Origin of the sequence: Arthrobacter burdickii (assembly GCF_030433645.1) — a bacterium.
Classification (GTDB): domain Bacteria; phylum Actinomycetota; class Actinomycetes; order Actinomycetales; family Micrococcaceae; genus Arthrobacter_D; species Arthrobacter_D burdickii.
Genome location: NZ_JAROCG010000001.1, coordinates 2,105,728 through 2,163,398, shown reverse-complemented (window position 1 = coordinate 2,163,398; position 57,671 = coordinate 2,105,728). Strand labels below are relative to the sequence as shown.

At 69.8% G+C, this 57,671-nt stretch carries 52 protein-coding genes and 1 tRNA gene (2 of these 53 only partly in view); 18 read left to right on the top strand and 35 right to left on the bottom strand.

Annotation, left to right across the window (positions count from 1 at the left end):
- Window positions 1-242 carry the 5' end (the start) of a MarR family winged helix-turn-helix transcriptional regulator gene (locus tag P5G52_RS10045; protein WP_301226998.1) on the bottom strand. The gene continues 268 nt to the left of window position 1, outside the view, so the window shows 242 of its 510 coding nt (coding positions 1-242); the start codon lies at window positions 240-242; its stop codon lies beyond the left edge, outside the window.
- A 163-nt stretch (window positions 243-405) separates the two neighbouring features.
- On the opposite strand from P5G52_RS10045, the gene bcp reads away from it, so the two are divergent.
- The 6 genes from bcp (at window position 406) to P5G52_RS10015 (ending at window position 8,755) form a co-directional block, all read left to right on the top strand.
- Window positions 406-879: a thioredoxin-dependent thiol peroxidase gene (gene bcp / locus P5G52_RS10040; RefSeq protein ID WP_301226996.1), complete on the top strand. Its 474-nt coding sequence runs from the start codon at window positions 406-408 to the stop codon at window positions 877-879.
- Window positions 880-1,004: 125 nt separating this feature from the next.
- Window positions 1,005-1,089 (top strand) — tRNA-Leu (locus P5G52_RS10035).
- Window positions 1,090-1,459: 370 nt separating this feature from the next.
- Complete coding sequence (locus tag P5G52_RS10030; protein ID WP_363321882.1) at window positions 1,460-3,172, top strand: ABC transporter substrate-binding protein; 1,713 nt, start codon at window positions 1,460-1,462, stop codon at window positions 3,170-3,172.
- 143 nt (window positions 3,173-3,315) lie between these two features.
- Window positions 3,316-4,809: a malate:quinone oxidoreductase gene (locus P5G52_RS10025; protein ID WP_301226995.1), complete on the top strand. Its 1,494-nt coding sequence runs from the start codon at window positions 3,316-3,318 to the stop codon at window positions 4,807-4,809.
- Between the two features lie 51 nt (window positions 4,810-4,860).
- Window positions 4,861-8,142 (top strand): efflux RND transporter permease subunit, encoded by a 3,282-nt coding sequence (locus P5G52_RS10020; protein WP_301226994.1) that lies wholly within the window; start codon window positions 4,861-4,863, stop codon window positions 8,140-8,142.
- 103 nt (window positions 8,143-8,245) lie between these two features.
- Window positions 8,246-8,755, top strand: coding sequence for a MarR family winged helix-turn-helix transcriptional regulator (locus P5G52_RS10015; protein ID WP_363321881.1), 510 nt, complete (start codon window positions 8,246-8,248; stop codon window positions 8,753-8,755).
- A gap of 78 nt (window positions 8,756-8,833) precedes the next feature.
- Here P5G52_RS10015 and P5G52_RS10010 read toward each other — a convergent pair whose 3' ends face one another.
- Window positions 8,834-9,637 (bottom strand): transglutaminase-like domain-containing protein, encoded by an 804-nt coding sequence (locus P5G52_RS10010; RefSeq protein ID WP_301226993.1) that lies wholly within the window; start codon window positions 9,635-9,637, stop codon window positions 8,834-8,836.
- 122 nt (window positions 9,638-9,759) lie between these two features.
- Between P5G52_RS10010 and P5G52_RS10005 the strand changes: the two genes are divergently transcribed.
- The gene (locus P5G52_RS10005) at window positions 9,760-10,680 is read left to right on the top strand and encodes an oxidoreductase (RefSeq protein ID WP_301226991.1); all 921 of its coding nucleotides are present in this window, start codon (window positions 9,760-9,762) and stop codon (window positions 10,678-10,680) included.
- Between the two features lie 4 nt (window positions 10,681-10,684).
- Here P5G52_RS10005 and P5G52_RS10000 read toward each other — a convergent pair whose 3' ends face one another.
- From P5G52_RS10000 to P5G52_RS09975, 6 genes are all read right to left on the bottom strand, one after another.
- Window positions 10,685-10,837: a hypothetical protein gene (locus P5G52_RS10000; protein WP_301226989.1), complete on the bottom strand. Its 153-nt coding sequence runs from the start codon at window positions 10,835-10,837 to the stop codon at window positions 10,685-10,687.
- A 22-nt stretch (window positions 10,838-10,859) separates the two neighbouring features.
- Window positions 10,860-12,029, bottom strand: coding sequence for a cysteine desulfurase family protein (locus P5G52_RS09995; RefSeq protein WP_301226987.1), 1,170 nt, complete (start codon window positions 12,027-12,029; stop codon window positions 10,860-10,862).
- Entirely contained in the window at window positions 12,026-12,949 is a 924-nt protein-coding gene (nadC, locus tag P5G52_RS09990; protein WP_301226985.1) for a carboxylating nicotinate-nucleotide diphosphorylase, read from the bottom strand. Before nadC ends, P5G52_RS09995 begins: the two co-directional genes overlap by 4 nt.
- The gene (gene nadB, locus P5G52_RS09985; RefSeq protein WP_301226983.1) at window positions 12,946-14,592 is read right to left on the bottom strand and encodes an L-aspartate oxidase; all 1,647 of its coding nucleotides are present in this window, start codon (window positions 14,590-14,592) and stop codon (window positions 12,946-12,948) included. The genes nadC and nadB overlap by 4 nt, the downstream gene beginning before the upstream one ends.
- Window positions 14,589-15,869 (bottom strand): quinolinate synthase NadA, encoded by a 1,281-nt coding sequence (nadA, locus tag P5G52_RS09980; RefSeq protein WP_301226981.1) that lies wholly within the window; start codon window positions 15,867-15,869, stop codon window positions 14,589-14,591. The genes nadB and nadA overlap by 4 nt, the downstream gene beginning before the upstream one ends.
- 77 nt (window positions 15,870-15,946) lie before the next feature.
- Window positions 15,947-16,693 carry an NUDIX hydrolase gene (locus tag P5G52_RS09975; RefSeq protein ID WP_301226979.1) on the bottom strand — a complete coding sequence of 249 codons (747 nt, stop codon included), beginning with the start codon at window positions 16,691-16,693 and terminating at the stop codon, window positions 15,947-15,949.
- A 228-nt stretch (window positions 16,694-16,921) separates the two neighbouring features.
- On the opposite strand from P5G52_RS09975, the gene P5G52_RS09970 reads away from it, so the two are divergent.
- Complete coding sequence (locus tag P5G52_RS09970; protein WP_301226977.1) at window positions 16,922-17,719, top strand: alpha/beta fold hydrolase; 798 nt, start codon at window positions 16,922-16,924, stop codon at window positions 17,717-17,719.
- Between the two features lie 134 nt (window positions 17,720-17,853).
- Window positions 17,854-18,825, top strand: a complete 972-nt coding sequence (locus P5G52_RS09965) for a serine/threonine-protein kinase (protein WP_301226975.1) — start codon at window positions 17,854-17,856, stop codon at window positions 18,823-18,825.
- A gap of 87 nt (window positions 18,826-18,912) precedes the next feature.
- On the opposite strand, the gene P5G52_RS09960 is transcribed toward P5G52_RS09965, so the two are convergent.
- The 5 genes from P5G52_RS09960 to P5G52_RS09940 form a co-directional block, all read right to left on the bottom strand.
- Window positions 18,913-19,077: a hypothetical protein gene (locus P5G52_RS09960; RefSeq protein WP_301226973.1), complete on the bottom strand. Its 165-nt coding sequence runs from the start codon at window positions 19,075-19,077 to the stop codon at window positions 18,913-18,915.
- Between the two features lie 87 nt (window positions 19,078-19,164).
- The gene (locus P5G52_RS09955; RefSeq protein ID WP_301226971.1) at window positions 19,165-20,478 is read right to left on the bottom strand and encodes an MFS transporter; all 1,314 of its coding nucleotides are present in this window, start codon (window positions 20,476-20,478) and stop codon (window positions 19,165-19,167) included.
- A gap of 70 nt (window positions 20,479-20,548) precedes the next feature.
- On the bottom strand, window positions 20,549-23,602 hold the full coding sequence (locus tag P5G52_RS09950; RefSeq protein ID WP_301226969.1) for an AAA family ATPase: 3,054 nt from the start codon (window positions 23,600-23,602) through the stop codon (window positions 20,549-20,551).
- A 9-nt stretch (window positions 23,603-23,611) separates the two neighbouring features.
- Window positions 23,612-24,775 (bottom strand): exonuclease SbcCD subunit D, encoded by a 1,164-nt coding sequence (locus P5G52_RS09945; RefSeq protein ID WP_301226967.1) that lies wholly within the window; start codon window positions 24,773-24,775, stop codon window positions 23,612-23,614.
- A gap of 65 nt (window positions 24,776-24,840) precedes the next feature.
- The gene (locus P5G52_RS09940) at window positions 24,841-25,902 is read right to left on the bottom strand and encodes an aquaporin (RefSeq protein WP_301226965.1); all 1,062 of its coding nucleotides are present in this window, start codon (window positions 25,900-25,902) and stop codon (window positions 24,841-24,843) included.
- A 170-nt stretch (window positions 25,903-26,072) separates the two neighbouring features.
- Here P5G52_RS09940 and P5G52_RS09935 point away from each other — a divergent pair, with 170 nt between their 5' ends.
- On the top strand, window positions 26,073-27,236 hold the full coding sequence (locus P5G52_RS09935) for an ADP-ribosylglycohydrolase family protein (RefSeq protein ID WP_301226963.1): 1,164 nt from the start codon (window positions 26,073-26,075) through the stop codon (window positions 27,234-27,236).
- 178 nt (window positions 27,237-27,414) lie between these two features.
- Window positions 27,415-28,332, top strand: coding sequence for an SDR family NAD(P)-dependent oxidoreductase (locus tag P5G52_RS09930; RefSeq protein ID WP_301226961.1), 918 nt, complete (start codon window positions 27,415-27,417; stop codon window positions 28,330-28,332).
- Window positions 28,333-28,337: 5 nt separating this feature from the next.
- On the opposite strand, the gene P5G52_RS09925 is transcribed toward P5G52_RS09930, so the two are convergent.
- Window positions 28,338-29,330, bottom strand: a complete 993-nt coding sequence (locus tag P5G52_RS09925; protein WP_301226959.1) for an exonuclease domain-containing protein — start codon at window positions 29,328-29,330, stop codon at window positions 28,338-28,340.
- Between the two features lie 93 nt (window positions 29,331-29,423).
- On the opposite strand from P5G52_RS09925, the gene P5G52_RS09920 reads away from it, so the two are divergent.
- Complete coding sequence (locus P5G52_RS09920) at window positions 29,424-30,098, top strand: HAD family hydrolase (protein ID WP_301226957.1); 675 nt, start codon at window positions 29,424-29,426, stop codon at window positions 30,096-30,098.
- Here the strand turns inward: P5G52_RS09920 and P5G52_RS09915 are convergent.
- The 8 genes from P5G52_RS09915 to clpS all read right to left on the bottom strand — a co-directional run bounded on the left by P5G52_RS09915 (window position 30,079) and on the right by clpS (window position 35,744).
- Window positions 30,079-30,747, bottom strand: a complete 669-nt coding sequence (locus tag P5G52_RS09915; protein WP_301226955.1) for a GNAT family N-acetyltransferase — start codon at window positions 30,745-30,747, stop codon at window positions 30,079-30,081. The two genes, P5G52_RS09920 and P5G52_RS09915, sit on opposite strands and share 20 nt — an antisense overlap.
- Window positions 30,744-31,424, bottom strand: coding sequence for a DedA family protein (locus P5G52_RS09910; RefSeq protein WP_301228755.1), 681 nt, complete (start codon window positions 31,422-31,424; stop codon window positions 30,744-30,746). Before P5G52_RS09910 ends, P5G52_RS09915 begins: the two co-directional genes overlap by 4 nt.
- A gap of 138 nt (window positions 31,425-31,562) precedes the next feature.
- Window positions 31,563-32,189: an RdgB/HAM1 family non-canonical purine NTP pyrophosphatase gene (gene rdgB, locus P5G52_RS09905; RefSeq protein WP_301226953.1), complete on the bottom strand. Its 627-nt coding sequence runs from the start codon at window positions 32,187-32,189 to the stop codon at window positions 31,563-31,565.
- Window positions 32,182-32,970 carry a ribonuclease PH gene (gene rph / locus P5G52_RS09900; RefSeq protein ID WP_301226951.1) on the bottom strand — a complete coding sequence of 263 codons (789 nt, stop codon included), beginning with the start codon at window positions 32,968-32,970 and terminating at the stop codon, window positions 32,182-32,184. The genes rdgB and rph overlap by 8 nt, the downstream gene beginning before the upstream one ends.
- Window positions 32,971-33,044: 74 nt before the next feature.
- Window positions 33,045-33,842 carry an MBL fold metallo-hydrolase gene (locus tag P5G52_RS09895; RefSeq protein WP_301226949.1) on the bottom strand — a complete coding sequence of 266 codons (798 nt, stop codon included), beginning with the start codon at window positions 33,840-33,842 and terminating at the stop codon, window positions 33,045-33,047.
- A complete protein-coding gene (murI, locus tag P5G52_RS09890) occupies window positions 33,839-34,750 on the bottom strand; it encodes a glutamate racemase (protein ID WP_301226947.1) in 912 nt (303 codons plus the stop codon). Before murI ends, P5G52_RS09895 begins: the two co-directional genes overlap by 4 nt.
- A gap of 104 nt (window positions 34,751-34,854) precedes the next feature.
- Entirely contained in the window at window positions 34,855-35,430 is a 576-nt protein-coding gene (locus tag P5G52_RS09885; RefSeq protein ID WP_301226945.1) for a DUF2017 domain-containing protein, read from the bottom strand.
- A 5-nt stretch (window positions 35,431-35,435) separates the two neighbouring features.
- Window positions 35,436-35,744, bottom strand: coding sequence for an ATP-dependent Clp protease adapter ClpS (gene clpS / locus P5G52_RS09880; protein ID WP_301226943.1), 309 nt, complete (start codon window positions 35,742-35,744; stop codon window positions 35,436-35,438).
- A gap of 125 nt (window positions 35,745-35,869) precedes the next feature.
- Here clpS and P5G52_RS09875 point away from each other — a divergent pair, with 125 nt between their 5' ends.
- Entirely contained in the window at window positions 35,870-37,186 is a 1,317-nt protein-coding gene (locus P5G52_RS09875) for a nicotinate phosphoribosyltransferase (RefSeq protein WP_435868698.1), read from the top strand.
- Window positions 37,183-37,806 carry an isochorismatase family protein gene (locus P5G52_RS09870; RefSeq protein ID WP_301226941.1) on the top strand — a complete coding sequence of 208 codons (624 nt, stop codon included), beginning with the start codon at window positions 37,183-37,185 and terminating at the stop codon, window positions 37,804-37,806. Before P5G52_RS09875 ends, P5G52_RS09870 begins: the two co-directional genes overlap by 4 nt.
- Window positions 37,807-37,890: 84 nt before the next feature.
- On the opposite strand, the gene P5G52_RS09865 is transcribed toward P5G52_RS09870, so the two are convergent.
- From P5G52_RS09865 to P5G52_RS09855, 3 genes are all read right to left on the bottom strand, one after another.
- Window positions 37,891-39,669 (bottom strand): DEAD/DEAH box helicase, encoded by a 1,779-nt coding sequence (locus P5G52_RS09865; RefSeq protein ID WP_087076222.1) that lies wholly within the window; start codon window positions 39,667-39,669, stop codon window positions 37,891-37,893.
- On the bottom strand, window positions 39,666-41,111 hold the full coding sequence (locus P5G52_RS09860; protein WP_301226938.1) for an MFS transporter: 1,446 nt from the start codon (window positions 41,109-41,111) through the stop codon (window positions 39,666-39,668). Before P5G52_RS09860 ends, P5G52_RS09865 begins: the two co-directional genes overlap by 4 nt.
- Before the next feature lie 338 nt (window positions 41,112-41,449).
- Window positions 41,450-41,749 carry a DUF3039 domain-containing protein gene (locus P5G52_RS09855; protein ID WP_301226936.1) on the bottom strand — a complete coding sequence of 100 codons (300 nt, stop codon included), beginning with the start codon at window positions 41,747-41,749 and terminating at the stop codon, window positions 41,450-41,452.
- A gap of 247 nt (window positions 41,750-41,996) precedes the next feature.
- Here P5G52_RS09855 and P5G52_RS09850 point away from each other — a divergent pair, with 247 nt between their 5' ends.
- On the top strand, window positions 41,997-43,295 hold the full coding sequence (locus P5G52_RS09850; RefSeq protein WP_301226934.1) for an HNH endonuclease signature motif containing protein: 1,299 nt from the start codon (window positions 41,997-41,999) through the stop codon (window positions 43,293-43,295).
- Window positions 43,296-43,297: 2 nt separating this feature from the next.
- Here P5G52_RS09850 and P5G52_RS09845 read toward each other — a convergent pair whose 3' ends face one another.
- The 7 genes from P5G52_RS09845 to P5G52_RS09815 form a co-directional block, all read right to left on the bottom strand.
- The gene (locus P5G52_RS09845) at window positions 43,298-44,149 is read right to left on the bottom strand and encodes a PKD domain-containing protein (protein ID WP_301226932.1); all 852 of its coding nucleotides are present in this window, start codon (window positions 44,147-44,149) and stop codon (window positions 43,298-43,300) included.
- Between the two features lie 127 nt (window positions 44,150-44,276).
- The gene (locus P5G52_RS09840; RefSeq protein ID WP_301226930.1) at window positions 44,277-44,879 is read right to left on the bottom strand and encodes a DUF6318 family protein; all 603 of its coding nucleotides are present in this window, start codon (window positions 44,877-44,879) and stop codon (window positions 44,277-44,279) included.
- A gap of 220 nt (window positions 44,880-45,099) precedes the next feature.
- Window positions 45,100-46,665 carry a transporter gene (locus tag P5G52_RS09835; protein WP_301226928.1) on the bottom strand — a complete coding sequence of 522 codons (1,566 nt, stop codon included), beginning with the start codon at window positions 46,663-46,665 and terminating at the stop codon, window positions 45,100-45,102.
- Entirely contained in the window at window positions 46,647-47,456 is an 810-nt protein-coding gene (locus tag P5G52_RS09830; RefSeq protein WP_301226926.1) for an ABC transporter ATP-binding protein, read from the bottom strand. The genes P5G52_RS09835 and P5G52_RS09830 overlap by 19 nt, the downstream gene beginning before the upstream one ends.
- A gap of 61 nt (window positions 47,457-47,517) precedes the next feature.
- The gene (locus P5G52_RS09825) at window positions 47,518-48,630 is read right to left on the bottom strand and encodes an NADH:flavin oxidoreductase/NADH oxidase (protein ID WP_301226924.1); all 1,113 of its coding nucleotides are present in this window, start codon (window positions 48,628-48,630) and stop codon (window positions 47,518-47,520) included.
- Window positions 48,631-48,743: 113 nt separating this feature from the next.
- On the bottom strand, window positions 48,744-49,700 hold the full coding sequence (locus P5G52_RS09820; protein WP_301226922.1) for a tetratricopeptide repeat protein: 957 nt from the start codon (window positions 49,698-49,700) through the stop codon (window positions 48,744-48,746).
- 52 nt (window positions 49,701-49,752) lie between these two features.
- On the bottom strand, window positions 49,753-51,507 hold the full coding sequence (locus tag P5G52_RS09815) for a DUF8094 domain-containing protein (RefSeq protein ID WP_301226920.1): 1,755 nt from the start codon (window positions 51,505-51,507) through the stop codon (window positions 49,753-49,755).
- 322 nt (window positions 51,508-51,829) lie between these two features.
- Between P5G52_RS09815 and P5G52_RS09810 the strand changes: the two genes are divergently transcribed.
- Window positions 51,830-53,149: an AI-2E family transporter gene (locus tag P5G52_RS09810; protein ID WP_435868664.1), complete on the top strand. Its 1,320-nt coding sequence runs from the start codon at window positions 51,830-51,832 to the stop codon at window positions 53,147-53,149.
- A gap of 54 nt (window positions 53,150-53,203) precedes the next feature.
- On the opposite strand, the gene P5G52_RS09805 is transcribed toward P5G52_RS09810, so the two are convergent.
- The 3 genes from P5G52_RS09805 to P5G52_RS09795 form a co-directional block, all read right to left on the bottom strand.
- Window positions 53,204-54,013 (bottom strand): alpha/beta hydrolase, encoded by an 810-nt coding sequence (locus tag P5G52_RS09805; protein WP_301226918.1) that lies wholly within the window; start codon window positions 54,011-54,013, stop codon window positions 53,204-53,206.
- Between the two features lie 43 nt (window positions 54,014-54,056).
- Complete coding sequence (locus tag P5G52_RS09800; RefSeq protein WP_301226916.1) at window positions 54,057-54,380, bottom strand: hypothetical protein; 324 nt, start codon at window positions 54,378-54,380, stop codon at window positions 54,057-54,059.
- A 129-nt stretch (window positions 54,381-54,509) separates the two neighbouring features.
- On the bottom strand, window positions 54,510-55,748 hold the full coding sequence (locus tag P5G52_RS09795; protein WP_301226914.1) for a hypothetical protein: 1,239 nt from the start codon (window positions 55,746-55,748) through the stop codon (window positions 54,510-54,512).
- Window positions 55,749-56,117: 369 nt separating this feature from the next.
- On the opposite strand from P5G52_RS09795, the gene nucS reads away from it, so the two are divergent.
- Window positions 56,118-56,813, top strand: a complete 696-nt coding sequence (gene nucS / locus P5G52_RS09790) for an endonuclease NucS (RefSeq protein WP_301226912.1) — start codon at window positions 56,118-56,120, stop codon at window positions 56,811-56,813.
- 95 nt (window positions 56,814-56,908) lie between these two features.
- Window positions 56,909-57,671, top strand: the 5' portion of a protein-coding gene (locus P5G52_RS09785; protein WP_301226910.1) for an N-acetylglucosamine-6-phosphate deacetylase. The gene runs 446 nt beyond the window's last position; 763 of the gene's 1,209 nt are visible here — the first part of the coding sequence; its start codon is at window positions 56,909-56,911; the stop codon falls past the right edge of the window.

Sequence of the window (57,671 nt, the reverse complement as noted above, 5' to 3'; positions counted from 1 at the left end):
CGTGTCACATGCCCCCGGGACTCGAGGCGCGCGAGGGTCTTGCCCATCGTCTGCGCCTGGACGCGCACGATCTGGGCAAGGCCTGCCTGCGTCATGGCACCCTGGTCGGCGAGGACTCCCAGCGCGATCACTCCCGCATGGGTCACACCGATGTCGACCAGCCGCTCGTTCCAGGCGTGCTCCACCAGGCGCGCGGCCGTCGTCAGCAGTCGGCCGGTGGGCCATTGCTCCAGATTGGGCATAGAACAGTGCACTTCCTCTCGCTTGCGAGACCGGCGGCCGCCGTCGGCGTCGGATCTTCCACCTATGATATCTAGGCTGGCTCGTCAGTCCCTCCAGTCAGCGCGAGAAGGACCCTGCCGGAAGGCGGGCTCCTCCCGCCCGTCCTAATCCTCAGGAGTATGCATGTCGCAACGACTAGCCACGGGTGACAGTGCCCCCGACTTTACGCTTAACGACGCCCAGGGCAACGAGGTGACGCTGTCCTCCTTCCGGGGCAGCAAGGTCGTCGTGTACTTCTACCCTGCGGCGGCAACGCCCGGATGCACCACACAGGCCTGCGACTTCAGGGACAACCTGGCCTCGCTCGGCGCCGCGGGCTACCGCGTCCTCGGGATCTCACCCGACCCGGTGGACAAGCTGGCAGCCTTCGCCGGCAACGAGTCGCTGAACTTCCCGCTCCTGTCCGACGAGGACCACACGGTCGCGGAAACCTATGGAGCCTGGGGCGAGAAACAGAACTACGGCAAGACCTACGAGGGGCTCATCCGCTCCACGGTCGTCGTGGACGGGGAAGGGAAGGTCGCCCTCGCGCAGTACAACGTGCGGGCCACCGGGCACGTGGCGAAGCTGCGTCGCGACCTCGGGATCGACCAGTAGGGACCGACCAGGAGGGATCGACCAGGAGGGACCGACCAGTCGGCACCGACCCGAACATCGGAGGCTGTGCCACTTTGGCGCTAGAGTGAAACCCGAAGGATGCCCTCCTGTCGAGCGGCATCCGAGCGCGAGTGGCGGAATTGGCAGACGCGCTGGATTTAGGTTCCAGTGTCTTCGGACGTAGGGGTTCAAGTCCCCTCTTGCGCACCACGAAACCAGGAGTACCCGGGCCGCAATCCCCGGGACCGGTCCTCCAGCCCTGCCGGGCAGCGCGCCCGGCAGGGCTTTTCCATGCGCGGCAGGGCTCTTTCCGGCGCGACCCATCCAACGCTCCACAGTGTCCGAAGTACCTCCGACATCGACACGATGGGGAGCCACCGATGTCCCTGGTCCGTTCCTCTAACCCGGGCCGGGGGTCACCGACGGACCCTCCCGCCCTCGGGCGAGGGGGTCCGTTCCCTCGTGCTCATACACCGCCTTCCTGGGTGGCGCGGACAGGACCATCGCCTAGACTTGGGCTTTCCAGACACCCGGCTCCCGAAGGACCGGGAATTCCCCTGCCTTTCGGAGATCGAAGCCTGTGAAGACCCCTGCCGCGCGCCGCACCCGCGGACGGGCCAGCTCCCGCGTGATGCTGGCAGCGGTGCTGGCGACCCTCGTGCCGCTCGTCTCCTGCACACCGGCCGAGATCACGCCGCCGCCGCCGTCGGCGACCGCCACGACCGTGCCGGGCGCCTCGACCTTCACCTTCGGGACTGCCGCCGAGCCCCGCACGCTGGACCCAGCGCTCGCCAACGACACCGAGTCCTACCGGGTGACCCAGCAGATCCTGCAGGGCCTCGTCGGCGTCGACCCGCTGACGTCGGAACCGACAGCGCTGCTGGCCGAGTCCTGGGAGGAACAGGACAGTGGCCGGGCCTACGAGTTCACGCTGAGGGACGACGTCGCCTTCTCCGACGGCAAACCGTTCGACGCAGAGGCCGTGTGCGCCAACTTCGATCGCTGGTACTCGCTGCCCGAGAGCGCCCGCTCCGGCACCTCCCGCCTTCCCTTCGAGAGCGTGTTCAAGGCGTTCTCCGACCAGCCCGACGTCAGCCTGTACAAGGGGTGCACGGCGACGGCGGAGTACACCGTCCTCCTCCGGCTGAACGGGCGGATCACCGGCCTCATCCCGGCGCTGGCCGCTCCGGCCTTCGCCATCTCATCCCCCGCGGCACTCGAGGCGGGGGCGGCGGACGACCTCAGTGAGTCCCGCGGCGGGGCGGCTGTCTCCCGCTACGGGCAGGCACCCGTGGGCACGGGCCCGTTCCGGCTCGTCTCCTGGGCCCACGGCAACGTCGAACTCGAATTCGTCGAGGGGTACTGGGGTGAGCGGGGCGAGGTCGACAAGGTGGTGTTCACGACCATCTCCAACCCCGATTCCAGGGCGCGGGCGCTCACGTCCGGACGGATCGACGGCTACGACTTCGTCTCCGTCGACAGCGCCGTCGACCTCGCCCGCAACGGACTCCAGTTCCTCCAGCGCGACCCGTACTCGGTGCTGTACCTGGGGATGAACCAGGACTTCCCCGGCGTGGACGACATCCTCTTCCGCCAGGCCGTCGCGCACGCCATCGACAAGGACGCGCTCATCGACGGCCGCTTCCTGAACGGGACCAAGCCGGCGCGCCAGTTCGTCCCGGAGAAGCTCGGGGTCAGCAACGACACCGTCGAGGACTACGGCTACGACCTCGACCTCGCGCAGGAACTGCTGGCGGAATCCGGCTACGACGGGCGGGAACTCCCCTTCTACTACCCGCGCAACGTGTCCCGCGCGTACCTGCCGTCGCCGGAGAAGGCCTACGCCGAGCTGAGCCGCCAGTTGACGGCGGCAGGCTTCAACATCAAGCCCGTGCCGATGGAGTGGAGCGACGGCTATGTGGCGACGGTCCAGGAGCCAGGCGCGAGGGCCTTCCACCTCCTCGGCTGGAGTGGCGGATACCAGGACCCCGACAACTTCGTCGGTGCCCTCTTCGGCAGCCACAACGACGAGTTCGCCTACGAGGACCCCCAACTGTTCAGCAAGATCAACCGGGCACGCGGCCTGCCGAACGGGGAGGACCGCACAGCGGCCTATGGCGACATCAGTGCGCAGATCTCCGACCGGATCCCGGCCGTACCGCTCGCCTTCCCGATCTCCGCACTCGCGATGAGCGCCCGCGTGACCGCCTACCCCGTCAGCCCCGTCATGAACGAGGTCTTCAACCGGATCGACCTCGCGGATGTGGAGCCCCGGCCCACCCCGTCGGAGTGACTCCCGGTGGTACGCCCGGTGGTGGGCCCGGAGCAACCCCGGTGGCGCGGCAGGGACAGGTCCAGGGACGCCGCGCTGATTTAAGTAAGGTCACTACCAGACGCTAGGCTTTCCCTGCTAGAACCTCGCGACTGGAGACCACGTTGACCACAAACAGCCAGGGCACACCCGCCACGTCCACCGACGTCGTCCTGATCGGCGGCGGGATCATGAGCGCCACGCTCGGCGCCTTCCTCCGGCAGCTCCAGCCCGAGTGGGACATCTCACTCTTCGAACGGCTCGACGTCGCCGGTCTCGAGAGTTCCGACCCCTGGAACAATGCTGGAACGGGCCACGCGGCGCTGTGCGAGCTGAACTACGCTCCCGCCGGCAAGGACGGTTCCGTCGACCCGGCCAAGGCCGTCGCCATCAACGAGCAGTTCCAGGTCTCGCGCCAGTTCTGGTCGCACATGGTGTCCGAGGGGCACATCGGCGATCCGCGCACCTTCATCAATCCCGTGCCGCACATGAGCTTCGTCTGGGGCCAGGCCAACGCCGACTACCTGCGGAAGCGCTACGAGGCGCTCAGCCCGCAGCCGCTGTTCAATACGATGGAGCACAGCGAGGACCACGGCACCATCGCCGGCTGGGCACCGCTGGTGATGAAGGGCCGCAACCCCTCCCAGCCCGTCGCCGCGTCGCGTGTCGAGGGCGGGACGGACGTCGATTTCGGCGCCCTGACGCGCCAGCTCACCGGCTACCTCGAGGGAACCGGCGTCGACCTCCACTACGGCTTCGACGTGCTCGACGTCGCGCGCGCCTCCGACGGCCGCTGGGACGTCAAGGTCAGGAACAGGGCGACGGGCCAGACCACCACCGTGACCACGAAGTTCATCTTCATCGGCGCCGGCGGCGGGGCCCTGCACCTCCTGCAGCGCAGCGGTATCCCCGAGGGCCGCGGCTTCGCGGGGTTCCCCGTGTCGGGCCAGTTCCTGCGCTGCACCGACGCCGAGCTGGTCAGCCAGCACAACGCGAAGGTGTACGGCCAGGCGTCGGTGGGCGCTCCCCCGATGTCCGTACCCCACCTGGACACGCGCTTCGTCAAGGGTGAGCGTTCGCTCCTCTTCGGTCCCTATGCGGGATTCTCCACCAAGTTCCTGAAGCGCGGCTCCTACCTGGACCTCCCCGGTTCCATCCGGCCGTCGAACCTCGTGCCGATGCTCGCCGTGGCCAAGGACAACATGCCGCTGACCAAGTACCTCATCACCGAGGTCCTGAAGAACCGCGACGCCAAGAACGAGTCGCTCAACGAGTTCCTCCCGTCGGCAGACGGCGGCAAGTGGGAACTGATCTCGGCCGGGCAGCGTGTACAGGTCATCAAGAAGGCTCCGAAGAAGGGTGGCGTGCTGCAGTTCGGCACCGAGGTCATCACGTCGTCGGACGGCTCGGTCGGTGCGCTGCTCGGCGCCTCTCCCGGCGCATCCACCGCGGCCCCGATCATGGTGGAGCTCCTGAAGAGGTGCTTCCCCGCCAAGATGTCCGACTGGGAGCCGAAGCTGAAGGAGATGCTCCCGGGATACGGCGTTCGGCTCAACGAGAACCCGTCCCTGGCCGCCGAGGTGCTGTCCCTGACCGATCGGGTCCTCAAACTCAAGTAACGACGGCGGAGCCGGCCAACCGGGCGACCGCCAGCACCGAAGGCAGGTTCCTTGTTCCGTCTGGCGCAGCTCTCCCTGGGCAACAGGGCGCTCATCGCGCTCATCACGATCTTCGCTTCGGTCTTCGGGGTCATCACGCTCGGATCCCTGAAGCAGGAACTCATCCCGTCGCTCGAGTTCCCGCAGATCACGGTGCTGTCCACGGTGCCGGGAGCCTCTCCGGAGTACCTCGACCAGCAGGTGAGCGAGCCGCTGGAGGCTGCGCTGAGCGGCGTCGAGGGCCTCGAGTCGTCGTCGTCCACCTCGCGGACCGGGGTCTCGACCGTCAGCCTGGTCTTCGTGTACGGCACGAACCTGGATCGGGCACGCGCGCAGGTGGACCGGGCGATCTCGACCGTGCGCCCCGGCCTCCCGGACGACGTCGAACCCCAGGCCCTCGCCGGCAGCATCAGCGACCTGCCCATCGTCTTCATGGCGGTGTCCTCGGACCAGTCCCTCAGTGAACTGAACGGCGACCTCGCCCGGCTGACCGTTCCACGCCTGCAGAAGATCGACGGGGTGAGGACCGCGGACGTCTCCGGCGGAACGGCCCAGCATGTCGCGATCCTGCCCCGGGACGGCGCCCTGGAGGATGCGGGCCTGACGGTCGGCGACCTTGCCGGGACACTCGAGGACAACGGCGCCCTGTTCCCCGTCGGAAGCCTCGAGGAGGACCCCCGGTCCCTGACCATCCAGGCGGGCAGCCAGATCAGCTCGCTGGAGGACATCGAGGCACTCCCCGTCCTCCCCTCCTCGGAGGACGCGGCTCCCGACACAGCGGCCCCCGACGCCCCCGCGGGCCCTGGCGCCCCGGCGGCCCCTGGTACACCTGCGGCCCCAGCCATCCCGGCGAGCCCCGACGCACCGTCTCCCGGCACCCCGGCGACCCCTGCCCCCCGCACCGTCGTCACCATCGGCCAGGTCGCCGACGTCAGCCTCGCCGATGACGAGGCCACGTCGATCGCACGGACCAACGGGATCGAGACGCTCGCGCTGGCGGTGACCAAGGTGCCCGACGGCGACACCGTGGAGATCTCCCAGCAGATCGTGGACCTCGTCCCCGACCTCGAGGCCGAACTCGGCAACGCGGCCGACATCACGGTGGTGTTCGACCAGGCGCCGTTCATCGAGCGCAGTATCGACGACCTCACCACCGAGGGCCTCCTCGGACTCGGCTTCGCCGTGCTCATCATCCTCGTCTTCCTGCTGTCCGTCCGTTCGACGCTGGTCACCGCGATCTCGATCCCCCTGTCGCTGCTCGTCACCTTCATCGGGCTCTACGTGGCCGGCTACTCCCTCAACCTGCTGACGCTCGGCGCGCTGACCATCGCCATCGGACGCGTGGTGGACGACTCGATCGTCGTCATCGAGAACATCAAGCGGCACCTCGGGTACGGGGAGGAGAAGCGCGAGGCGATCCTGACGGCGGTCCGTGAGGTGGCCGGTGCCGTCACCGCCTCGACCCTCACCACGGTGGCCGTCTTCGCGCCGATCGCGTTCGTCGGCGGGCTTGCCGGGGAGCTCTTCCGGCCCTTCGCCGTCACGACGGGCATCGCACTGCTGGCATCGCTCGCCGTGTCCCTGACCATCATCCCGGTGCTCGCCTACTGGTTCCTGCCGCGGGCGTCGTCGCGACGGCACGAGGCGCGCCATGCGGCCGCCGCGACACCCGACGCAACCGGCGGGAGTTCCCCGGCAGCCCCCTCGCCCGAGCGCCCATCGCTCCTCCAGCGTGGCTACCTCCCGATCCTCGCCGGGACGCAGCGGCACCCCGTCATCACGCTCCTCAGCGCCCTGCTCGTCCTCGGCGGCACGGCGGCGATGATCCCGTTCCTTCCCACGAACCTGCTCGGCGGGTCCGGGCAGAACAGTTTCTCCATCACCCAGACCCTGCCGCAGGGCTCGAGCCTCGGGACGACCGCGGAGGCCGCCGCCCGCACGGAGGAGATCCTGGCGGACAATCCCGACGTGCGGGACGTCCAGCTGACGGTCGGCAACCCGGCGAATGCCTTCGCTGCACGCTTCTCCGGGGGCGCCTCCGTCGCGACCTTCACCGTCATCACGCGCGAGGACGCCGACCAGGAAGCACTGCAGGAGTCGGTCCGCCAGGACCTCGACGGACTCGACGACGCCGGCACCTTCTCCCTGTCGAGCCAGCAGGGCGGCTTCGGGACCTCGAGCACCATCGACATCGACATCACGGCTCCCGCCAGTGCCGACCTCGACACGGCCAACAGCGCCGTGCTCGACGGGATGCAGGGGCTCGAGGGCGCCGGTGAGGTGACGAGCAACCTGTCGGCGGCGCAGCCGCAGGTCCAGATCGACGTCGACCGCGCCGCCGCGGTAGCTGCGGGGCTGAGCGAGGGCCAGATCGCGGGACTCCTCGGCGGCAGCATCAGCCCCGTGCCAGGAGGGACGGTGCGCTTCGAGGCGGAGGACCTCCCGGTGCTGATCGGCGAAGGCACCCCGATCACGAGCCTCGGCCAGCTCCGCGACCTGCAGATCCCGACAGCGCGGGGGCCCATTCCGCTGACGGACGTCGCGTCGGTCGAGGAGGTCCAGGTGCCGCTCTCGGTGACGAGCTCCAACGGAGAGCGGACGGCCAGGGTGTCCATCACGCCGTCGGGGGACGACCTCGGCACCCTCACCGGAGCGGTCAACGAGCGCCTCGCCGGCATCGACCTGCCCGCCGGGGCGACCACGACGGTCGGTGGCGCCTCCAGCCAGCAGGCCGAGTCCTTCGACCAGCTGTTCCTGGCGCTCTGGGCCGCCGTCGCGATCGTGTACGTCATCATGGTCGCGACGTTCAAGAGCCTCGTGCAGCCCCTGATCCTGCTCGTGTCGATCCCCTTCGCCGCCACGGGCGCGATCGCGCTGCTGCTGATCACGCGGATCCCGCTCGGGCTGCCCTCCCTCATCGGGATGCTGATGCTCGTGGGCATCGTCGTCACCAACGCGATCGTGCTGATCGACCTGATCAACCAGTACCGGCAGCCGCGCAACGGCTCCCCGGGCCTGCGCGTCGCGGACGCCATCCGCGAGGGTGCACGCCAGCGGCTCCGCCCGATCCTCATGACCGCGCTGGCGACCATCTTCGCGCTGACCCCGATGGCCCTCGGCCTGACCGGCGAAGGCGGTTTCATCTCGCAGCCGCTGGCCGTCGTGGTGATCGGCGGACTTGTCTCGTCCACAGCGCTCACGCTCGTCCTCGTCCCGGTCCTGTACCGGCTGATCGAGGGCCGTCGCGAAGAGCGCGCCCTGCGCAGGGCGGCGGCGGCTGACTTCCCGTCCTGACGCGACCGGGATCGATCGGGATCGACCGACCAGGACCAGGCGTATAATACATGCAAAAGCATCGAAGTTGCCGGCTGCGCCGGCAGGAGGCCGGGAAACAGCCATGGCTGACCACGGGAAGACCGCCGTCGGGCGGACAGGACAATCGTCATCGGGTGAGGGCGACGCTGCGGCGGTTCCCTCCGTCCGCGAGGTGTCGGAGGCATGGGAGTCCCTCTTCCGGGCGCAGGTGGGGGTGATGCGGCGCATCCGGCAGGATCCCGTGTTCCGTGAACTGCCCATCGGAGAATACGACGTCCTCTTCAACCTGAGCCGCTGCCCCACGGGCTGGACCCGCCTCAACGAGCTCAACAACTCCCTGCTCATCAGCCAGCCCAGCCTGAGCCGCATGGTCGACAGGCTCGAGGCGAAGAACCTCATCCGGAAGCGCCCCGCCGAGTCCGATCAGCGGGGTGTCGAACTGGCGCTGACGGACGAGGGCAGGGCGCTCCAGCGGCGCATCGGTTCCGCCCACGTGCACCGCATCCACGAGGTCCTCGCACCCGCACTGGATCCGGCGGAGCTGGAGCAGCTGAAGGCACTGACGGACAAGCTCAACGCCGGCCTGCCGTAACCTGCCCGCCCTGACCCGCCCGGCGTCGACCCGCCCGGCGTCGACCCGCCGGCGTCGACCAAGCCTGGCCGGACGACGTCAGCGCAGGGAGAGGAGCGCGCCCGTCTGCTCCAGCGGGAGCTCGTCGACCGTCGCGGTGACGGACAGCCCGGACAGCTGCAGCGACCCGCCGACCGTCGAGAGGAAGGCCGTGTCGGCTGCGTCGCGGCCCGTCGCGATGCGCAGCATCGAGGCGCGCGGCGCGAGGCCCGTGGCATCCACCAGGTGCCACGACCCATCGACCCAGGCCTCGACCACGGCGTGGAAGTCCATGGGGCTCAGCCCCGGCGCATAGACGGACGCGAGCCGTGCGGGGACATCCCGGGCCCTCAGCAGGGCAATCACGAGGTGTGCGTAGTCGCGGCAGACTCCCCTGCGGGCCAGGAGGGTGTCCACGGCGCCGTCGGTGAAGCGGGACGAACCCGAGACGTAGGACAGCTCGTCCGCCACCCAGTCCCGGACGCCCTGGACGAGCCCAGCACCCTGCAGGCTGGGCAGCACCGTATACGCCGTCGGCAGGATCCTGTCCGATTCGCAGTAGCGGCTGGGCCGCACGTACCGCACCAGGTCGACGTCGTCCCCTGGTGCCGGTGTGACGCTTCCGGTCACCGTCGCCCGATAGCGCACCTCCAGCGCCGACGCCCGCGGCGTGCTGAGCAGGTGCAGCCGGCTCCCGTCCCTGTCCTGCCGTTCACGGATCTGCGCGGGTTCACCGTCGACCAGCACGGTCAGGTGCTCGTCGACCGCCTGGTACGCCTCAGGGCTTGCGACGGCGATCGACAGGACCACCTGGGTACCCGCGATCGTCGTAGCACTGAGATCGGCGGAGACGGTGCGTTGCATGGTTCGTTGCTTCCGGTAGGCGGTGGGATCGCCTACAACTCTAAGCTGTTGGAGGCGGCGATTATCGACGCCGGTCGGGTACTCCCCGACCGGGCAGGACACGCTGCCAGGGAAGGAATACCATGAGCGATTTTTCAGCGGACGCCATCGGCGATCTGACAGGCAAACGCGTGGTCATCACCGGCGCGAACAGCGGCATCGGACTGCAGACGGCCGTGGGACTGGCCAGGAAGGGCGCCGAGGTGGTGCTCGCCTGCCGCAACGAGCAGCGCGGCCGCGATGCCGAGCAGAAGGTACGTTCCCTGACAGGCAGCGGCCGGGTCGTCATGCGAATCCTCGACCTGGCGAGCCTCGAGTCGGTCCGGACGTTCGCGGCCGGCATCACCGATCCGGTGCACATCCTCGTGAACAATGCAGGGGTCATGGCGACGCCCAGGTCGACGACGGCCGATGGCTTCGAACTGCAGTTCGGCACCAACCACCTGGGACATTTCGCGCTGACCGGCCTGCTGCTGGAGAACCTGCACGACGCCGGGTCCGCCCGCGTGGTCACGCTCTCCAGCCTCGCGCACAAGCGAGGCCGCATCGATTTCGACGATCTCCAGTCGGAGCGCGGCTACCGCCGGTGGGGCGCGTACGGGCAGAGCAAGATCGCAAACCTGTACTTCATGGTGGAGCTCGACCGGCGTGCACGTGCCGCGGGCTGGGACCTGACGTCGGTGGCAGCCCACCCGGGCCTGGCGAACACGAACCTGACCGCGAGCATGCAGGTGCCGGCGATGCTCGACGTCCTCGGCGGGTTCGTGAAGCTGATGAGCCAGTCCGACGCCGCTGGGGCACTCCCCACCCTGTATGCGGCAACCTCGCCGGAGGTTCGGGGCGGGGACTACTACGGTCCGTCGGGCCCCGGGGAGACCCGCGGCGCTCCGCGGCTCGTCGCTCCCGTTCCGCGTGTCCTCGATCGAGACATCGCGGTGCGGCTCTGGAACCGCAGCGTCGAGCTCACGGGCGTCGACTACGGAGCCCTGCACCCCGTGGGCTGACCTCCTACCCGGCAGCGGCGGCACCGACCCGGACGGACCGGATCATCTCGCTGATCGTGGCGAACTCCGGGGTGTCGAAGGAGGCCTGGGCTTCCCCAGGGTGCCGCAGGACAGCGGCCAGCGGTAGGCCGACCTCGAGGGGCTCGCTCCGGCGCAACGCCTGGAGCCGATGACGGCTCCTACGCGGGCAGCGCGGACGGACCGGCAGGTGTCCCCAGGGAGCGGACGGCACTGACCGACGCGACGACCGCGCGGGCCGCCTCCTCGAGGTCCGCGTGCGTCGTGTCCTGGGTCCAGGAAAGCCGCACGGCGCTGTAGGCGGTTTCGTCGTCGAGGCCGAGGGCACGGAGCACGGCGGACGGCTCGGAGGAACCCGCCGCGCAGGCGGACCCGCTCGAGCACACGACGCCGCGGCGCTCGAGTTCCAGGAGCACGGACTCACCGCTGACTCCGGGGAAGCAGAACGAGGCGAGGTTCGGGAGGCGGTGCTCGGCGTCACCGGTCAGGACCGCCCCGGGCACGGCGTCCAGGACGGAGTCGGTGAACGCATCGCGTAGCGCGCGGGCCCTGTCGGCCGCGGCCGGCAGGGCGCCCTGTGCGAGTTCCAGCGCGCGCGCCAGGCCGACGGCGCCGGCCACGTTCTCCGTGCCGGACCGGCGCCCCCGCTCCTGGCCGCCACCGTGCAGTACCGGTTCGCAGCGTGTGCCCGCCCGGAGGTAGAGCAGGCCGATGCCCTTCGGCGTCCCGAGCTTGTGCCCCGAGATGCTGAGCGCCGTGACGCCCAGGTCCCCGACGTCGAGGGGCAGCCACCCCGCCGCCTGCACGGCGTCGGAGTGGAAGGGCACGCCGGCCTTCCGGCAGACTGCCGCCAGCGCGGCGATGTCCTGGACGGTCCCCACCTCGTTGTTGGCGTACATCACGGTGCAGAGGGTCGTCCCGTCCTCGAGCGCGGCCTCCAGCTCGGCCGGTGAGATCCTGCCGGTCGCGGACACGGGCAGGCTCGTGATGCGGAACCCGTGGAAGTCCCGGAGGTAGGCCAGGGCCTCCAGCACCGCCGGGTGCTCGATCGGACTGGCGACGATGTGCCGTCCCCGCGGCGACGCCAGCGCAATGCCCTTGAGGGCGAGGTTGTCGGCCTCGGTACCGCCCGAGGTGAAGATGATCTCCGAGGCCCTGCAGCCGAGCAGCGCAGCGATCCGCGAGCGGGCGCGGGAGAACTCGGCCGCAGCAGCCTCACCGTAGGCGTGGTGGCTGGAGGGGTTCCCGAAGGTGGAGGTCAGCAGCGGCCACATCTCCTCCAGGACCTCCCGCCGGGCCGGCGCCGTGGCGGCGGCATCGAGATAGATCATGCCCGCCCCGCGGGCGCGCTCGGGGGAACGAAGTCCAGGCCGAGGTCGAGGGACCGCACACTGTGCGTCAGGGCCCCCGCCGAGATGATGTCCACGCCGGTTGCCGCGATGGCGGCTACCGTATCGAGGCGGACGTTACCGCTCGCTTCGACGAGTGCACGTCCGCCGACCCGGCGCACACCCTCCGCGAGGTCGTCGAGCGAGAAGTTGTCCAGCATGATGGTGTCCACCCCGGCGGCCAGCACCGGCTCGATCTGGTCGAGCCGGTCCACCTCGACTTCCACGTGCACCGTGTGCGGCAGCCGGGACCGGACCGCCAGCAGCGCGTCGGTGAGCGCCGCAGGCCCGTCGACGGCGAGCAGCGCCAGGTGGTTGTCCTTCACCATCACGGCATCGGACAGGCTGGACCGGTGGTTCGAGCCCCCGCCGCAGCGGACAGCCCAGCGCTCGAGGACCCGGAGGCCCGGGGTGGTCTTGCGGGTGTCGACGATGCGGGCACGCGTGGTGCCGGCCGCGTCCACGAAGTCACGCGTCATGGTGGCGATCCCGCTCAGGCGCTGCGTGATGTTGAGTGCCGTCCGTTCCGCCGTGAGGATGCCCGCCGCCGGTCCGCTGATCTCCGCGAGAACGTCGCCGGCGTCGAACCGGTCTCCGTCGGCCCGGGGGAAGGTGACCTCGATGCGCGGATCCGTGAGCCGCAGGGCGGCCTCGATGGCCGGCGTCCCGCAGAGCACGCCGGGCTCGCGCGCCGTCACGGCCGCCGTCGTCCGCAGATCGGGGTCGATGAGCGCCTGACAGGTGATGTCGCCCCACGGCGCGTCCTCGGCCAGTGCGGCGGCGACGATGGCATCGACGAGGTTCTGCGGTGGTCGTGCCGGACCCGCTCCGATGCGCTGGGGCCTGCTGGTGGTCTGGGTCATGGCGTTCCTTCGGGGGCTCGTACGTAGGACCGGCTCGGGGCGGGCCGGCCGGGAGCGGTTTCGGGCTGGTCGGAGCGGTAGTGCGCTCCGCAGGACCCGGTCCGGTGCGCGGCCGAGTGCACGAGCAGGCGCGCGCACAGCAGCAGGTTCGCCGTCCCGGGATCGGTGTCGCTGCGGTAGGAGGCAAGGTGCTTGCGGGCGACGGCGAGGCCGCTGCCCGTGCGCAGGATTCCCGCGTGGTCGGACATCAGCGCCTGCAGGTCCCTGCGGGTGAAGGACTGCGTGCCCGTCTCCTCCACGTCGAGATCGAGGGGCTCGGCGTCGAACTCCGGCACCCGTCCTCCGTGGACGATCGCGGCCGCACACCGGGCGCCGAACACGACGCCTTCAAGGAGGCTGTTCGAGGCGAGCCGGTTGGCACCGTGCACGCCGGTGCGGGCCACCTCCCCGACGGCGAAGAGGCCCGGGACCGAGGTGCGTCCGTCCGTGTCGGTCCGCACGCCACCCATCCAGTAGTGGGCAGCCGGCACCACCGGCACGACGACCGCCGACCAGTCGTAGCCGTGGTGCGCGGTGAGGTCCGTGAGGGAGGGGAAGCGCCGGGCGAGGAACGTGGCGCCGAGCGCGGTCGCGTCGAGGTAGACACGGTTCCGGACGTCGGCGGTGCCGGAGGGCCGGCGCGCCAGATGGCGTGCGATGCTGCGCGAGACGACGTCGCGTGGCGCGAGGTCGCCGTCCGGGTGGTAGTCCGGCATAAAACGGCGTCCATCGGCGTCGACGAGGCGCGCGCCTTCGCCCCGCACGGCTTCGGAGATGAGCGGGTTCCCGGGGACGTCGAGGGACGTCGGGTGGAACTGGAAGAACTCGAGGTCGGCGACTGCCGCGCCGGCCCGCCAGGCCAGGGCCACGCCGTCGCCGGTGGCGATCGCCGGATTGGTGGTGTGCTCGAAGAGCTGCCCCGCTCCTCCGGTCGCCAGCACGACGGCGTCGGCTCCGATCCGGTGCGGAGCACCGTCCGTCAGCACCTCGACGCCGGTGGCGCGTCCCGCGTCGTCGAGCAGTATGCGCCCCACGAAGCCGTGCTCCACGACACGGATCCCGGTGTCGGCGTGGACCGCGCCGACGAGTGCGTCGACGAGGCCCGCGCCGGTCGCGTCGCCCCCGAGGTGGAGGATCCGCGCCGCGGAGTGGGCGGCCTCGCGCCCGCGTGCCGGCAACGAGTCCCGGCCGGGCGCGCGGTCGAAGACGACCCCGGCCCGCTGCAGGGCGTCGATGCCGTCGGCCGCGCCCCGGCAGAGGACCTCGACCGCATCCGGGTCGGCCAAGCCTGCACCCGCAGCGAGGGTATCGGCGATGTGCGCCTCGACGGAGTCCTGCGGGGCACCGGGGCCAGGGCCCGCTGCGTCCACCGGAGCGGCTGCATCCGCTGCGTCCGGGAGGACCGCAGCGATGCCGCCCTGCGCGTACCGCGTGTTGCTCTCGGCGAGCGCGGCCTTGGACACCAGGACCACGTCGCAGCGCGGATCGCGCCGGCGTAGCACCAGCGCGGTCTGCAGGCCGGCGATACCGGCTCCGACGACCACGACCCGCCGGGAGGGGCAATCGGCTCGCACGTCCTGCGGAACGGGAGGGGCCGTCGTCACGGCTGGACCGCGAGCATCCGGTTCAGGGCCACGCGGGCGGGCTCCGCCACGCTGTCCGGCACGCTGATCCGGTTGAGTACCCGGCCTTCGACGAGCCCCTCCAGCACCCAGGCGAGGTAGCCCGGGTGGATGCGGTACATCGTCGAACACGGGCAGATGACGGGGTCGAGGCAGAAGATGGTGTGCTCCGGATACTGGGCGGCGAGCCGGTTCACCATGTTGATCTCCGTGCCGATCGCGAAGGTGCTGCCCGGGGCGGCGGCGTCGATCGCCTTCCGGATGTAGTCGGTGGACCCGGATTCGTCCGCGGCGTCGACCACGGGCATCGGGCACTCGGGGTGCACGATCACCCGTACACCCGGGAAGTCGGCCCGGGCCTTCTCGATCTGCGCGACGGTGAAGCGCTTGTGGACCGAGCAGAAGCCGTGCCACAGGATCACCCGGGAGTCGCGCAGGGTCTGCTCGTCCGTCCCTCCCCAGGCCTTGCGCGGGTTCCACATCGGCATCTGCTCGAGCGGCACGCCCATGGCTTTCGCCGTATTGCGACCCAGGTGCTGATCCGGGAAGAACAGGACGCGCTGGCCGCGCTCGAACGCCCATTCCAGCACCGCGGCGGCGTTCGACGACGTGCAGACGATCCCGCCGTGCTCACCGCAGAATCCCTTCAGCGCCGCGGAGGAGTTCATGTAGGTCACGGGGATGACGGGCTGCCGGCCGCTGGCGTCGGGCTCCGAACCGAAGAGCTCCGTCAGCTGGTCCCAGCACTCCGACACCGAGTCGATGTCGGCCATGTCGGCCATGGAGCAGCCGGCGGCGAGATTGGGGAGGATGACGGCCTGCTGCGGCGTGGAGAGCATGTCCGCCGTCTCCGCCATGAAGTGGACGCCGCAGAAGATGATGGCCTCCGCGGCGCTGCGCTCGGTGGCAGCGCGGGCCAGCTGGTAGCTGTCGCCCACGAAGTCCGCGTACTTCACGACCTCGTCGCGCTGGTAGAAGTGGCCGAGGACGACCACGGAGTCCCCGAGTGTTTTCCTGGCTGCGAGGATCCGTCGGTCGAGTTCCTCCGCAGGAGCCGTCCGGTACACCTCGGGCAGTTCGCCCTGGCGTGGGGTGGCGGGAGGGGCGGCGTCGTGCATCGAGGCGCCGGGCCCGTAGTCGGGCAGGGGAAGGGCGTCGAAGGCCCAGGGATCACGCGCGAGGTTCGGCGAGCAGGTCCCCGCCGCGGGGGCCCCTGCCTCGCCGCGTGAGATGAGCTGGATGGCTGTGGTGACGGACAAGGCTTCTCCCTGGGATGGGTCCGGCGCGGTTTCGTGCCGGAGTCGGGTCGGGTCGATGGCGAGGACGGGGGGGACGGCTAGGACGGCGGACCGGCGGACTGCCCTTCGGCGGGGAGCCGGGGTGCGGGGCCGGGGGAAGGCGCTTCCTGGTCCGGACCCGTGTAGGTGTAGAGGCGCGGCGGGCGGTTGCGTCCGCCCTGGAGCACCTCGTCGGTCGCTGCGATGTCCCTGGCTGAGCGGAGCTGGCGCCGGAAGTTCGCCGGGTCGAGGTGCCTGCCGAGCACCGCCTCGTAGACGCCCCGCAACTGCGCGAGCGTGAACCGCGCACCCAGGAAGTGGTAGGCCACGGAGCCGTACTCGATCTTGCCGCGGAGCCGCTCGAGGGCGTAGGCGACGATCTCGTCATGGTCGAAGGCGAGGCCGGCGGCGTCGGAGGCTCGGAACCATCGCACGTTCTCGGACTCGCGGGCGAGATCGGCCTGTTCCGGCCGCACGAGCGCCCAGTAGACGATCGACACGAGGCGCTGCGTCGCTGATCGGTCGAGCCCCCCGAAGGCGTAGAGCTGCTCGAGGTAGGTCGGCTCGAGCTTCGTGGTCTCCCGCAGGTTCCGGGCGGCTGCGTCCTGGAGGGATTCCCGGCCGCCGAGCGGGCCTCCGGGCAGTGCCCACTTGCCGAGGTGCGGTTGCCGGATGCGCCGCACCAGTGGGAGCCAGATCTCGGAACGCCCGGTCCCGGGGTCGGTGCGGAGCGCGAAGATGACCGTGGAGATGGCGAGCGACGGTGCCTGCGCCTGGCGCTCCGAGACGTTGGCCGAGCTGTACATGGCGGCCTTCCGTCCGAATGATGAGGCGCCCGTTGTTAGGGTCGAAATGACTATAACTCATCGGATCCCCATCACCTAGCTCCACGCCCCCGGGCGGAAACCCAGGGAAGTACATCGGGTTGCTGCCCGCGGCAAAAGTGTCTAAAGTCACAGTCGTCGGCCGTCCAGGCCGCGCGGCGGAGATGTGTTCAACGGTGCACATGTCTCTGCCGCCCTTACGATGGGGGCATGGACCACCACGCCGTACATCCGGTCGAGGGCGTCGATCCCCGCCTTGCCATCACGCGCAGCGACCCGGACTCGCCCCGTCCCCTGCCACCGATCCTGCTGCTGCACGGCTTCGGCTCCTCGTCACGCCGGAACTGGATGGACTCGGGCTGGGTCCGATTCCTCAACGACGCGGGCCGGAGCGTGATCATGGTGGACCTCCCGGCCCACGGAGACAGCGCGGCACCCGAGGACGCGGGCGCCTACGTACCGAGCCGCATGCGGGCGGACATCCTCCAGGCACTGTTCGACGAGCGGGTCTTTCCTCTCCGCGATGGCGACCCGACCTCCGGCGTCGACATCATCGGCTACTCCCTCGGGTCGCGCCTGGCCTGGGAGTTCGCTGCCACCCAGCCCGAGATCGTGCGCCGGATGGTGCTCGGGGGGCCGGGCACGGCCGATCCCCTTGCCGGCTTCGACCTGGAGGGCGCCGAGCGCTTCCTCGCCGGCGGCCCTGCCTCGGGTGACCCGACCACCATGGACCTGCTGCGCATGGCGCAGGCCGGCCCGGAGACGAACCTTCCGGCGCTCCTCGCGATGGTCTCGGCCATCAAGACGGAGCCTTTCGACCCGCAGGGCGCCGTACCCAGGATGCCGCTGCTGCTCGTCGCCGGAGACCAGGACGAGTACACGCAGGGCATCCGGGACCTCGCGGCCTGGGCTCCCGGCGCCGAGATCGCGACCCTGCCGGGCAGGACCCACGCGAACGCGGTGACGTCCCGGATCTTCAAGGAGGCGGCGCTCGCGTTCCTCGCCTGACGGCTTCCGGAAGGGCGCGACCCCGCGCGGCGGGCGCTGGACGCTGCGCCCGTCACGTTATACTGGAAACTGATCAGCAGCCTTATCAGGCTCGGTGATGATCGACACTCACAACCTGTAGCGGGAGGACACGCATGGATGTGCTCCTTGCTGACCGGTACCAGACCGCCGAGCTCATCGGGGTCGGCGGTGCCGCATCGGTGTACCGTGCGGTGGACAGGAATCTCGGGCGCGATGTCGCCGTCAAGATCTTCAACCCCACGACGTCGGACGACGACGACTACCGGCGCCAGCACACCGAGACGATGCTGCTGTCCACCCTGAACCACCCCGGCCTGGTGACACTGCACGATGCGGGAATCCACGAGGACGGGGAAGGCCGGACCACCGGCTTCCTGGTGATGGAACTCGTGGACGGGGAGGATCTCCGGCACCTGCTGAAGCGCGGCGCACTTCCCGCGGAGGACGTCGCCCAGCTGGGGGCGGACCTGGCCGACGCCCTGGCCTACATCCACGCCGAAGGCGTCGTCCATCGCGACGTCAAGCCGGCCAACATCCTCATGTTCCACAGCGGGGACAACGGCACGCGCCTCTATCCGAAACTGACGGACTTCGGCATCGCCCGCATGGTGGATGCCACCATGGCGACGGCGGTCGGAGCGACGATCGGTACGGCGAACTACCTCAGCCCGGAGCAGGCCAAGGGCGATCCGCTGAATGAGCGCAGTGACATCTACTCACTCGGCCTCGTGCTCCTCGAGTGCCTGACCGGGGAGAAGGCCTTCCCCGGACCGATCGTCGAGGCGGCGCTGGCGCGACTGCTGCGCGATCCGGACGTACCCGACTCGCTCGGACCGGACTGGAGCGACCTCCTGAGGCGGATGACAGCCAGGGACCCGGCTCGCAGGCCCCATGCGCACGACGTCGCGCTACAGCTCCGGAGCTATGCGGACGAGCAGTTCGATGCCCACCCGGTGGCGCAGGACCCGACGAGGGTGGCCGGACCGGCCACCGGGACCGACGAGACCGAGATCGTGACCGGTGGCGTGTTCACGGGCAACGTGCGCATCCCCGAACCGCCGGATCGCGCTCCCAGCATCAGCTGATGTTCGCCGGGCCTGAGGCCCGAACAGCAGCGTCCCGCCGGGCGTGCCCGACGGGACAGGATCGCAACTGCCGACGATCCGGGCTGCCTACGATCCGCCGTCGTCGTCGCTGTCTTCCTCCGGCTCGAAGTTGCTGGCCTCGTCCATCGCACCCGCGGCCACTCCGTCGTCGCTCACCGGGATCGTGCCTTCGGGGCCCAATCCCTGCGGCGCGTCATCAGTGTCCTCGTGCCTGGTGCCTTCGGTGCTCATGCGCCCTCCTCCGTCTCGGATGTCCTTCGATCCTATGCTCGGTCCGGGGGAATTGACAGCCGACTGATGATTCCCGGCCGGTGACCGTCAGGCCCTGTCGCTGCGCTTGAGGGCGACGGCGGACACCGCTCCGAGGACGAGCAGGACGACGGCCGCCGCAGCGGGAACCACCGCGGCCCCCGGTGCACCGGAGGCCTCGGCGAGCGTGCCGGCAAGAGCCGAACCGATGGCCGTCCCGGCGACGATCCCGCTCGCGAGGAGCGTCATGACCGTGCCCAGCCGGTGCCCGGGAGCGACTGCGGACCCGATCGAGAAGATGGTGACCATCGTGGGGCCGACGAAGACCCCGAGGACGAACAGCACGGCCAGCATGCCGGGGATCGAACCGGGCAGGACCAGCGCCGCGGCGGCCGCTGCCATTCCCGCGGCGGAGGCCATCCACCGGCCCATGTCCCGGAAGCGCCGGGACCAGTAGGCGACCGACAGGGCTGCACCTGCCGAGCTCAGCCCCATGACCGCGTAGAGCAGGCCCGCGGATTCGGCGATGCCGAACTGTCCCGCGAAGGCCGTGAGGAAGGTCTGGGTGGAGCCGAAGAACGTTCCGATGGCGATCATCCCCGCCACGGGCAGCAGGACCAGGACCGGACGGGGGGCCCGCGACGCCGGGTCGCGCTCCTGCTCGGTCCCGGCCTCGGGCGCTGTCGATCCCGCATCGCTGAAGGCGACGGTCCTGTGGACGGCGAATGCGCTGACGAGGGTGAGGGTCAGCGCCGCGGCCAGGACCAGCGGCAGCCAGGGGGCGATCAGGCCGGCCAGCAGGCCGACGAGTGCGGGGCCGAGGACGAAGGTCAGCTCGTCGGCCGTGCCCTCGTACGAGAGGGCCGTGTCCAGGGCGGACCGCGGGCTGCGGCGGGTCATCGCCATCCAGCGCACCCGAGCCAGTGGACCGATCTGCGGGCAGGTGAACCCCGTGCCGAAGCAAGCCGCGAGGACGAGGGCGAGGGCACCGCCGGTGAAGTGTCCGCTCGTCAGCGTCACCAGCAGGAGAGCGGCGATGGCGAGGGTGTTGAGGATCGCCGATACGAGCAGCACGATCCGCTGCCCGCGCTTGTCGGCGAGGAAGCCGAGCAGCGGCGCACCGAGCGCAGAGCCGAGGCCGACCGCTCCGGCCGCGAAACCGCCGACGGCGTAGGAACCGCTCGCTGTGGTGACGAGCGTCAGGGCTCCGACGGTGAGCATCGCGAGCGGAAGCCGCGCGAAGAGGCCGATGACCAGGAAGGAGGTGCCCGCGAGCTGCGGGAGGACCCCGAACCTGCCGAGCCGGGACCGCTCGGGGCGGGCGGGATGAGGATTCGGGGACGGGGAGGATTCCGGCGGGGCCGGGACGGGATTCGTGTACATGCGCTTTCCGGGTGCATCGAACGCGCATCGTCCCCCCTCCCGATGCGCCCGACCCGGTAACCCGACGATTTTACACGCTTGCGGGCTGCTCCACATAGCGGAGGCTGGAACCCTGGCGGCCCTTCACGACCTGGAGCTGTGCACTCACGCGCTGCTTCAGTTCGGGTACGTGGCTGACCAGTCCCACCACGCGCCCGCCGCTGCGCAGGCTCTCGAGCGCGTCCATGACCTGCTCGAGCGCCTGGTCGTCCAGCGACCCGAACCCTTCGTCGACGAAGAGGGTCTCGATGTCGAGGCCGCCTGCTTCCTGCTGCACCACATCGGCGAGTCCGAGGGCCAGCGCCAGGGACGCCATGAAGGACTCCCCGCCCGACAGCGTCGAGGTGTCCCTCCGGTTTCCCGTCCACCCGTCGATCACGTTCAGGCCGAGGCCCGAACGCTTGTTGCCCGCGGTGGCGTCGCTGTGCACCAGCGCATACCGGCCGTCGGACATCTGCAGCAGCCGCTCGGTGGCGGCAGCGGCCACCTGCTCGAGGCGCGAGGCGAGGACGTACGTGGCCAGGGACATCTTGTACAGGTTCTCCCCTCCCCCGCGGGCTGTGTCCGCCACGGCCGCGGCAAGCCGCGCCCGGTCACGCACCGGTGCGATCTCCTGCTCGAGCTGCGCGAGTTGGAGCGCGTACCCCTCGAGCTGTGCGACCGAGTGTCCGAGCACCTCGGCGCTGATACAGGCCCGCTGTGCGCGCCCCCGGAGCTCGTCGGCGGCAGCGCCGGCGATGCGTTCGTCCTCGTCGGAGGGCGGCTCGATGCCGTCCTGCTCCTCACGCAGGCCTTCCCGGATGCGGTCGTCGTCCCACGCGGCGTCGAGGCGGTGTCCACGGACCTCATGGTCCTTCACCTCCTGCACGATGCGTGCATGGCGGTCGTCCGGGAGGAGGGCGGAGCGTGCCTCGTCCGCCGATGCGAAGGGGGTGTCGAGCAGCGCGTCCTCGACGCGCCGCCGGTTGTCCTCCTGGCGCGCCGTTGCCTGGGCGAGGGCATCGAGGGCATCGCGGACCGCCTCGAAGTCGTCGTAGGCCCGCTGCACCTCCTCGATGCGCGCTGCCAGCGACGGCGCGGCCGCCTGCAGTCCGGAGAGCCGCAGCGCGAGCACGCGGTCCTGGTCCAGCAGCGAGAGCCGGCGCGACTCGGCTGCGGTACGTTCCTCGCGAAGGGAGTCACGCGCCGCGCGGGTCCGCTCCTCCTCCTCGGTGGCACGGCGCAGGCGCTCCTCGACGGCTACGCACTCCGCGTGCGCTGCCTCGGCATCCTCCAGCCTGCCGCGAGCTGCCCGCGTCGACGCGGCTGCCTCCTCCGGAGCCAGCTCACCACCGCGGGCAGCGAGTTCCGCAACCTCGAGGCGCGCCCGGTCCCGCACCTCCCGTGCCTCGTCCAGCGCCCGTTCGGCGTCCGCCTGCAGCCGCCGCGCAGCCTGTTCCTCCTCCAGGGTGATCCGGTCGCCACCCGGAGACGTCATCGGGGCCGGATGCTCGGCGCTCCCGCACACCGGGCACGGCTGGCCGTCCACCAGCTGTTCGGCGAGCTCCTCGGCAGCCTGCTCCAGCCGTAGCTGCAACTTGGCGAGCCACTCCTCCTTCAGCGCCAGGAAACGCTCTGACGCCGCAGCATGCGCGGCATCGGCTGCGGCACGGCGCTTCTCGGACGCACGGTACTGCTTGACCGTCTCCTCCGCGGCGACTGCTGCCGCGAGGTCTGCGCGCAGGTGCACGACGCCGTCCGCTGCCTCACGCAGGGACACCAGGCCCTCCGCATCGGCGATGCGCTGGCGTTGCAGGACGCTGATGGTCTCGCCCGCGCGCTCGATCCGTTCGTCGAGGGCTGCGACGTCCATGGCACGCGCACCGAGCTCGGCCCGGACGTCGAGCAGTCGCTGCTCATCGGGCAGCGCCGCACGGAGGACTCCCAGCGCGGAGGAGGACGCCGCACAGCCACTGCTCAGCGCGTCACGTGGCACCTCGTCCTGGGAGTCGAGGCCGGCGTCGAGGTACTCGGCGGATGCGGTGTTGTCCTGCAGGCGGCGAAGGGCCTTCTCGTACCGGACGCGGGCGCCGTCGACCGTCGCGGCTCCCTCGTCGTCCAGGCGGAGCAGGGCAGCGAGCCCCTGCGCCTGGTCGTGGCGGCGCGCCAGCTCGACCATCCGCGCGATCTCGTCCGCGCGGCCGTCGTGGTCCTGCTGCTGCTTCCGCACCTCCACGAGGGCTTCGGCGCGGCTCCGCCGCAGCCGGAGCGCCACCAGCGCCTCGTCCGCGAGCGCGCTCCGCTCCTCGAGTTCGGTGCTCTCGCGCGCTGCTGCGTCCCTGCGGTCCGTGAGGGCCGCGGCCAGTGCCTGCAGGGACGTCGCCCAGTCCTCGGAGGACTCCGGGTCGACGCCGGTATCCGCCGTCCCCAGGTCGTGGCGTCCGGCCTCGTCGACCGCCCGCAGGAAGAGGTGCCGCTGCTTCGCCTCCTGCTCCGCGAGGCCCCGTGCCGCCCGCTGGCTCTCCTCGGCGAACAGTTTCTCGAGGTCCTCGAAGCGCGTCGTGGAGAACAGCCGCTGCAGGAGTTCCCGTCGCGGCTTCGCGTCCGCCCGCAGGAAGGCGGCGAACTCGCCCTGGGGCAGCATGACCACCTTGGTGAACTGTTCCTTGTCCATGCCGAGCAGGGACTGCAGTTCGAGGCCTGCCTCGTCATTGCGTGCGGACTTCTGCACCCACTCGGTCCCGACCCGTTCGCTCAGGAGGGTGCGTGCCTGTTCGGTGGTGGTGCCACTCCCCCGCCGCGCGGGCCTGTCCCAGGCGGGCGACCGCACGACGCGGAAGCGGCGCTCCGCCACGGAGAACTCGAGGACGACCTCCGGTGCCACGGATTCGGCCGCGTGGTCGCTGCGGAGCCTCTTGGCTGCCTGGCGTGCGCCCGGGACCGAGCCGTAGAGCGCGAAGCACACGGCGTCGAGCACGCTCGACTTCCCGGCTCCGGTGGGGCCGTTCAGGAGGAACAGGCCCTGGGTCGACAACGCATCGAAGTCGACGCTCTGCCGGTCGGCGAACGGCCCGAAGGCCTGGATCTCGAGCTGGTGGAGTCTCATGGGCCGGTCCTAGCGTTCGTGGGCGAGGCTCAGGGCGGCATCGACCGTCGACCGGACGAGGGCATGCTCCTCGGGTGACGCCTTCCGCCCGCGGACGTGTTCCAGGAAGCCGCAGCAGATGTCGGCATCGTCCCGGGCCTCGGCGATGCGCTGGCTGTACGTCCGGGTGTCCTCCCGGTTCCCGCCCTCCGGTGCGAAGACGAGCACGAGGGTGTCGGGGAACCGGGTCCTCAGGCGCTCCATGGCGCGTGCCGGGCGCTCGCTGTCGGTGAGGGTGATGTGGCAGTAGGCCGCCGTAGCCCAGTCGAGGTCATCGCGGCTCAGCAGGTCCTCGAGCGTCCCCGCGAGGACGGCGAGTTCGCGCGGTGCCGGCCACTCCACGGCGCGGATCTCCCGCACCCCGTCCGCGGTCACCTCGAGGAGCCAGGCACCCTTGTTCTGGTTCACCTCGGAGAACGAGTACGCGAGGGGCGACCCGGAGTAGCGCACTGTCTCCGAGAGCTTCTGCCTGCCGTGCAGGTGGCCGAGGGCGCTGTAGTCGAACCCCTCGAAGAGGGAGAGCGGGACGGACCCCAGCCCGCCGATCGCGAGGTCACGCTCACTGTCCGAGCCGGTCCCGCCGGCGGCGAAGGTGTGCGCCAGGACGATCGACACGACCCGCCGATCCGCCCGCCGGTCGTCGAGGTCCTCGCGGATCCGGTCGAGGGCGGCGCGCGTCACGGCCGTGTGCGTGCTGCTGTCCGCCTTCAGGACCTCCGCGACGACGCGTGGCTCGAGGTAGGGCACGCCGTAGATCGCGAGCTCGGCATCCTCGCCGAGGGACAAAGTCACCGGGGTGCCGATGTCCTCGATGCGCGTCCTGAGGTGGACTCCGCCGCGGGAGAGGATGCGTCCGCCGAAACCGAGCCGGGTCGCCGAGTCGTGGTTCCCGCTGCTGATGACCACGTGGGCACCCGCGACCGTCAGCCGGTCCAGCGCCTCGTCGAAGAGTGCGACGACGTCGACGGCGGGCAGCGCGCGGTCGTAGACGTCCCCGGCGACCAGCACGACGTCGACGGCTTCCTCACGCACGGTCTTCTCGAGGTTGTCGAGAAAGATCCGCTGGGCATCGAGGGTGCCCGTCCCGTGGAAGGAACGTCCCAGATGCCAGTCGGAGGTGTGGAGGATCCTCATGATTTTCACGCTACCGCCGCACGCCGACATTCTCTGGATCAGCGCGCGGCGGGCCCCGAAATGGGCTAGCGCACCGGTCCGGACGTTCCGGGAGCATCGGACGATGCTTCGCGCCCCTGCGATGCCGGCTTGTCGAAGAACGCCGCGGCATCGCCCGAAGGCTGCTCGGCCGCGGTCGCCGGCCCGTCCTGCGGCGCGTCCTGGGGCACCGCGGTCTGATGCGCGGTCTCCCGCGCGGTGCCCTGCCCGGTCTGCTGCCCGGTCTCCTGGGCGGTCTGCTGCCCGTTGTCCTGCGCGGTGTCCTGCGCGGTTGCGCCGGCGGAGGCGGGAGTCTCCGCCTCGAGGACCTGCGCCGAGGCGCGCACGGGGCGCCGGGTATCGACGCTGCGGAAGATCAGTCCCGCGATCAGCGCTCCGACGATCGGCGCGGCCCAGAACAGCCACAGCTGCTCGAGGGCCCAGGTCTCCGCGAAGATCGCCGAGGCCGCGGCCCGGACGGGATTGATGCCGCCGTTGGTGACGGGCAGGAGGAAGGAGAGCAGGCCGGCGTAGGTCAGGCCGACGGCGAACGGTGCGAGGTCGCGCCTCGCACGGGGCGAGCCCGCCCCGAGGAACACCGCGACGAGCAGTGCCGACGCGACGACCTCGAGCAGGAAGGCACTGGTCAGGGGGAACTGCGCGGCGGAGTGCTCACCGAAACCGTTGGAGGCCGAACTGAAGAACCCCTGGATGTTGGTGAGCTGGGCATTGGCGCTGAGTACCAGCCAGATCAGTCCCGAGGCGGCGACGGCTCCGAGTACCTGCGCCACCACGTACGGGGCCACCAATTTCCAGTCGGTGCGTCCGGCGACGGCGGAGCCGACGGTGATGGCCGGGTTGAAATGGCCTCCGGAGACGTAGCCGAAGGCGATCATCGCGGCGATGACGGCGAAGCCGAAGACGAGCGTGGGCTGCAGTGCCGTCTCCGTGGCCAGCATCGTTGCGCCGAGCCCGGCGAGGATGACGAGGAACGAGCCGGCCCCCTCGGCGATCGAGCGTGCCGCGAGCCCGGGGGCACGCACCGCGTCGTCGTACGTGGTCGTGGAAGCGGTGTCTGCCGTCGCTCCGGCCGTCGTGGTGGGGGTCATAAATACGCAATCCTTCGGTCGTGCCTGGGAGACTGTCCGGCTGGTGCACCGGGCCGCCGACAAGCCTTCCATCCTAGCCTGCATGCCGGCTGGGAGGAGCAGTGTGCACGGAGAGCAATGCCGGCAGGAGCAGTGCCGGCGGGCAGGCAACCCCTCCCTAGACTGGAGAGGTGACGACTGACAGCAGCACAGACTCCACCGACGACTCCCCCACCGACCCCAGCACCGGCTCCGGCACCGGGGACACTCCGGCGGACGTGTACGAGGACCGGGTCCTCGGCTGCCTCCTCGGCACGATGGCGGGTGACGCGTACGGCGTGCTCCATGCCGCGGGAGACGATCCGGCCGCGGCCCTGGACGACCCCGGAGCGATGGCCGTGTCCGCCGCGACCCAGCTCACCCTGTACACCGTCGACGGCCTCGTCGAGGCACTCGAGTGGGCGAACGACGGGGTCGCCGCCGACGAGACGGCGTGCCTGTGGCTCGCTTACCTCCGCTGGCTCGTGCGGCAGGGCGAGCACCTTCCGCCCGCCGCACCCGCGCCGCCGGCGAGGTGGCTGGATCGGCAGGACGACCTCCTGGCCGTGCACGACGCCGACGCCGACACCGTGCGCGCCCTTCTCACCGGCGCGATGGGAACGCAGGCCCGGCCGCTGAATCCCGAGGCCCAGGGACCCGGGGCGCTGATGCGATCGGCCCCGTTCGGTCTGGTCCCCCGCATCCCGGCGGGCATGGTCGAGCGCCTGACCGTCGATGCCGCTGCTCTGACGCACGGTTCCCCCGCCGCAAAGGGCACGGCAGCACTGTTCAGCGGCATCATCCGCTCCCTCGCCATCGAGGGCCGCGACCTCGACGAGGCCGTTCGCGCCGTGCGCGGGGAGGAGAACCACCTGGCCAGGGAGGCGGGGCACGATGCCGCTGCCGGCGTCGCGGCCGGAGGCGCGGTGCCTCCGCAGGCTGCCGGCGGAACGCTTGCCGGTGGAACGACGGCTGGGGGAACGCCAGCCGGTGGAACGACGGCTGGGGGAACGCCAGCCGGTGGAACGGCGGCCGGGGGGACGACGGCGGCGGGAACCTTCGAGGCGGCCCTGCAGGCCGTCCGCGAGACCGCGGGATCGTCCCCCGGGGAGCACCTGGCGGGAGCGCTGGCCCATGCCGCCGCCGCCGGCCGGCCCGATGCGTCTCCCGTCATCGCCGCCTCGCTCGCGGGAGGCATCGTCGGTGCGCTCCATGGCACCACGGCCCTTCCGCCCGCCTACCTGACCGCACCCGGGGTGGCCGAGGTCGTGCGCACCATGGCGCGCACTCTGCTCGCCGCGACCACGGGCTCCTGACGCCGGGGCACCGGAACAACCCGAACACCGCCACACCGCCCCAGCGGGAACAGCCGGAACGGCGGCACAGCTGGAACAGCCGGCGCTCCGCCCAGCCGGGACACAGGCACACCGGCCAGCCGCAACGGCGGGAACCGAGGGATCGGCCGGGCTTCGGGGACGGCCTACGCTGGAGCCCATGTGGAATCCCGCCGACCTCCCCCTGCTGTCCGGCCGGCGCATCCTCGTGACGGGCGGCACTGCCGGGCTCGGCTACTTCGCCTGCGAACAGCTCGCCGGCGCGGGTGCGGCCGTTCTTCTGGCAGCGCGCAGCGAGGACAGGGCACGGCGCGCCATTCGGGCCATCCGCAGCCGGTATCCCGATGCCGACGTCACCTTCCAGCCCCTCGACCTGGCCGACCTGGCGTCGGTCCGTGCCGCCGCAACGAGGATTGCAGCGGGCCCACCCCTGTCCGGACTGCTCGCCAACGCCGGAGTGGTCGGATCGCCGGAGCGGCGTTCGACCGCGGACGGCTTCGAACTGCAGTTCGGCACCAACCATCTGGGCCACTACGCCCTGATCGCAATCCTCCTGCCGGCGCTGAGCACCGCCGGGACGAGGATCGTCCATCTCGGCAGCATCAGCCACCGCTGGGCGCGCCTGACGCCGTCGTCCCTCCAGCCGTCGTCGTACCGCAACGCGAGCGCATACGCGACGTCGAAGCTCGCGGTGATGGCGTTCGGTTTCGAACTCGCGCGGCGCCTTGAGCTGACCGGCAGCGCGGCGACGAGCGTGGTCGCCCATCCCGGCCTCGCCCTCGGCATGTTCACGCCGGATCGGCCGGGCGTCCCCACGCACAGGGAGGCGCCCCGCTGGAGGCAGCGCGTGATGGAGCCGGTTGCACAGGGCAAGGACGACGGCGCCTGGCCGCTCGTGCGGGCGACGGTCGACCCCGACATCCCGAACGGCGCCTACTGCGGGCCCGACGGCTGGTTCCAGCTCAGGGGCCGCCCCGCGCTCGTGCCCGCGAAGCCGCATGCGCGCGAGAGCAACGCGGCGTCGCGGCTCATCGACCTGTCGGCCGATCTCACCGGTCTACGGCTCCGTTTCCCGTAGAGCCGCTACTGGCTGTCGGCAGGCCACCGGCCGCCGGTCATCTGCAGGAACTCGGCCTCGGAGAGCACCTCGATCGCCTGGCCCCGCTCGTGGAGCTCCAGGACGCGGCGCGCCTTACCGGTCACGCGCCCGTTGCGCAGGTCCGACGCGACGAAGCCGTCGCCCACCACCAGCACGGTGGTCCGGCGGGTGACGGCACTCGCCGGCTGCGCTCCGAGGCTCGCGGCGCGTTCCTTCGCCTGCGGACGGGAGATGCCGAGGTTCCCGGTGAAGACGACGGTCTGCCCGTAGAGCGGATGCCGCGGATCCGCCTGCGCATTGGCGTGCGGATTCTCGCCCTCCTCCGGCCAGCCGGACCAGCCCGACGGCGACGAGCCCCGCCCGAGCGCCGTGCGCGTCGCCTTCGACAGTTCGTCCACGCCCGGGGCGTACGGCTCCGCCCGCGACAGCGGGAGGTTGTGGCAACCGAGCACGTCCTCCACGGTCGGCGCGTCGTACCGGCGGGCGATATCGATCATGATGCCCGCGCAAGCCCGCGCGTCCTCGACGGCGTCGTGATGGTTCAGCAGCGGCACTCCGGCGGCCTCCGCGACGAACGGGAGCGAGTAGGAGGGCAGCGAGTAGCTCTTCCGCGCGAGCACGACGGTGCAGGCGTAGTCCCACGCCGGGCCCGCGAGCGCGGACACCTCGAGCGCGGACCGGATCACCCCGAGGTCGAAGGCCGCATTGTGCGCGACCAGGACGTCCGATCCGATGAAACCGCCGATCTCGGGAAACAGCTCCCCGAAGCGGGGAGCGTCCTCGACCATGCTGGAGGTGATGCCGTGGATGGCGATGTTGCGGGAGTCGAAGTGGTCGTGCCCGACGGGTGGGCGCATCAACCAGGACGCCTCTTCCACGATCCGGCCGTCCCTGACCTTGGTCAGCCCGACGGCGCACGGGGAGCCGCGAAAGCCATTCGCAGTCTCGAAGTCGATGGCCGTGAACGCTATTCCCACGTCTCCCAGTTTACCGCCGCTCGTTGCATGCGTTCACGCAACGTTAACCGGGGACCCCGCGCGGCGCGGAGGCAGGGAGTCCTACGCTGAACCATGGCCCGTGATGACAGCTCCCGCCGGTGGTTCCTCTTCGACTACGGCAACGTGATCTCCACCGCCCCCACGCCCTCCGACTGGGAGGCGCTCACGGAGGCGACCGGGGTGCCGGACCTGGCCGCACCGACGTCGGGCTACTGGCAGCACCGCCATGCCTTCGACGCCGGCGCCTTCACGTCCGGCGAGTACTGGTCCCTCGTCTGCGCACGACCCACAGGACCGGTGAGGTCGGCGTGGCTGGACGTCCTCGACGGCAACCAGTGGTCGCACCTGAACCTCGAGACCCTGGATGTCCTCGAGGACCTCGACGCCCGGGGCGAGCGCCTGGCGCTGCTCTCGAACATGCCGGCGCCCATGGTGTCCCAGTTCGCCTCCGCGCCGTGGGCTCACCTGTTTCGCCACCGCTTCTTCAGCTCGTCCCTGCGGCTCGTCAAGCCGTCGACCGCCGTCTTCGACCACGTGCTGACCGAACTCGCGGTGGAACCGGGCCTCGTCACCTTCATCGACGACTCGCCGGCGAACATCGCGGCCGCGCGCGCGCTCGGGATCGACGCCCGGCTGTTCGGCCCGACGTCCGACCTCTCCCGCCTGCTCGCCCCCGCGGCGCCCGGGACGGGGCTGCAGGACGCGGCGCAGGCACCCGGACCAGCGGTCAGTCGGGGCCCGGAGTAAGGAAGGCGAGCGCTGCCTCGGCACCCTGCACGTCGGCGGTCCAGTCCGGCCGCACGAAGTCCTCAGGGGCGAGCAGGACGTTCTGCAGAATCTCCACCTCGCCGCGGCGGGCTTCCACCAGGGAGGTACCGTTCGGGACGTAGCCGAGGCGGCGTGACACGCCCAGCGACGCCCGGTTCCAGTCCGCGGCCTCCGAGGCCGCCGACGTCGCGCCGAGGTGGTCGAACGCGAACTGCAGCACCGCCGCGCGCATCTCCGTGCCGAAGCCCTGCCCCTGGAGCGACCGCGTGAGCCAAGAGCCCGAGCGGACGCGGCGCAGCACCGGGAACGAGCGGGCCGCGAGGTCCTGGACGCCGATGACTCGCTCCTCGTGGAGCACGGCGAAGTTGAGTGTCCAGTCGGCGGCGGTGACTCCGGCCCGGAGACGCCACTGGTGCTTCGCCGTCTCGGTGATCAGGACGTCCCGCGGGGCGTCGGTCCACGGGATGCTGAAGGGCATCTCCGCAGGGTCGTGGACACCCGCGAGCACCGCGTCGACCAGGCCCGGCAGGTGCTCGTCCCGCACCGGCGTCAGGACGAGGCGGGGTGTGGTGATGACCAAACCGAACAGCGGCCAGACCTGCACCAGTGGATCGGGCGTTCCGGTCACTGCACCCTTTTCTTCGCCCGGTGCTTGCGGATCTTGGAGAAGACGAAGTAGGCGGCGAACAGGACGACGGCGACGATCACGATCTTCTGGAACGTGTTCGCGTACTGCTCGACGACGTGCCAGTTCTCACCGAGGTAGAAGCCCGCCAGCACGAAGATGGTGTTCCAGATCAGGCTGCCCGCCGTGGTGAGCAGCAGGAACTTGCCCACCGGCATGCGCTCGATCCCGGCCGGGATCGAGATGAGGCTCCGGAAGAGCGGGATCATCCTCCCGAAGAACACGGCCCGGTAGCCGTGCCGGTTGAACCACGCCTCGACCTTGTCCACGTCCTCGATGTCGATGAGGGGCACCTTGGAGACGAGCCGCCGCATGCGGTCGCGCCCGAGCCATGCGCCGAGGACGTACAGCGCGTACGCGCCGACGACCGAGCCCAGGGTGGTCCACAGGATGGCCTCGAACAGCGAGAAGTTGCCGCGGCTCGCCGTGAAGCCGGCCAGGGGCAGGATGACCTCGCTCGGGAGCGGCGGGAAGAGGTTCTCGAGGGCGATGGCGAGGCCCGCACCGGGAGCGCCGATGGTCTCCATCAGGTTCACCGCCCAGTCCGTGACGCTGCCGAGGGCGGAGCCGTCCGACGTCGTGGTCGCCGCTGCGACCTGGACTGCCTGGACTGTCTGGATGATGCTCACGGTGGTACCCGTCCCTCTCATGGTGTCCTGCTGGACGTGCTGTGGTCTTCGGTGGTTCGTGCCTGCGGGCCCGGCGGCTACGTCCGGATCCGCAGCGGTGCGGTCACGCGGTGCGGTCGATCTGTGCGGTCAGGAGAGCGCGTCGATGAGGTGCGGCAGCAGTGCGCGGAACGCGATGCCGCGGTGGCTGATGGCGTTCTTCTCGTCGGGCGCGAGTTCGGCGCAGCTCCGGTCGAGCCCTTCGGGCACGAGGATGGGATCGTACCCGAAGCCTCCAGTTCCGCGGGGCGCCGTCAGCAGCGAGCCCCGGAGCTCGCCCCGCTCGGTACGACGTCCGGCCGGGTTCCCCGGGACCGCGAGGGCAGCGGCACAGACGAACGCGGCTCCCCGCCGGCCGGCCGGGATATCGGAGAGCTGCGCCAGGAGGAGTTCGAGGTTGGCGGCGTCGTCGCCGTGCCTCCCGGCCCACCGGGCCGAGAAGATCCCCGGCGCTCCGCCGAGGATGTCGACGGCGAGACCGGAGTCGTCCGCGACAGCGATGAGGCCCGTGGCCTGCGCGGTCTGCTCCGCCTTGAGCAGGGCGTTCTCCTCGAAGGTAACGCCGCTCTCGACGACATCCGGCGCGCCTGCTGCGGCGGCATCGATGACCTGCGTGTCGACGTCGAGCCCGGGCACCTGGCCGCGCAGCAGCTCGCGCAGTTCCCGCAGCTTGCCGGCGTTGTGGGTGGCGAGGACCAGCCGGGGAGCCTCAGGCACCGGAAGAGTCCCGGAGGGTGTCGATCTGGATCTGCGCGAGCTGTGCGGTTCCGAGCAGGGCGAGGTCCAGGAGCGCGTCGAGCTCGGCCCGGTCGAAGGGCGCACCCTCCGCTGTTCCCTGCACCTCGACGAACTTCCCCGACCCGGTGACGACGACGTTCATGTCCGTCTCGGCGCGGACGTCCTCGACGTACGGGAGGTCCAGCATGGGGATGCCGTCGATGATCCCCACGCTGATGGCGGCCACCGTGTCCGTCAGCGGGGAGGCCGAGGCCGGGATGAGCTTCTTGTCCTTGGCGTAGCGGATGGCGTCGGCGAGCGCGACGTAGGCTCCCGTGATCGCTGCCGTGCGCGTGCCGCCGTCGGCCTGCAGGACGTCGCAGTCGAGCACGATCGTGTTCTCCCCCAGCGCCTTCGTGTCGATGATCGACCGCAGCGACCGGCCGATCAGCCGCGAGATCTCGTGCGTCCTGCCGCCGATTTTGCCCTTGACGGATTCGCGGTCCGAGCGGGTGTTGGTGGCGCGGGGAAGCATGGCGTATTCGGCGGTGACCCAGCCCTTGCCCTCACCCTTGAGCCAGCGGGGTACTCCGCTGGTCAGGGAGGCCGTGCAGAGCACGCGCGTGTTGCCGAACTCGATGAGGGCGGAGCCTTCCGCCTGCTTCGACCAGCCGCGGGTGATGCTGATGTTGCGCAGCTGGTCGGGCGTCCTGCCATCCGCCCGCAGCACGGGCGCGGCGTTGCTGGCAGGGGACGGCAGGGGTGTGTTCGGGGGAGTCATGATTTCCAGTCTAGACGGGAGCACATGGGAGGTCGCTGGCAATCGCAGCGTGCGGACCGGCTCGGCCCCGGCACTCACACCGTGTACGAGACTCCCGCGACCGCGACGGCGAGATGGCCGTCATAGCTCTGGCGTGCCTCGCTCACGGCGAGGCTCGCGTCGTTCCAGACCGGGAGGTGGGTCAGCAGGAGTCGCTTGGCGGACGCCCTCGTCGCGACGTCCCCGGCCCGTTTCCCCGTGAGGTGGACCCCGGAGATGCCGTCGTCGCGGCCCTCATGGAAGGCGGCCTCGCAGAGGAAGACGTCCGCGTCGCGGGCCGCATCCACCAGTCCGTCGCATGCATCGGTATCGCCCGAGTAGGTGAGGACATGCGTGCGGACCGCACCCTGCGCATCCGCCTCGGTCACCTCCACCCGCAGCGCGTACGCCTCCTCGATGGGGTGGAGGACCTGATACGGGGTGATCGTGAACGGGCCGACGGTCACCGGAGCACGGTTCCGCCAGGACTGGAAGTCGAAGTCCTCGTGCATGCCCGGGTCGGGTTCGAGCCCGTAGGCGCTCGCCATCCTGTCGGCGGTCGCGGCGGGTCCCCAGACGGGGATGCGGGGCAGCCCCCAGCCCGACGGATCCCAGTGCACCGCGACATGGAGTCCGCACAGGTCCATGCAGTGGTCGGGGTGGAGGTGGGACAGGAAGATGGCGTCGATCTCGCGCAGGTCCATGTACCGCTGCAGGGCACCGAGCGAGCCGTTGCCGAGGTCGAGCAGGATGCGCCAGGTGCGGCCCTCGTGCTGCGCACTGAGGAGGTAGCAGGAGGCCGGCGACTGCGGCCCGGGAAAGGACCCGCTGCATCCCACGATGGTCAGTTTCATGCGCGGGGGAAGCCTGCGGCGGCGATCATCTCGGGTGTGATCCGTGCGAGGCTGCCGGTCGGGTACTGCGCGGCGACGTGGTCCACGTGCTGCACGCTGAGGACCTCCGGACCGAGGAAGCGGCGCGCCAGCACCTCGAAGCTCCCGGCGTCGCCCGTCGCGATGAAGCGGTGCACGCCGGGGTCCACGCTGTCCCGCTCGAGTCCGTGGGAGACGAGCGCGCGGTAGACGTCCTTCGCCGTCTCCTCCGCGCTGGACACGAGGGTGACGGCGTCGCCCATGACGTAGGAGATGACGCCGGTCAGCAGCGGATAGTGGGTGCAGCCGAGGACGACCGTGTCGACGCCGGCTTCCTTCAGGGGTTCGAGGTACTCCTCGGCCGTCCGCAGCAGGGCGGGCCCGCCGGTGATCCCGGCCTCCACGAACTCGACGAAGGCCGGGCACGCCACGGACGTCACGTCGAGGTGGGGAGCGGCTGCGAACGTGTCGTCGTAGGCACGCGATCCGACGGTCGCCGTCGTACCGATGACGCCGATCCTGCCCGACCGCGTGGACGCGACGGCGCGGCGGACGGCGGGCTGGATGACCTCGATCACGGGGATGCCGTAGCGGGCCGTGTAGCGTTCCCGCGCGTCGCGGAGCACGGCGGCGGAGGCCGAGTTGCAGGCGATGACGAGGAGCTTCACGCCCGAGTCCACCAGCTCGTCCATGACGCCGAGCGCGTGGGCGCGCACCTGCGCGATCGGGAGGGGACCGTACGGACCGTTCGCGGTGTCACCGACGTACATGATCGATTCGTGGGGCAGCTGGTCGATCACGGCGCGCGCGACCGTGAGTCCCCCGACGCCGGAATCGAAAATGCCGATGGGCGCTTCGCTGCGGTCCCTGTTTGCTGGCTCTGGGCTCATGATCCTCTGAGAATATGACGTGTCGCCGGGTAAAACTATCCGCCGTTCCGTGGGTTATGTCACAGGCGCGCGAAGTACGCTGCGCCCGGCTCCCCCGACAGGTGTCAGCGTTCCAGCCGGGCGGCCTTCAGCATGGCCTGCACGAGGGATTCCTGGAGCCAGGTGATGAAGTTGTAGACGAGGGCGAGGTACGACTCGACGTCGTCGACGTCCTTCGAGTCCGCGATGTCGTGGAGCCGCTCGGCGTCCTCCTCCGTCTCGATCCTGAGCCGGTCGGCGAGGACCAGCCGGACATCGTTCAGCGCCTGCGCGAGGAGCCGGGCCTGCTCGTCGTTGAGCGTCATCGGGCTGGACTCGATCAGCAGCGCGCTGCCGCGCAGCGCGCCGATCTTCTGCTCCCGCAGGGAGCGCTCCGTCAGGCGGCGGAAGGCCAGGGCTTCGTCGTCGTCGCCGCGGACGGCGTCGGGCAGGAGGCGCCGGACGGCGGAGTCGTCGGGTGCTGTGGCGTCGGCGTCGGCACCGGACATGCCGACGAGGGCGGCCAGCGGGTCCTCGCTCGGGCCCGTCTCGGGTTCGAGCATCGAGATGACGTCGTCGAGCAGGGCGCCCAGGAGGCGCGCCTCACCCGGCTCCAGCGCCCCGGTAATGCCGCGGCGCGTCGATTTGAAGTGTTTCGCCATGAGGCCTAGTTGCTCCCGGCTTTCTCGAAGGTGGCCCACAGCCCGTAGGAGTGGAGCGCCACGGTGTCCTGTTCGACCTTCTCGCGGCTGCCGGACACGACGGCGGAGCGGCCCTGCTCGTGGACCTCGAGCATCAGCGTGCGGGCCTTGGCCTCGCTGTAGCCGAAGTAGGTCTGGAAGACGAAGCTCACGTAGCTCATGAGGTTCACGGGGTCGTTCCACACGACGACCACCCAGGGCTGGTCGAGGTCCGTCTTCTCGCTCGTCCGCACCTCCTCTTGGATGTCGGTGCCGGTCGCAAAGCCTACTGTCATAGGGTCCATTCTAAGTGGACGGCCCCGGCCCGGAGGTCGGGTACTCACACAGCGGACGCCCGGCTATCGTTTTGAGGGTGACCAACGCCCTGACCACGAATCCGCCATCCGCCGCCGGACCGTCCCTGGTGAACGCACCGAACAGCGCGCTCTTCACGGACCAGTACGAACTCACGATGCTGCAGGCCTCACTGCATTCGGGTGCCGCGCACCGCCGGGCAGTGTTCGAGGCCTTCGCCCGTCGCCTCCCCGCGGGACGGCGCTACGGGGTCGTCGCCGGCACCGGGCGCCTGCTGGAGTCGCTGGCCACCTTCCGGTTCGACGACGTGCAGCTCGGCTTCCTCAGCGACCACCGGATCGTCGACGATGCCACGCTCGCCTGGCTGGCCGACTTCCGCTTCTCCGGCTCCATCTCGGGCTATGCGGAGGGCGAGGCGTACTTCCCGAACTCCCCGATCCTCATCGTGGAATCGTCGTTCGCCGAGGCGTGCATCCTCGAGACCCTCATCCTGTCGATCCTCAACCATGACAGCGCCATCGCCTCCGCCGCCTCCCGCATGACGGGCGCGGCCGCCGACCGCCCCTGCATCGAGATGGGCTCGCGGCGCACGCACGAGGAGTCCGCCGTCGCCGCAGCACGCGCCGCCATCATCGGAGGGTTCGCCAGCACGTCCAACCTGGAGGCGGGCCGACGCTACGGACTCCCGACCGTCGGCACCGCGGCACACTCCTTCACGCTCCTGCACGACTCCGAGCGTGCGGCCTTCGAGGCCCAGGTCGCCTCCCTCGGCTGCGGGACGTCGCTGCTCGTGGACACGTACGACGTCGAACAGGGCGTGCGGACCGCCGTCGAGGTGGCCGGCCCCGAGCTCGGCGCCGTCCGGCTCGATTCCGGCGACCTCGTCGCCCAGGCGCGCTGGGTGCGCGAGCTCCTCGACGACCTCGGTAACCACAACACCAAGATCGTGGTGACGTCCGACCTCGACGAGTTCGCCATCGGGCTCCTCGCCGCGGCTCCCGTAGACTCCTACGGCGTCGGGACCTCCCTCGTCACGGGCTCGGGCGCGCCGACCGCGGGCATGGTCTACAAGCTGGTGAGCCGCCAGGACGACGACGGCACCTTCGTCTCCGTCGCCAAGGCCGCCATGAACAAGGCGTCCGTCGGGGGACTCAAGCACGCGCTGCGCCGCCTCGACGAGCACGGCACGGCGGAGGCAGAGGTCGTCGGCATCGGGATCAGCCCGGCCGACGACGGCAACGACCGGCCGCTGATGCAGGAGTTCGTCCGGGACGGCGTCGTCCTGCCCGGGTGGACCGGGCCCGAAGCCGTCGTCCGCGCCGCCGAGCGCCACCGCCAGTCGATTGCGGAGCTGCCCGGAGCCGTCCGGCGCCTGCAGCGCGGCGAACCAGTCATCCCCACCGAGTACGAGGAGGCACCATGACCCGCGCACTGATCATCGTGGATGTGCAGAACGACTTCTGCGAGGGCGGCTCGCTCGCCGTCCAGGGCGGAGCCCAGGTAGCGGCCGACATCAGCGACCACATCGACGAGCAGGCCGGCTCCTACGACTACATCGTCGCCACCCAGGACTGGCACATCGACCCGGGCAGCCACTTCTCCGAGACGCCCGACTTCATCGACTCCTGGCCCGTCCACTGCGTCGCCGACACGAAGGGCTCGGACTTCCACCGGGACCTCGACACCGAGAGCATCGACGCCGTGTTCCGCAAGGGACAGTTCGAGGCCGCCTACTCCGGTTTCGAGGGCGTGAAAGCGCCCGACGACGAAGTGCCGACGGGCGAGCAGAAGCTCGGCGGCGGAGCGGCGGACGTCGACGAGGATCCCCTTACCCTCGATGACTGGCTGCGCGACCACGAGGTCGACGACGTCGTCATCGCCGGCCTCGCCACCGACTACTGCGTCCGTGCCACCGCCCTGGACGCGCTGCAGGCCGGCTACTCGGTCACCGTGATGGCGGACCTGACCCGGGGTGTGCACGAGGACAGGTCCGAGGACGCACTGGACGAACTGGAGTCCGCGGGCGTCGAGCTCGTGCGCTAGCTCTCCGGACGACGAAGGCCGGGCTGGTCTCCCAGCCCGGCCTTTCTCGTCCGGTCCTGCTTCTTTCCTGCTGCTTCTTGCCTGCTACTTCTTACCGATGAACCAGTCCTGCAGCTTCTGCAGCCGCCGCTGGAGCTGGTCCTCGTTGGCCTGCGCCACGGCCGGTCCGCCGCACTGGCGGCGCAGCTCCGTGTGGACCTGGCCGTGGGGCATGCCGGTGCGGGCCGCCCAGGCCGAGACGTTCTTGGCGAGCTGCCCGCGCAGTTCCGTGAGCTGACGGTGGTCCACCACGACCGGTTCGGCGGCAGGCGCCGCCATCGGCCTCGCTTTCCGCCGGGACTGCTGTTCCTGCTGGCGCTGGCGCAGGAGCTGGCCCACCTGATCGGCGTCGAGCAGCCCAGGGATCCCGAGGAAGTCGAGTTCCTCCTCGCTGCCCATCTCGCCGCCGGTGCCGAACTCGCCGCCATCGAACAGGACGCGGTCGAAGGAGGCCTGCGATTCGAGGGCCTCGAACTTCTGCTTGGTCAGGGAGTCCGAGGCCTTGTCCTCGCGGTTCGCCGCCTCCATCAGGCCGTCCTCGAGGCCGAACCCCTCGTCGTCCTTCTCGGGCCGGTCGAGGGCATGGTCGCGTTCGAGTTCGAGCTGATTGGCGAGCGCCATGAGGTTCGGCACGGAGGGCAGGAAGATCGACGCCGTCTCCCCGCGTCGTCGCGCACGGACGTAACGGCCGACGGCCTGCGCGAAGAACAGCGGCGTCGCGGTCGACGTCGCATAGACGCCGACGGCGAGGCGCGGGACGTCGACGCCCTCGGACACCATGCGGACCGCGACCATCCACCGCTTGTCGCCGTCGGAGAATTCCTCGATCTTCGAGGACGCCTTCGCGTCGTCCGAGAGGATGACCGTCGGGGACTCCCCCGTGATCCGCTTGAGCTGGCCCGCGTAGGCGCGGGCGTCGTCGTGGTCCGTCGCGATCACGAGGCCACCGGCGTCGTGCACCGTACGCCGCACCTCGGTGAGCCGCTTGTCGGCGGCGGCGAGGACCGCGGGGATCCACTCACCGGCGGGGTTGAGTGCCGTCCGCCAGGCCTGCGCCGTGATGTCCTTGGTGACCGCGGCCTCACCGAGCGACGCGGCCATTTCCTCGCCGCCACTGGTGCGCCAGCGCATCTGGCCCGAGTAGGCCATGAACATGACCGGGCGCACCACGTGGTCCCGGAGTGCCTGGCCGTAGCCGTAGGTGTAGTCGGCACGCGAGCGGCGAATGCCGTCGCGGTCCTCGGCGTACTCCACGAAGGGGATGGCGGCCGTATCGGAGCGGAAGGGCGTCCCGGTGAGCGCGAGCCGCCTCGCGGCGGGCTCGAAGGCCTCCCTGATGCCGTCGCCCCAGGACAGCGCGTCGCCGCCGTGGTGGATCTCGTCGAGGATGACGAGGGTGCGGGCGGCCTCGGTCTTGGCACGGTGCAGCATCGGCTTGCTGGCGACCTGCGCGTACGTCACGGCGACGCCGATGAAGGCACCGCCATGGCGGCCGTCCGCATTCTTGAAGTTGGGGTCGATCGCGAGGCCCACCCGCGCAGCGGCATCGGCCCACTGGCGCTTGAGGTGATCCGTCGGGGCGACGACGGTGATCCGGTTGACGATGCCGCGGTCCACGAGTTCCGTGGCCACCCTCAGGGCGAAGGTCGTTTTACCGGCGCCCGGAGTCGCCACGGCGAGGAAATCGCTCGGTGATTCCCGGAAATACTTCTCCAGCGCTTCGCTCTGCCACTGGCGGAGCTTGGGGGCGGTCCCCCATGCTGCGCGCTCCGGATATGCGGGGGGCAGGGCTGCGCCGGCACCGAACAGGGTGTCACTACTCACGCCGGGACAGTACCTTCCATTGACTTGCTGGGGGTGAGGCCGGGGCCGGCATCAGGGAACCTGGCCCCTCTCAGACCCGAAACTATACCTGCTGCCGTGAACACCCACAGAGCCAGCCAGATCGCAACAAAGGTCGGCACGTGTCCCGGGTTCGACGGGTCGTGCAGGAGGGCGAAGAGGGCGCCCGCGCCGGCTGTCCCCACGACTCCACCGAGCTGGTCGGAGATCTGGAGCGCCGCGGAATTGCGTCCCTGCTCACTCTCCGCCGAGAGCTTCAGCACCAGGACGGACGCGCTCGAGAGCGCCATGCCCATGGCGGACCCCGATATTCCCCACGTCGCGACCAACACCCAGAGGGGAGCTTCGACGGCCGTGGCGAGGACGAATCCGCCGAGCGACAGCGACAGCACGGAGGATCCGGCGACGAGCAGCCACTGGCGGCCGAACGTCACACGCGCCTGGACGAAGGACCCCGCACTCCAGCCGAGCGCAGCAGCGCTCAGGGTCAGGCCGGCGGTTCCGGGATCTATGCCGCGGGAACTGACCAGCATGAGCGGGATGAAGGCCTCGACGCCGAAGAACGCGACATTCACGATCCCGCGGGTGGCGATGATGCTGGGCAGTCCGCGCGCGAGGACCAGGGTGCCTTTCGGCAGGAGCGCCGGCAGGACGATGAGGACGACGACGATGCCTGCCACCGCCAGGAGGACCAGGGCGGACACGGCTGCGGCACTCGGGCTCTCCGCGTCGGCGAGCCGGACGACGGCCCACTGCGCGGCGAACACTCCACCGGCGAGGGCGAAGCCCCGCACCACACGTGCCGCAGCGGAACCGGCCTCGGGCGAGTCGATCGGCCCGAGCCCCCTGGTCTTCGGCCACACGATGACGACGGCGGCAAGCACGATGGGTGACACGCCGAGGAACACCCAGCGCCAGCCGAACTGCTCCGTGACGAAGCCCGCGATCACCGGTCCGATGAGCCCCGGCACCACCCAGGCGGCCGCCAGCCACCCGAACACCACGGGTTGCACACGTTGGGGGAAGGACCTGCCGATCACGACGTAGACCGCCACGATCATGAAGCCGCCGCCGAGACCGGACACCGCGCGGCCGACCGTCACGAGCCAGAAGTCCGGCGCCGCTCCTGCTGCGAGCAGCCCGAGGATCATGAGCGACAGCCCGACGGCGAGGGCAGGCCGGGGCCCCTTCCGGTCACACCACGATCCGGCGACGACGGTGCCCAACAGTGAGGCCGTCAGGTACATGGAGAACGCGAGCCCGTAGCTCGACTCGCCGGACAGTTCCCGTGCCACCGAGGGCATGGCGGTGACGACGGCCATCGCCTCGAAGGCGGCGCACGTGATGATCGCGAGGATCCCGATGATGAGCGGGCGCAGTTCGGGCGACATCGCCCGGGCGGCCTTGCTCGCGGTCTTCTTCATGGCACCTTGTTCTGCTGGGGCGGTGGCGTTCTGCTGGGGCGGTGGCCGAGGGGCCCGCCGTCTGAACCCCGACGACGTACGAGGGGTCCGCCTGCGCGCTGGATCCTGCGCGGGCAAGATGGCCGGAAGCCCCGGCATGCGCGTCCGCGCGGTTGCTCGCGGGGCCGGTTGCTCGCGGGGCCGGTTGCTCGCGGGGCCGGTTGCTCGCGGGGCCGGTTGCTCGCGGGGCCGGTTGCTCGCGGGGCCGGTTGCTCGCGGGGTCCGTCGCTCGCGGGTTCGGTTGCTCGCGGGGCCGGTTGCTCGCCTGGCTTGTCGCCTTCCCGAGGGATGGCGGGTGATCAGCCCTTGGGTTTGTCGTCGCCCGGGCGGAGGCCGTTGTAGATTTCCTTGCATTCGGGGCAGACGGGGAACTTCTCGGGATCGCGTCCCGGCGTCCAGACCTTGCCGCAGAGCGCGATCACGGGCTCGCCGGTGAAGGCCGACTCCATGATCTTCTCCTTGCGCACGTAGTGCGCGAAGCGCTCCGAGTCGCCTGGCTCGACTTCCTGGCGTACTTCCTCACGTTCGATGGTCGCCGTGGAGCCGCCTGTGCCGGTATCGAGGGGATCGTTTGCGAAGGGATCTGCGGGCATAGTCATGGCTTCAGTCTATCGCTCGGCAGCTTGGCGGACAGGGGTGCCGGGCGATTGGCAGTCGCAGGAATTGCGTGGCGGGATAATGACAGGGGGCCGGACGGGTATTCCCTGGTGCCGGTTCTCCGACGACTCCTGGCTCGCTTTCAATCCGCTTTCGACCTGCTTTCCACATACTTTCGACCCACCCGATAATGTCGGTGGTGGACGAGATCATAGAACCATGCGGACCCCGTTCGAGCAATTGATGGAAATGCAGAGGATATCCTCCCGGATAACCGAACTGAGCGCCGAGAAAGCACGGATCGACGCCGACATCGCCCGCGCCGCCACCGAACTTCGCGAACTCTTCACAGAACGCATCCTCCAGGGCTCCTACGCACCCCACCGGCATACCAACCTCGCCGACACCACCACCGCAAGCGAAATAGCGTGCCTGCTCCGCATCTCCGAACGCACCGCCCACCGGCTCGTCCAACACTCCGCGCTGCTGGTCAACTACCACCCCAAAACCCTGGACGCCCTGCATGCAGGCACCATCTCCTGGGCTCACGCCACAACCCTCCTCTACGAATACGCTGCCCTGCCCTCCGGCGCCGCCGCCGCCATGGAAGAAGCCCTGCTACCCATCGCAGCCGATACCACCGTCCCCCGCCTGGCCCACCGCGCCCGGAAACTACGCACTGAACTCCACCCCACCAGCCTCCAGGACCGCGCCCACACCGCCACCCAGGACCGCCGCGTGGACCTCGAACCCGCCGACGACGCCATGGCCTGGCTGCACATCCACCTCCCCGCCACCGACGCCACGGCCATCGACACCCGCCTCACCACCACCGCCCGGGCCCTGCAGACACCCACCGAACACCGCACCCTGCCCCAACTACGCACCGACATCCTCACCGACCTGCTCCTCACCAGATACACCCCTGATTACACCTGCCCTTGCCACCGAACCCCCACGAATATCCCCCGATCAGACACGGAACCAGACGCCGGTGCTGGTGGCTCCGATAACTCTGGTGGCGGCTGTCGGTGCGGGGCGATCGGGCACGAACACCCGGACGCGTATCGGGTGCAGGCGAACATCAACATCACAGTCCCGGTCCTGACCCTGCTCGGCCTCGACGATGGACCCGCGGACCTCGAAGGCTACGGACCCATCCCCGCCGACACGGCCCGCCACCTCGCAGCCCACGCCCCTTCCTTCACCCGGCTCCTCACCCACCCCGAAACCGGAGCCGTCCTCAGCGTCGGACGTACCACCTACACGGTGCCCGCGGACCTCAAGAAATGGTTGCGCGTCCGCGACCGCACCTGCCGACACCCCGGCTGCAACACCCCCGCCTCACGCTGCGAACTCGACCACACCACCCCTTGGTCCCACCACGGCACAACAGCCCACAACAACCTTTCCCACCTCTGCCGCAAACACCACATGTTGAAAACCGAAGGCATCTGGCACTACACCCAGCCCGCTCCCGGCACCATCATGGCTACCTCACCCGCCGGCAAGATCTACACCACAGCCTCGGACCCACCACCCTTCTGACCTCAGCGGGTGGGAGCTTCGCAGCCGATGCCGGTCGGATTCTCGATGCAGTTCTGGCTCACGTTGTGCCCCTGGGTGCGCCAGATGCTCATCAGATGCGGCACCGAGACGACTGCGGCCTCGCCGGCAACCGGTTGGAATGGCCCGCCGTCCACGGAGTAGTCGCCGGCGAAGAACGTGGTCAACGTGAGGTTGAAGTCTCCCGTTTGGGCGTACTGATGACTCGTGGGCGTCTCAGTGTCGAAGGCGTCGCCCTGCACCGGACCGCCCGGCGTGGTGGTTGTCGCGCTTGTGCCGTCCCCGTAGTTCCACTGATACGCGACCGGTCGGGCCTTCAGCACTATGGTGGCGTCCTGGAACTCGAAGGTGAACTCCTGCTCGCGTGCCTCCGCGTAGATGTTCGAATGCGCGTTCCTCAGCCCGAAGTTCGAGGGCTGGGAAATGATCACCGAGGCAAGGACTGGCTGCTTCTGGAACTCGGCGAGGGTGATGACAATGGGCGCCTCCTCCGGCGCTGCAGCTCCCTCGACGGGCGGCTCGAGCGGCTCACCCGGGTACATGCACGACGACCGGCCCGTCGGTGTCTGGGTCGCCGGTTGGACGTTGTTGTTCACCTCGATCCAGTTGACCAGAATCCCATCGTCCTGGGCGTCGCACTGGGCATTCATCTGCGGGCAGGTCACCGGATCCAGCGCATTCTGATCACCAGCGGTGCACGCCCGCTCGTAGACATAGCTGATGCCGTCATCTTGCGGGAGAGCAGCTGGCTGAGCAGCATCTAAAAGGACCTGTGGGCGCGCGAGCGCTTTCGTCGCTGGCCTAATCGTGCTTCTTATGGTGTTGCCGGCATTCACCCACCCAGACTCAGTGATGCCAGCGGACGGTTCGCTGTCGCCTCCGGAAGCCGGTGCAGCAGGAATCACTATCATTGCGAGAGCAAATGATAGTGGAATTTTTACTCGCGAAAAATAAGTGCCCAACCTAAGTCCCCTCGGGGGATCCGAAATCGAGCATTACCCAGTGGTCATCTTCCCAAAAAGCTATGGAAACTCCGATGGTTGATGGGGTTTGCGCCGTCTTCTTTACTTCGTCACCGCTGGAATTGAAGTAAACTATTTCATCTTGCGTGATGTCAACGAATGAATTTATTGAACCAGTGGTATTTTTTTCGAAACCCGTTTCACTCGAATTCAGGCTGATAGTTCCGCCTTGGATCCATCCACCGCTCGAATAATGAACCTTAACTGCCTGGCTGAGATTTCCGCACGTCCTGCACCCGGGGTCGGTCACGGCCTCAAATGGTGCCCAGTCATTCGTCTCGTAGCCGTACGAGAACAGCTCGAGCCAGTACTTCGTGAAGGCCTCCAGACCCTCCTTCGAGTTCTCGTCCGCCAGTGCGGGCTTCACGGGAACCGGGATGTTGGCAGCCGGACCTGCCGAAGAAGCAGGCGACGGTTCGGGACCCGAGGAGGACGTGGCTGACGCGGACACCTCCGCGGTTGGAGGTGCTGAGGTCGATGAAGGCTGACTCTGCGTCTCGTTGGCGGACGGGCCGCCGTTGCCTTGGCACCCTGTCAGGAGCATCAGCACAATCGCGGCCCCCGCCGGCAATGCTGCCCGACAAGGACGGCCACTTGTACGCATGAAGTACACGCAACTCCCCCGTCACCATCGACCAGCCACCCGGAATGGCCCCCAGCATAGCCCTCGACCCCTCCTACCACGAGGGGTTATGCACAGCTTCGGGGAGGGCGGAGACGTGGGCAGGCGGAATGCGCGGCGACAAGCAGGGAAAGCGCAGCCGTCAGCGGTTGGCCGCCACGGACAGCAGCAGCTCGGGAGCCCTCCGGTCGTACCAGCGACCGCCTGTCCGAATCCCGACGACCAGCAGGATCACGCCGAGTACCACTCCGGCCAGCAGGGTCAGCCAGCCGAACACTGCCTGCCCCGTGACGAAATACACGATGGTCAGGGTGATCTCCGGCAATGCCAGCAACAGCAGGACGAGCCACCCCACCATCTGCACCGCGAACATCGTGAAGCTCGTCCCCGGCGGCGTCTTGAAGGCGCTCTCGCCAGGCAGGGGGACGTTGTATGTGTACCTCGCCGACACGACGCTGGACAGCCCGGCCCCGGTGAGCAGGACGCCGATCGATAGGCCCAGCATCACCGGCAGATCCTCGGCCCGTCCCGTGATGAGCAACGGCAGCACCGTGAACACCAGCGTGACCGGCAGCGCGAAGACCAGGAGGGCGGCGGCGCGGCCCAGACGGTCATCCCTGCCCTTGACCCCGGTCGAGACGTGCAGGCTAAACGCGGTGTTGTCGTAGGAGATATCGGCGGCGATCGACCAGGCCAGGAGGAAGGCGGTCGTGGGACCGAGGAAGGCGAAAGCACCTTCGGACCCTCCGCCCGAGAAATAGAGAATCACCGCCAGGAAGGGGATCACGACGAGCGAGGCGAAGTACCGGGGATCCCTGAACCAGTAGGTGAGCGCCCGCGCTGCCACCGCACCGGCAGGTGTCGCGGGGAACCGGCCGAACCAGCCGATCTTTCCACCGGCCCGCTTGGCGACGGCGTTATAGGGAGGAGTGACGAGCGCGTTGCGGAGGGTGCGGCTCCACAGCACCAGGAACAGCGCCAGGGTGAGCACCCCGATCAGGAAACGCACGACGGCGAGCGCCGGGTCGCCTGCGGCGATGTCGGCCGGAGCCGCCCACAGCGCGCCCAGCGGAGTCCAGGCGAGGACGTCAGCGAGGGACGCGGCGAAGCCGGGCGAGTTCTGGAAACCCGCAGTCACTCCCCCGATGATCGGTCCGAGGAAGATCAGAGGGATGAACGCGACGATGCCGTTCACGTCCTTGAAGCGACGGGACCCCGTCATGGAGGACACGGCGGTCGTGACGAGCCGTGACGCGACGACACACAGGAGGACCGCGACGAGGCCGCAGACGAGCGCGGCCAGGGCCGCCGCCGGGTAGCGGATCCAGGTGGTGACCTGTGCCAGGGCGGCGATCAGGGTCACCACGCCGGGGATGCCCAGCAGGCCACCGAGGACGAGTCCTGCGATCAGTTGGCGCATCGGGATCGCGAACGTCACGAACCGCGCCGGGTCGAGGGTCATGTCGATGCCGGTGGCCGCGATGGGGATGATGATCCACCCGAGCACCGCAGCCGAACCGCCGACCACGAGAACAGTCCGGATGAGTTCGACGTCGGCCCTGCCGAGGAGCACGAGGCCGACGACGAGGAACGACAGGACCCCCAGCCCGTAGAGGCCGCCCAGGATCACGCCGATAAGTTGCGCCGTGCTCCGACGAAGGGAATTCCGCAGCAGGAGGAGCTTCAGCCTCAGGAGGTGCGCAACCACGACAGCCCTTCCGACGTGTTGCGTCCACCGACCAGTTCGACGAAGCGGTCCTCGAGCGTCGCATCGCCCCGGACCTCGTCGACCGTTCCCGCTGCGAGGACGGTGCCCGCCGCGATGACGGCGACGTGGTCGCACATGCGCTGCACGAGATCCATGACATGGCTGGAGACGATGACGGACCCTCCGGACTGCACGTAGCCGCCGAGGATGTCCCGGATGTTGGCAGCTGACACCGGATCGACGGACTCGAAGGGTTCGTCGAGCACCAGCAGCCTCGGAGCGTGGATAAGGGCCGACGCCAGGGCGATCTTCTTCGTCATGCCCGCCGAGTAGTCCACCACCAGTGTCCCGGCGTCGTTCGTGAGATCCAGGGCACGCAGGAGGTCGTGGGTCCGCTCGACCACGGTCTCACGGTCCATTCCCCGGAGCAGCCCGGCATACGTGACGAGCTGCTCGCCGGTCAGCCGGTCGAAGAGGCGGACGCCGTCGGGCAGGATGCCCATCAGCTTCTTGGCCTCGAGCGGCCGCGCCCACACATCCACGCCATGCACGAGGGCCTGTCCGAAGTCCGGGCGCAGCAACCCCGTCGCCATCGAGAGCGTGGTGGTCTTGCCGGCACCGTTCGGTCCGACGAGCCCGTAGAAGGAGCCCGGCGGCACCTCCAGATGCACACCGTTGACGGCGATCTTCTCGCCGAAGCGCTTGGCCAGCCCACGGATGCTCAGCGCGGCCGTGCCCGGCCCGGCCTGGGCATCGTTTGCATCGGACGACGGTGGAACGAGGGAACTCATGCCCCCAAGCTAGCAACGCGCGCTGGGACCCCTCGTCATCCCATAGGAGGAGAGGCCCGTGTCAGAACCCGCCGGCGCGCTCGTACTGCGGGACGGGCGACAGGTCGTGACCCAGCTCGTGCGCGGCACGCATCCACCAGTGCGGATCGCGCAGCGCGGCCCGCGCGACCAGGACGACGTCGGCCCGCTCGTTGCGGATCACCTCGTCCGCCTGCCGCGCGTCACTGATGAGTCCGACAGCACCGGTCGGGACGCCGGAGGACCGCACCTCCTCGGCGAGGGCCACCTGGTAGCCGGGTCCCACGGGAATGGACGCCGACGGCACGGCTCCGCCGGACGAGACATCGACGAGGTCGACCCCCTCCTCGGCTGCGCGCTTCGCGAGCCTCGCCGACACTGCGCCGTCGAGCCCGCCCTCGGTCCAGTCGGAGGCCGAGATGCGCAATAGCAGCGGCATCGACTCCGGGATGATCCGCCGCACCTCGCGGATCACCTCGAGGGTCAGCCGGAAGCGTGCTTCCTCCGAGCCACCCCAGCCGTCCGTCCGGGTGTTGACCAGCGGTGACAGGAACTGGTGCAGCAGGTATCCGTGCGCGGCGTGGATCTCCATCGTGTCGAAGCCGGCGCCGACGGCGAGCGCGGCAGCCGCACCGAAGTCGCGGATCACCTTCTCGATGTCCTCCTCGGTCATGGCACGCGGCGCCGCGTACCTGCCGAACGCCTCGTCGGTGGGACCGAGCGTCTGCCAGCCGCCCTCCGACGCGGGCACCGAGTCGTGCCGGCCGCTGAAGGGCCAGTAGGTGGACGCCTTACGCCCGGCATGCGCGAGCTGCACCGCCGTCTTCGTCCCGACGGCGCTGTGCTCGTGGATGAAGTCGTTGATGCGGCGCCACGCGTCGGCCTGCTCCTGCGTGTAGATGCCGGCGTCGCGCGGGCTGATCATCCCCTCGTGGCTGACAGCGGCGGCCTCGGTGATGATCAGCGCGGCTCCCCCGGTCGCGAACTGCCCGAGGTGCACGAGGTGCCAGTCGGTCGGCACCCCGGGAGCGACAGCGGGCTCGCACGAGTACTGGCACATCGCCGCGACCCAGCCGCGGTGTGCAAGGTCGAGGGAACGGAGCGTGATCGGATCGAAGAGGCCGGGTGAGCCGGTCGAGGCAGCTGCGGGCGTCATGTCATCCTCCAGGGGGACGGGTCAGTCAGGTCAGGCGGATCGAGCAGGTCTGGTGGGCAGGTGGATCGGGTGGGAACAGGAATCGGACAGGCCGGTCCGGACCCGGAGGGGTCCTAGAACAGGGCCCGGGCCAGCGCGCTGCGGGCCTTGGTCACACGCGGGTCCGTGACACCGACGACGTCGAACAGCTCCAGCAGGCGCTTGCGTGCCGTCTCCTTGTCCTCGCCGGACGTCCGCCCGATGAACGCGATGACGCGGTTGAACGCGTCCTCGACATGGCCTCCCGTGAGGTCGAGGTCGGCGACCGCGAGCTGCGCATCGACCGCATCGGGCTCGTCGGCCCCGCGCTGGCGCACCTCCGCGGCATCGAGGTCCTGGACACGCTGCATGAGCTCCACCTGGGCGAGCCCGGCCTTGGCATCGGCGTCGGCGGGCTGCTCGGCGAGGGCGCGGCGGTACGCTGCCGCGGCAGCGGGGTAGTCGCCCTTCTCGATGGCGTCGAACGCCTCCTGGTGCAGGGGCGGAAGCGGCGGCTCCTCCCCTGCGGCAGGGCCCGGCTGGGAGCCGTCGTTCAGCGTCCCGGTCACGCCGTTGGCCTCGGCGACCTTCATGAGTTCGTCGAGGTACGCGCGGATCTGCGGGTCGGGAAGGGCACCCTCGAACAGAGGCACCGGCTGGCCCTTGACGACGGCGACCACGGTGGGCGCGCCCTGCGCCTGGAACGCCTGGGCGATCTGCGGCTGCGCCTGCAGGTCGACGTTGGCCAGCAGGATCCGGCCGTCGAACTCCACGACGGCGGCCTCGAGCACCGCGGTCACCTCGTTCGACTGCTCGCTCCAGGTCGCCCGGAGGTTCACGACGACGGGCACCTGCGCCGAGAGCTGCACCAGCTGCGGGAACGTCTGCTCCGTGACCTCGACGATGTACGGGCTCGGGGCAGCGGGAGCCTGCCGTGCCGCTGCCGGGCGCGCTGCCGCGTCGGCACGCGCCTTGAGGGCGGACAGGTCCACCGCTCCCCTGAGGTTCATGCTCGACGGCGGCATTCCGCCGCGCTGTGCTGGTGTGGACAATGCTCTGCCTTTCTCTGACTGCTGCTGGTGGGAAGCTCGGGATGCGTCCGGCTCAGCGGAGCTTGGCGGACAGCAACTGCTGGGCGGCGCCGATGACCCGGATTTTATCGTCGCTGCCGGCCGGAGGTACGTACATCATCACGGCCTCACCGTAGTTGACGTCGATGCCCTTTCGGCTGCTCTCCTTGCCGGTCAGCGCCTTGTACACGGTCCCCTTGAGATCGATGGTGCCCCCGGACTTCGGCACGCTGGAGTACTTGTGGGTGAGGTAGCCGAAGACCATCGCCCCGCCGTCGCCCGTCAGCAGTGCCTGGGTGCGGTCGGCCTGGGCCGCGTGGCTGAACGTGATGTTGGCCGCCTTGTTGCCGGGATCGGCCACCACCCCGGCCTGGAACTCGGTGATCGCCTCGGCGAAGGAGTTCTGCTCGAAGGTCTTGGCATTCTTCCCGGACGGCTTGGTCAGGAAGTCGGCGATGGAGGCGACGGCGTCCTGGGGTGCGGCCGCGAGAGTTCCGGACTCGTCGAGCGGAACCGGGCCCGTGGCGCCGGGAGCGGGAGGCGAGGGGAACGTGCTGCCGGGCAGCATCTGGACGGCGGAGACCAGCCGGTAGTTCTCGCGTGGCGTGTCCTGGACCAGCAGCAGTGCCTGCGGCACGGGGTTCTCGTCGCCCTGGGTGAGTGCGACGATGGTCCGCGGCCACTCGGGGTCGGTGGGGACCATGTCGAGCAGGACGGGGTCGGCGGCCACCGGCGGCGGGACCGCGGCCTTCTTGTCCTTCGCCCGCACTGCGTAGGCACCGGCGCGGAGGTCCAGCGCCTCGCCATCGACACGCTCGGCGAGGCGCTTCGCGTCGGAGTCGGCATCGCCGTCGGCCACCACGGCGGCGACTGCTCCCAGGATCCGCTCGAGCTGGCTGTCGAGGACGACGGGCGGACCGCTGGCCTCGCTGCCGGCCGACGGGGCTCCCGCAGCAGCGGTGTCCGATGCAGTGGCTGATGCGGTGGGCGCTGCGGTGGGCGCTGCGGTGGGCGTGGCAGAAGGCGACGTCGTCGCCATTCCGGGCGCGATCCCCAGCAGCGATCCGGCGCCGACCAGGCCCGCGACGACCAGGACGGAACCGGGAGCGGCGTATGCAGCCCCGCCCGGCCTGTCGGCCTGCCCGTTCCTGCGGGCGTAGGCACGGGTGCCCTCCACGGCGTCGGCGTTCCGGCCGCCGCGGTTGCGGGGGGTGAGGAAGAGGAGCGCGATGCCCAGGACGACGACGAGCGCACCGCCGAGGATCAGCGGGAGCGCGAACGGGGTGGACTGGTCGTTGGGGCGGGTGACGGACACCTGCGTCGGAGCGGGCGTCTCGCCGTCGGTGGCGAGAAGGATGGACCAGTCGCCCTCGGCGGGCTCGCTCCAGCGGTAGGTCAGCGTCCCGTCACCGGGTTCCTCACTGATCCACAGGTCACTGCCGCTGGGGTCGGGCACGGAGTCCTCACCCTCGGAATACTCCGAGGTGAGTGTGTCCTCGCTGGCGCCTGTGACGTTCAGGTGCGCGGCGTCGCCCACCCAGGCCTCGACGTCCGTGGACCGCCCGACGGCCAGGGTGAACGGACCGTCCGCGTCCACCGTCACCTCGACCGATCCGCCCGCACCGTCGCGTGCGCCGGGCTCGATCACGGTGACCGGCGCAGCCCGGACATCCTGGGCGACGCTCGCGGTCACCGTCTCGGCGGGAGCCCAGAGGGTCCGCTGGCCGATGCCGAGGAGCATCAGCAGGAGCCCTGCCACGATGATCGGTATTGCTGTCTTTCCGCGCACTGGTTGCCTATCGTCGTCCGTTACGGCGGACCACGTGGCCCCTTCCGCTCTGAGGCCGGCGCAGCGGATGCCGCGACACAGCACACTCAGGAATAGCTCCTCAATGGTAACGAAGTTCGTCCGGCGTGCCCCGCCGCGCGAGGAGGCCTCCGTTCCGATGGCCGTCGGGGCCGCGCCCGGAGCCGCCTCCGGGGACTGCGTCCGGACGACGCGAAGCACGGCGCGTCAAGAACCTCGCCGCCCTGCCACCGGCTGTTAGGGTTTCGCTAGTCGGACCCTAACAGCGGTAGCAGCACCGCTCACGTGAAAGCAGAGCTCTTCGTTGACAGACCACCAGGACGTTCCGCTCGATCAGCCGCTCCCGCGGCCCGAGCCCGTCGGGACCAGCGACGACGGGCAGTCCACCGGCGGACAGCCGACCATCGTGACACCTCCGCCGTCGGCCCTGCGCTCGCTCTTCTCCCTCGCGCGCAGGTCCCTTCCCACGGCCCAGCCGCGCCCGCGCTTCGAATTCCCCCCGGAACTCGAGCCCGCTCCCGTCGCCGTGGATCCCGATGTATCGCTCACCGACGAACGCCTGAAGTTCGGCGGCGCATACCCGAGGACCATGCGGTCCCACCCCATCCACTTCGGCTTCATGATGAGCGTCGGCGTGGGCCTCGCCCTTCTCGCCTTCTTCATCATCACGAATGTGGGCCAGCTCCTCGTCTGGATCGGAGCGGCGCTCTTCATCGCCCTCGGACTGGATCCGATCGTGCGGTGGCTCGAGACCAAGGGAGTACCGCGTCCGGTGGGGATCGCCACGTCCCTCTCGATCCTCGTCGGCTTCGTGGCAGGATTCTTCGCCCTCCTCATCCCGACGATCGTCAGCCAGACCTCGCAGATCGTCGACCGGGGACCGGGCTACGCACAGGACTTCCTGAACTCGGAGTTCTTCACCGGGCTGGACGCACAGTTCCAACTGCGGGACCGCGTCACCTCGGAGATCGACAGGTTCTTCACCAACAGCGCGGCGGTGGGCGGGATCTTCGGCGGCGTGCTCGGCGTCGGAACGGTGATCCTGAACGCCCTGTTCGGCACCTTGGTGATCCTGGTCCTCGCGCTGTACTTCCTCGCGTCACTGCCGGGGATGAAGAAATGGGCGTACCGGCTCGCCCCCCGCTCGCGCCGGCCCCGCGTGGAGGTCCTGTCGGAGGAGATCACCCGCAGCGTGGGCATGTACGTCATCGGCCAGGCCTGCGTCGCCCTCCTCAACGGAACCTTCGCGTTCATCGTGATGACCATCGCGAACGTCCCGTTCTCCGTGCTGCTGGCGTTCGTCGTCGCGCTGCTGGCATTCATACCGCTGGTCGGCGGAACGATCGCGGCGGTCCTCGTCAGCCTGATCGCACTCACGGTCGGCTGGCATACGGCGCTCCTGTTCGCCATCCCCTACATCGCCTACCTGCAGTTCGAGGCGTACTTCATCTCCCCGCGCATCATGCAGCGCGCCGTCGCCGTACCCGGGGCGGTAGCGGTCATCGCCGTGATCGCCGGCGGAAGCCTGCTCGGCGTCCTCGGAGCCCTCATCGCCATCCCGACGGCGGCCGCCGTCATGCTGCTCCTCAAGGAAGTCTTCATCGCCCGCCAGGACGGCCAGTAGCACGACCGATCCGTCGCCCGCAGTCGAGTTCGGGCCGCCCGCAGCGAAGCCCGCTCAGCCCGCTTTCAGCGGCGACGGGGCGACGGCGGCAGGTCCCGTCCAGTGCGACGGCAGCGGAAGCGCGACGTCGGGGCGCACGACGCCCACGATCTCGTTGAGCGCCCGGGCGGCGTACTTCTCCCCCACCCAGAGGTGCTTCGCACCGTCGATCCCCGTCACGTCGGCCTGCGGGACACGGGAGAACCGTTCCGCTGCGTCGTCCGGCACCAGGTAGTCGTCGAACTCGGGAACCAGTACCTTCAGGGGAAGTCCGCTCGCACCCCAGGCGTCGAGGTCGGCGTCGCCCGCCCGGTGCAGCGGCGGCGAGAGCAGGATGGCCCCTTCGATGAGCTCGGCCACCGGGTCCTGGGCGCCGTACTTGAGGCACAGCTCGGTGCCGAAGGACCAGCCCACGAGCCAGATGTTGTGAAGCCCCTGTGCCACGGCCCAGTCGACCGCCGCCTGGAGGTCCAGGCGTTCGCCGTCACCGCCGTCGAACGTACCCTCGCTGCAGCCCCGGGGGGAGCAGGTGCCGCGCGTGTTGAACCGCAGGACCGCGATGTCGGCGAGGGCGGGGAGGCGGAAGGACGCCTTCCTGTACACGTGGGAGTCCATGAACCCGCCGTGCGTGGGCAGCGGGTGGAGCGTCACGAGGGTGGCCTTCGGCGTCCGCCCCTCGGGTGCCGCGAATTCGCCCACGAGGGTCAGGCCGTCCGCAGTGAGCAGTTCGATGTCGCGGCGATCTGCGGGCAGCACCGTCGATGCCCGGATCTCTATCGCTTCGTCGCTGGTCGTGAAGGTGTACTCGGGGGTATCGCTGGCCATTCCACCAGTCTAGGTCGGCCGCGCGCGAAGCCCGGACCCGGCCTCAGTAGCGGAAGCTGCGCGTCTGCCAGCACCTCACGTGCCAGTGCCGCCGGTCCGCGATCGCCGTCTCGGGACCGAACAGCGAGTCCTCACGCCACACCACGAGGTGCGCGATCCCGGGCACGATCGCCGAGTTGCAGCCGGGGCACGTGTAGGTCTTGGCCGCGTTCCGCTCGGTGATCCGCCGGACCGACCATTCACCGTCGGGCGCGGACTCGCGCAGCGGCAGGCCGGCACGTGCCCGTTCGAGGTCGATGTCCGGCGGCGGGGCCCACTTGCCGCGCGCGCTGCTGCCGGGCCGGCTGGGTCGGTTGGATCGGGGCACCGGTCCAGTCTGCCTGACCGGGGGCCGTCCGAGGAATCGGGACGAGCCCCGGGCGGAGCACGCGTTCACGCAACAGGCCTCCCCCGGTGCTTACCCGCACCGGGGGAGGCCTGTTGCGCTGTTTCCCTGCTAGCAGCGGCTGGCCCGTTGCTCTGCGGTGGCGGGGTTGTTGTAACAGGTGGCACCGGTTCCGCGGGTACTCGTCGTCACGATCGGCTGTCCGGGCGCGCTGGTTCCGGTCACGAGCGGGTCGATGTTCTCCCGAGTCACGGTGACCTCGGAATCGGCGGGGGCCGTTACCCTCTGCACATCATCAGTGGTCGCACCGTCCGTGACGATTACCTCAGGGGCGGTGGATGCACAGATCGTGTTCACCAGGTCCGGCCCAGCGAGTGTCTCGACGGTGACCTGCAACGGGCCTGGCTGCTCGAGGGTCGTCACCAACGGGGCAAGGGCTGTCTCGTTGACAGCTATCCGCGGGTTCGCAGCCGCATTCGGTCCTGTGAACACCACGGGCACCAGCGGGGCTGTCGTGTTGAGCGTGTACCGGTACGTGGTCACCGTGGTCGTCACGGTCCTCGTCCGCGGGATGGAGACGGTCTGCGTTCGCGTCGTCGCCTGCGTCGTGGTCCTGGTGAACGAGGTGGGCTGCGTGGTGGTGGCACAGGATTCCTGCTGCTGGGTCGAGGTGAAGACCTCGGTCACCGGCGTGGTCGTCGTGGTGACGGTCTCCCGCGGCTGGGTCGTCGTGGTGACGCGCTCCTGCGGGGTCGTGACCGTGGTGATCACGGTCGTCGGCGTCGTGGTGGTGGTCACGACGGTCCGCTCGCACCGCTCGACGGGCTTCGCAGCCTTGTCGTCATTGAGGCGCCTGCAGTTCCGCGTGCCCGGTGCATCGGTGCTGATGGGCGTCCCGCGCTCGGTGCGGGTAGTGGTCGTCGGCGCCCCGGGAACGACCGCGGACTCAACCGCGGGCTCGCCGGCATCACTGTCGGCGGAGGTGATCTCGAGCTCGCCGAACCGCTTGCTCTCGACGACGACCGGGCTTCCGACATCCCGCGTCTCCGTCTCGGCCGTCGCTTCGCCCGACGGTGCGGCGTCCGATTCGACGACTGTTGGGGAACCGGAAGGCACCGCATCGCTGTACGTCGTCTCGGGGGCGCCGACCACGATGGGCCCTGCAGTCCTCGTGGTGACGACGCACCGGTCCCCGCCCTGTGTGGCCGCTTCTGTATAGACACCGCCGGCCTCGAGGCACGTGTGCGCCCGGGTGTGGTCCGCGTAGGCCGCCGGTGCGAGGGGCCCGACGGCACCTCCGATGAGCAATCCGACGGTGGCCAGGGTGGTCGCGTACCTGCGTGATCTCATGGGGATGTCCTGCCTCGCATCGCTGCGGGTAGTGGGCATGTGATGCGGGAGGGGAGGCAGTCCTCGCGTTCTGGGACAGTCCGCCGGAACGGGGCCGCCTCGTTCCAGTGTGATCGTGCGATCGTTGCCTAACAACACTTGCCCGGCACTCGTCTTTGCCCGGGTAGTCGCGACGCCGCTACGGGCAGCACTCGCTCGTGCAGCACATTCCACGCGGCGCGCAGCGGACCCCCTCCGCGCGATACCGCCCCCGGACGCCGCCACAGGTCCGCGCGCTGTCACCTAGAATGGACAGGTCCTACCGCCGGCGGCTCACCTGCCCGTAGCGTGCTGTAGGGATGTCCCCCGCAGTAGATCCGAAGGTTGCCCGTGCGTTTAGTAATAGCCCGCTGCTCCGTCGACTACGTCGGCCGCCTCCGGGCGCATCTCCCGCTTGCCACGCGGCTCCTCATGGTGAAGTCGGACGGCTCCGTCCTGGTCCATTCCGACGGCGGCTCCTACAAGCCCCTGAACTGGATGAGCCCGCCCGCGACCCTTCGAGTGAGCGAGCCCGACGACGCCGACCGCGCCGAAGGCATCACCGAAGTCTGGACCGTCCAGCATGCCAAGAGCGACGATCGGCTCGTCATCAGCATCCGCGAGCAGTTGCACGAATCCTCGCACGACCTCGGCGTGGACCCCGGGCTCGTCAAGGACGGCGTCGAGGCGGACCTCCAGCGGCTCCTCGCCGGGCAGATCGAGCTCCTCGGAGCCGGGTTCACCCTGATCCGCCGCGAGTACATGACGGCCATCGGTCCCGTGGACATCCTGGCCCGGGACGCGGAGGGCCGCACGGTGGCGATCGAACTGAAGCGTCGCGGGGACATCGACGGCGTCGAGCAACTCACCCGGTATCTCGAACTGCTCAACCGCGATCCGCTCATGGCGCCGGTCCGTGGAGTCTTCGCCGCCCAGCAGATCAAGCCGCAGGCCCGCGTGCTCGCCACGGACCGGGGCATCGACTGCCTGACGCTGGACTACGACGCCATGCGGGGCGTCGACGACAGCGCGTCCCGCCTCTTCTGATCCGCCCCGGCTGATCCGCCCCGGCCCTGGCGGGCCTTGAACCGGACGGGCTGTGAATCGGGCGGCCCGGAATCACACGGGCCTAGAATCGGACAATGGCCCTCTCGAGCGGAACACCCACTGCCCTGTCCGGACGACTGGTGACCGACGCGGGCATCGTCGACGACGGCGTGCTGCGCTGGGACGGTTCACGCATCACCGAGGCGGGACAGGCTGCGGGCGGTGCCCCTGCCGAGAGGCTTCCCGAGGGCTTCCTGATCCTCCCGGGGCTCATCGACCTCCACTGCCACGGTGCGGGTGGCGGAGACTTCACCTCGGGCTCCCCTGCCGACCTCGAGGCGGCGACAGCGTACCTGCACCGCAGCGGCACGACGACGCTGCTCGCCAGCACCTGCGCGGCCCCGCTGGAGGACCTCGAGGCCGCCTTCGAAAGGCTCGCCGTGGCGACCGAGGCCGGACTGGTCGCCGGCATCCACGCCGAAGGGCCCTTCCTGTCCCGGGAGCGCAACGGCGCCCATGACCCGGCGTTCCTCCTCCTGCCGACGCAGGAGGACGTCGCACGGCTCGTCGCCGCGGGAAGAGGGCACCTCACCTCCATGACCTACGCCCCGGAACTGCCCGGCAGCGACGTCCTCGTCTACGAACTCGTCACGCACGGCGTCATCCCGTCCATCGGGCACACGGACAGCTCGACGGAGGAGACCACCGCGGCCCTCGACCTCATCAACGAGGAACTGGCCTCCACCGGCTTCGCAGGGTTCAGCGGGCGGCCGACAGCCACGCACCTGTTCAACGCCATGCCCGCGATCCACCACCGCTCCCCCGGCCCCGTACCGCTGCTCCTGCAGCGCGCCCGGG

Coding starts and splice junctions, on each gene's coding strand:
- bcp (WP_301226996.1), top strand. CDS start 406: ATGTCGCAACGACTAGCCACGGGTGACAGTGCCCCCGACTTTACGCTT.
- P5G52_RS10015 (WP_363321881.1), top strand. CDS start 8,246: ATGGCTGACCACGGGAAGACCGCCGTCGGGCGGACAGGACAATCGTCA.
- P5G52_RS10010 (WP_301226993.1), bottom strand. CDS start 9,637: ATGCAACGCACCGTCTCCGCCGATCTCAGTGCTACGACGATCGCGGGT.
- P5G52_RS10005 (WP_301226991.1), top strand. CDS start 9,760: ATGAGCGATTTTTCAGCGGACGCCATCGGCGATCTGACAGGCAAACGC.
- P5G52_RS09995 (WP_301226987.1), bottom strand. CDS start 12,029: ATGATCTATCTCGATGCCGCCGCCACGGCGCCGGCCCGGCGGGAGGTC.
- nadC (WP_301226985.1), bottom strand. CDS start 12,949: ATGACCCAGACCACCAGCAGGCCCCAGCGCATCGGAGCGGGTCCGGCA.
- P5G52_RS09975 (WP_301226979.1), bottom strand. CDS start 16,693: ATGTACAGCTCGGCCAACGTCTCGGAGCGCCAGGCGCAGGCACCGTCG.
- P5G52_RS09970 (WP_301226977.1), top strand. CDS start 16,922: ATGGACCACCACGCCGTACATCCGGTCGAGGGCGTCGATCCCCGCCTT.
- P5G52_RS09965 (WP_301226975.1), top strand. CDS start 17,854: ATGGATGTGCTCCTTGCTGACCGGTACCAGACCGCCGAGCTCATCGGG.
- P5G52_RS09960 (WP_301226973.1), bottom strand. CDS start 19,077: ATGAGCACCGAAGGCACCAGGCACGAGGACACTGATGACGCGCCGCAG.
- P5G52_RS09955 (WP_301226971.1), bottom strand. CDS start 20,478: ATGTACACGAATCCCGTCCCGGCCCCGCCGGAATCCTCCCCGTCCCCG.
- P5G52_RS09950 (WP_301226969.1), bottom strand. CDS start 23,602: ATGAGACTCCACCAGCTCGAGATCCAGGCCTTCGGGCCGTTCGCCGAC.
- P5G52_RS09945 (WP_301226967.1), bottom strand. CDS start 24,775: ATGAGGATCCTCCACACCTCCGACTGGCATCTGGGACGTTCCTTCCAC.
- P5G52_RS09940 (WP_301226965.1), bottom strand. CDS start 25,902: ATGACCCCCACCACGACGGCCGGAGCGACGGCAGACACCGCTTCCACG.
- P5G52_RS09930 (WP_301226961.1), top strand. CDS start 27,415: ATGTGGAATCCCGCCGACCTCCCCCTGCTGTCCGGCCGGCGCATCCTC.
- P5G52_RS09920 (WP_301226957.1), top strand. CDS start 29,424: ATGGCCCGTGATGACAGCTCCCGCCGGTGGTTCCTCTTCGACTACGGC.
- rph (WP_301226951.1), bottom strand. CDS start 32,970: ATGACTCCCCCGAACACACCCCTGCCGTCCCCTGCCAGCAACGCCGCG.
- P5G52_RS09895 (WP_301226949.1), bottom strand. CDS start 33,842: ATGAAACTGACCATCGTGGGATGCAGCGGGTCCTTTCCCGGGCCGCAG.
- murI (WP_301226947.1), bottom strand. CDS start 34,750: ATGAGCCCAGAGCCAGCAAACAGGGACCGCAGCGAAGCGCCCATCGGC.
- P5G52_RS09885 (WP_301226945.1), bottom strand. CDS start 35,430: ATGGCGAAACACTTCAAATCGACGCGCCGCGGCATTACCGGGGCGCTG.
- clpS (WP_301226943.1), bottom strand. CDS start 35,744: ATGACAGTAGGCTTTGCGACCGGCACCGACATCCAAGAGGAGGTGCGG.
- P5G52_RS09870 (WP_301226941.1), top strand. CDS start 37,183: ATGACCCGCGCACTGATCATCGTGGATGTGCAGAACGACTTCTGCGAG.
- P5G52_RS09860 (WP_301226938.1), bottom strand. CDS start 41,111: ATGAAGAAGACCGCGAGCAAGGCCGCCCGGGCGATGTCGCCCGAACTG.
- P5G52_RS09855 (WP_301226936.1), bottom strand. CDS start 41,749: ATGACTATGCCCGCAGATCCCTTCGCAAACGATCCCCTCGATACCGGC.
- P5G52_RS09850 (WP_301226934.1), top strand. CDS start 41,997: ATGCAGAGGATATCCTCCCGGATAACCGAACTGAGCGCCGAGAAAGCA.
- P5G52_RS09840 (WP_301226930.1), bottom strand. CDS start 44,879: ATGCTCCTGACAGGGTGCCAAGGCAACGGCGGCCCGTCCGCCAACGAG.
- P5G52_RS09830 (WP_301226926.1), bottom strand. CDS start 47,456: ATGAGTTCCCTCGTTCCACCGTCGTCCGATGCAAACGATGCCCAGGCC.
- P5G52_RS09825 (WP_301226924.1), bottom strand. CDS start 48,630: ATGACGCCCGCAGCTGCCTCGACCGGCTCACCCGGCCTCTTCGATCCG.
- P5G52_RS09805 (WP_301226918.1), bottom strand. CDS start 54,013: ATGGCCAGCGATACCCCCGAGTACACCTTCACGACCAGCGACGAAGCG.
- P5G52_RS09795 (WP_301226914.1), bottom strand. CDS start 55,748: ATGAGATCACGCAGGTACGCGACCACCCTGGCCACCGTCGGATTGCTC.